This is a genomic window from Martinezella sp. CNPSo 3957, from assembly GCF_057784395.1.
In genome coordinates this window covers 801,702-857,302 of the sequence record NZ_JBXSOU010000001.1, presented here as the reverse complement: position 1 = coordinate 857,302, position 55,601 = coordinate 801,702, and the positions used below count along the sequence as shown (strand labels likewise).

At 59.7% G+C, this 55,601-nt stretch carries 58 protein-coding genes (2 of these 58 cut by a window edge); 25 read left to right on the top strand and 33 right to left on the bottom strand.

Annotation, left to right across the window (positions count from 1 at the left end):
• The 3 genes from AC13QE_RS04025 to AC13QE_RS04015 all read right to left on the bottom strand — a co-directional run.
• Nucleotides 1-34, bottom strand: the beginning of a protein-coding gene (locus AC13QE_RS04025) for an ABC transporter permease (RefSeq protein ID WP_488482676.1). 950 nt of this gene lie to the left of the window's left edge; only the first 34 of its 984 coding nucleotides appear in the window; its start codon is at nt 32-34; the stop codon falls past the left edge of the window.
• 22 nt (nt 35-56) lie between these two features.
• Entirely contained in the window at nt 57-1,745 is a 1,689-nt protein-coding gene (locus AC13QE_RS04020) for an ABC transporter substrate-binding protein (RefSeq protein WP_488482675.1), read from the bottom strand.
• Between the two features lie 402 nt (nt 1,746-2,147).
• Entirely contained in the window at nt 2,148-2,543 is a 396-nt protein-coding gene (locus AC13QE_RS04015) for a RidA family protein (RefSeq protein WP_488482674.1), read from the bottom strand.
• Between the two features lie 353 nt (nt 2,544-2,896).
• Here AC13QE_RS04015 and AC13QE_RS04010 point away from each other — a divergent pair, with 353 nt between their 5' ends.
• A complete protein-coding gene (locus tag AC13QE_RS04010; protein WP_488482673.1) occupies nt 2,897-3,691 on the top strand; it encodes an SDR family NAD(P)-dependent oxidoreductase in 795 nt (264 codons plus the stop codon).
• Nucleotides 3,692-3,774: 83 nt separating this feature from the next.
• A complete protein-coding gene (ligD, locus tag AC13QE_RS04005; protein WP_488482672.1) occupies nt 3,775-4,668 on the top strand; it encodes a non-homologous end-joining DNA ligase in 894 nt (297 codons plus the stop codon).
• Between the two features lie 2 nt (nt 4,669-4,670).
• Here the strand turns inward: ligD and AC13QE_RS04000 are convergent, their stop codons facing one another.
• The 5 genes from AC13QE_RS04000 to AC13QE_RS03980 all read right to left on the bottom strand — a co-directional run bounded on the left by AC13QE_RS04000 (nt 4,671) and on the right by AC13QE_RS03980 (nt 7,306).
• Nucleotides 4,671-5,237, bottom strand: coding sequence for a methyltransferase family protein (locus AC13QE_RS04000; RefSeq protein WP_132718101.1), 567 nt, complete (start codon nt 5,235-5,237; stop codon nt 4,671-4,673).
• 3 nt (nt 5,238-5,240) lie between these two features.
• The gene (locus tag AC13QE_RS03995) at nt 5,241-5,978 is read right to left on the bottom strand and encodes a glutathione S-transferase (RefSeq protein ID WP_488482671.1); all 738 of its coding nucleotides are present in this window, start codon (nt 5,976-5,978) and stop codon (nt 5,241-5,243) included.
• Between the two features lie 221 nt (nt 5,979-6,199).
• Entirely contained in the window at nt 6,200-6,514 is a 315-nt protein-coding gene (locus AC13QE_RS03990; protein ID WP_488482670.1) for a plasmid stabilization protein, read from the bottom strand.
• Between the two features lie 38 nt (nt 6,515-6,552).
• Nucleotides 6,553-6,744, bottom strand: coding sequence for a hypothetical protein (locus AC13QE_RS03985; protein WP_488482669.1), 192 nt, complete (start codon nt 6,742-6,744; stop codon nt 6,553-6,555).
• Nucleotides 6,745-7,036: 292 nt separating this feature from the next.
• Nucleotides 7,037-7,306 (bottom strand): DUF2934 domain-containing protein, encoded by a 270-nt coding sequence (locus AC13QE_RS03980; protein ID WP_112398567.1) that lies wholly within the window; start codon nt 7,304-7,306, stop codon nt 7,037-7,039.
• 326 nt (nt 7,307-7,632) lie between these two features.
• Between AC13QE_RS03980 and AC13QE_RS03975 the strand changes: the two genes are divergently transcribed.
• The 3 genes from AC13QE_RS03975 (at nt 7,633) to AC13QE_RS03965 (ending at nt 10,964) form a co-directional block, all read left to right on the top strand.
• Complete coding sequence (locus AC13QE_RS03975; protein WP_488482668.1) at nt 7,633-9,096, top strand: phospholipase D-like domain-containing protein; 1,464 nt, start codon at nt 7,633-7,635, stop codon at nt 9,094-9,096.
• 123 nt (nt 9,097-9,219) lie between these two features.
• A complete protein-coding gene (locus AC13QE_RS03970; RefSeq protein ID WP_015342839.1) occupies nt 9,220-10,062 on the top strand; it encodes an endonuclease/exonuclease/phosphatase family protein in 843 nt (280 codons plus the stop codon).
• 104 nt (nt 10,063-10,166) lie between these two features.
• Nucleotides 10,167-10,964: an NAD-dependent epimerase/dehydratase family protein gene (locus tag AC13QE_RS03965; protein ID WP_488482667.1), complete on the top strand. Its 798-nt coding sequence runs from the start codon at nt 10,167-10,169 to the stop codon at nt 10,962-10,964.
• A gap of 3 nt (nt 10,965-10,967) precedes the next feature.
• Here AC13QE_RS03965 and AC13QE_RS03960 read toward each other — a convergent pair whose 3' ends face one another.
• The 15 genes from AC13QE_RS03960 to AC13QE_RS03890 form a co-directional block, all read right to left on the bottom strand.
• Nucleotides 10,968-12,014, bottom strand: a complete 1,047-nt coding sequence (locus tag AC13QE_RS03960; protein ID WP_132718081.1) for a sulfate/molybdate ABC transporter ATP-binding protein — start codon at nt 12,012-12,014, stop codon at nt 10,968-10,970.
• Between the two features lie 11 nt (nt 12,015-12,025).
• The gene (cysW, locus tag AC13QE_RS03955; protein WP_488482666.1) at nt 12,026-12,898 is read right to left on the bottom strand and encodes a sulfate ABC transporter permease subunit CysW; all 873 of its coding nucleotides are present in this window, start codon (nt 12,896-12,898) and stop codon (nt 12,026-12,028) included.
• Nucleotides 12,888-13,745, bottom strand: a complete 858-nt coding sequence (gene cysT, locus AC13QE_RS03950; RefSeq protein WP_488482665.1) for a sulfate ABC transporter permease subunit CysT — start codon at nt 13,743-13,745, stop codon at nt 12,888-12,890. The genes cysW and cysT overlap by 11 nt, the downstream gene beginning before the upstream one ends.
• 6 nt (nt 13,746-13,751) lie before the next feature.
• Complete coding sequence (locus AC13QE_RS03945) at nt 13,752-14,780, bottom strand: sulfate ABC transporter substrate-binding protein (RefSeq protein ID WP_488482664.1); 1,029 nt, start codon at nt 14,778-14,780, stop codon at nt 13,752-13,754.
• Nucleotides 14,781-14,940: 160 nt separating this feature from the next.
• Nucleotides 14,941-15,396 carry a PTS sugar transporter subunit IIA gene (locus tag AC13QE_RS03940; protein WP_112337311.1) on the bottom strand — a complete coding sequence of 152 codons (456 nt, stop codon included), beginning with the start codon at nt 15,394-15,396 and terminating at the stop codon, nt 14,941-14,943.
• Nucleotides 15,397-15,495: 99 nt separating this feature from the next.
• A complete protein-coding gene (locus tag AC13QE_RS03935; protein ID WP_488482663.1) occupies nt 15,496-16,188 on the bottom strand; it encodes a response regulator transcription factor in 693 nt (230 codons plus the stop codon).
• Complete coding sequence (locus AC13QE_RS03930) at nt 16,185-18,896, bottom strand: DUF4118 domain-containing protein (protein ID WP_488482662.1); 2,712 nt, start codon at nt 18,894-18,896, stop codon at nt 16,185-16,187. Before AC13QE_RS03930 ends, AC13QE_RS03935 begins: the two co-directional genes overlap by 4 nt.
• 59 nt (nt 18,897-18,955) lie before the next feature.
• Entirely contained in the window at nt 18,956-19,561 is a 606-nt protein-coding gene (locus AC13QE_RS03925; RefSeq protein ID WP_488482661.1) for a K(+)-transporting ATPase subunit C, read from the bottom strand.
• 12 nt (nt 19,562-19,573) lie between these two features.
• Complete coding sequence (kdpB, locus tag AC13QE_RS03920; protein WP_488482660.1) at nt 19,574-21,661, bottom strand: potassium-transporting ATPase subunit KdpB; 2,088 nt, start codon at nt 21,659-21,661, stop codon at nt 19,574-19,576.
• Nucleotides 21,662-21,709: 48 nt separating this feature from the next.
• Nucleotides 21,710-21,871 carry a hypothetical protein gene (locus AC13QE_RS03915; protein WP_488482659.1) on the bottom strand — a complete coding sequence of 54 codons (162 nt, stop codon included), beginning with the start codon at nt 21,869-21,871 and terminating at the stop codon, nt 21,710-21,712.
• 11 nt (nt 21,872-21,882) lie between these two features.
• Entirely contained in the window at nt 21,883-23,586 is a 1,704-nt protein-coding gene (gene kdpA, locus AC13QE_RS03910) for a potassium-transporting ATPase subunit KdpA (protein WP_488482658.1), read from the bottom strand.
• 27 nt (nt 23,587-23,613) lie between these two features.
• Entirely contained in the window at nt 23,614-23,703 is a 90-nt protein-coding gene (gene kdpF, locus AC13QE_RS03905) for a K(+)-transporting ATPase subunit F (protein WP_041678183.1), read from the bottom strand.
• Between the two features lie 511 nt (nt 23,704-24,214).
• Nucleotides 24,215-25,225, bottom strand: coding sequence for a zinc-dependent alcohol dehydrogenase family protein (locus AC13QE_RS03900; protein WP_488482657.1), 1,011 nt, complete (start codon nt 25,223-25,225; stop codon nt 24,215-24,217).
• 316 nt (nt 25,226-25,541) lie between these two features.
• Nucleotides 25,542-26,540 (bottom strand): Tim44 domain-containing protein, encoded by a 999-nt coding sequence (locus AC13QE_RS03895; protein WP_488482656.1) that lies wholly within the window; start codon nt 26,538-26,540, stop codon nt 25,542-25,544.
• A gap of 159 nt (nt 26,541-26,699) precedes the next feature.
• On the bottom strand, nt 26,700-26,921 hold the full coding sequence (locus AC13QE_RS03890; protein WP_488482655.1) for a hypothetical protein: 222 nt from the start codon (nt 26,919-26,921) through the stop codon (nt 26,700-26,702).
• Between the two features lie 355 nt (nt 26,922-27,276).
• Between AC13QE_RS03890 and AC13QE_RS03885 the strand changes: the two genes are divergently transcribed.
• Complete coding sequence (locus AC13QE_RS03885; RefSeq protein ID WP_015342821.1) at nt 27,277-27,555, top strand: HU family DNA-binding protein; 279 nt, start codon at nt 27,277-27,279, stop codon at nt 27,553-27,555.
• A 252-nt stretch (nt 27,556-27,807) separates the two neighbouring features.
• Here AC13QE_RS03885 and AC13QE_RS03880 read toward each other — a convergent pair whose 3' ends face one another.
• From AC13QE_RS03880 to AC13QE_RS03870, 3 genes are all read right to left on the bottom strand, one after another.
• Nucleotides 27,808-28,905 (bottom strand): FUSC family protein, encoded by a 1,098-nt coding sequence (locus AC13QE_RS03880; protein WP_488482654.1) that lies wholly within the window; start codon nt 28,903-28,905, stop codon nt 27,808-27,810.
• A 225-nt stretch (nt 28,906-29,130) separates the two neighbouring features.
• A complete protein-coding gene (locus tag AC13QE_RS03875; RefSeq protein ID WP_488482653.1) occupies nt 29,131-29,673 on the bottom strand; it encodes a DUF1269 domain-containing protein in 543 nt (180 codons plus the stop codon).
• A 51-nt stretch (nt 29,674-29,724) separates the two neighbouring features.
• Entirely contained in the window at nt 29,725-30,015 is a 291-nt protein-coding gene (locus AC13QE_RS03870) for a hypothetical protein (protein WP_488482652.1), read from the bottom strand.
• 280 nt (nt 30,016-30,295) lie between these two features.
• On the opposite strand from AC13QE_RS03870, the gene AC13QE_RS03865 reads away from it, so the two are divergent.
• On the top strand, nt 30,296-30,562 hold the full coding sequence (locus AC13QE_RS03865) for a hypothetical protein (protein ID WP_488482651.1): 267 nt from the start codon (nt 30,296-30,298) through the stop codon (nt 30,560-30,562).
• Between the two features lie 63 nt (nt 30,563-30,625).
• Complete coding sequence (locus AC13QE_RS03860) at nt 30,626-31,105, top strand: pyridoxamine 5'-phosphate oxidase family protein (RefSeq protein WP_132718053.1); 480 nt, start codon at nt 30,626-30,628, stop codon at nt 31,103-31,105.
• A gap of 74 nt (nt 31,106-31,179) precedes the next feature.
• Here the strand turns inward: AC13QE_RS03860 and AC13QE_RS03855 are convergent, their stop codons facing one another.
• Nucleotides 31,180-31,404 (bottom strand): hypothetical protein, encoded by a 225-nt coding sequence (locus AC13QE_RS03855; protein WP_488482650.1) that lies wholly within the window; start codon nt 31,402-31,404, stop codon nt 31,180-31,182.
• Between the two features lie 542 nt (nt 31,405-31,946).
• On the opposite strand from AC13QE_RS03855, the gene AC13QE_RS03850 reads away from it, so the two are divergent.
• Nucleotides 31,947-32,780, top strand: a complete 834-nt coding sequence (locus AC13QE_RS03850) for a putative nucleotide-diphospho-sugar transferase (protein ID WP_488482649.1) — start codon at nt 31,947-31,949, stop codon at nt 32,778-32,780.
• A gap of 1 nt (nt 32,781) precedes the next feature.
• Here AC13QE_RS03850 and AC13QE_RS03845 read toward each other — a convergent pair whose 3' ends face one another.
• Nucleotides 32,782-33,711 (bottom strand): phytanoyl-CoA dioxygenase family protein, encoded by a 930-nt coding sequence (locus tag AC13QE_RS03845; RefSeq protein WP_488482648.1) that lies wholly within the window; start codon nt 33,709-33,711, stop codon nt 32,782-32,784.
• Nucleotides 33,712-33,808: 97 nt separating this feature from the next.
• On the opposite strand from AC13QE_RS03845, the gene AC13QE_RS03840 reads away from it, so the two are divergent.
• Complete coding sequence (locus AC13QE_RS03840) at nt 33,809-34,636, top strand: AraC family transcriptional regulator (protein WP_488482647.1); 828 nt, start codon at nt 33,809-33,811, stop codon at nt 34,634-34,636.
• 42 nt (nt 34,637-34,678) lie between these two features.
• On the opposite strand, the gene AC13QE_RS03835 is transcribed toward AC13QE_RS03840, so the two are convergent.
• The gene (locus AC13QE_RS03835; protein WP_488482646.1) at nt 34,679-35,572 is read right to left on the bottom strand and encodes a helix-turn-helix domain-containing protein; all 894 of its coding nucleotides are present in this window, start codon (nt 35,570-35,572) and stop codon (nt 34,679-34,681) included.
• Nucleotides 35,573-35,667: 95 nt separating this feature from the next.
• Here AC13QE_RS03835 and AC13QE_RS03830 point away from each other — a divergent pair, with 95 nt between their 5' ends.
• Both AC13QE_RS03830 and AC13QE_RS03825 read left to right on the top strand, forming a co-directional pair.
• The gene (locus AC13QE_RS03830) at nt 35,668-37,230 is read left to right on the top strand and encodes a 4-hydroxyphenylacetate 3-hydroxylase N-terminal domain-containing protein (RefSeq protein ID WP_488482645.1); all 1,563 of its coding nucleotides are present in this window, start codon (nt 35,668-35,670) and stop codon (nt 37,228-37,230) included.
• A 10-nt stretch (nt 37,231-37,240) separates the two neighbouring features.
• A complete protein-coding gene (locus AC13QE_RS03825) occupies nt 37,241-37,753 on the top strand; it encodes a flavin reductase (RefSeq protein ID WP_402789667.1) in 513 nt (170 codons plus the stop codon).
• An 88-nt stretch (nt 37,754-37,841) separates the two neighbouring features.
• Here AC13QE_RS03825 and AC13QE_RS03820 read toward each other — a convergent pair whose 3' ends face one another.
• Both AC13QE_RS03820 and AC13QE_RS03815 read right to left on the bottom strand, forming a co-directional pair.
• The gene (locus AC13QE_RS03820; RefSeq protein ID WP_488482644.1) at nt 37,842-39,320 is read right to left on the bottom strand and encodes an aldehyde dehydrogenase; all 1,479 of its coding nucleotides are present in this window, start codon (nt 39,318-39,320) and stop codon (nt 37,842-37,844) included.
• A gap of 57 nt (nt 39,321-39,377) precedes the next feature.
• Nucleotides 39,378-40,832: an APC family permease gene (locus tag AC13QE_RS03815; protein WP_488482643.1), complete on the bottom strand. Its 1,455-nt coding sequence runs from the start codon at nt 40,830-40,832 to the stop codon at nt 39,378-39,380.
• Nucleotides 40,833-41,150: 318 nt separating this feature from the next.
• On the opposite strand from AC13QE_RS03815, the gene AC13QE_RS03810 reads away from it, so the two are divergent.
• The 13 genes from AC13QE_RS03810 to hpaI all read left to right on the top strand — a co-directional run bounded on the left by AC13QE_RS03810 (nt 41,151) and on the right by hpaI (nt 54,580).
• Entirely contained in the window at nt 41,151-41,936 is a 786-nt protein-coding gene (locus AC13QE_RS03810; protein ID WP_488482642.1) for an IclR family transcriptional regulator, read from the top strand.
• Entirely contained in the window at nt 41,936-43,189 is a 1,254-nt protein-coding gene (locus AC13QE_RS03805) for a Tm-1-like ATP-binding domain-containing protein (RefSeq protein WP_488482641.1), read from the top strand. The genes AC13QE_RS03810 and AC13QE_RS03805 overlap by 1 nt, the downstream gene beginning before the upstream one ends.
• Nucleotides 43,186-43,836, top strand: a complete 651-nt coding sequence (locus AC13QE_RS03800; RefSeq protein WP_132718038.1) for an HAD-IA family hydrolase — start codon at nt 43,186-43,188, stop codon at nt 43,834-43,836. The genes AC13QE_RS03805 and AC13QE_RS03800 overlap by 4 nt, the downstream gene beginning before the upstream one ends.
• 17 nt (nt 43,837-43,853) lie before the next feature.
• The gene (locus AC13QE_RS03795; protein ID WP_488482640.1) at nt 43,854-45,209 is read left to right on the top strand and encodes an aminotransferase class III-fold pyridoxal phosphate-dependent enzyme; all 1,356 of its coding nucleotides are present in this window, start codon (nt 43,854-43,856) and stop codon (nt 45,207-45,209) included.
• Nucleotides 45,210-45,211: 2 nt separating this feature from the next.
• Nucleotides 45,212-46,495, top strand: a complete 1,284-nt coding sequence (locus AC13QE_RS03790) for an aspartate aminotransferase family protein (RefSeq protein ID WP_488482639.1) — start codon at nt 45,212-45,214, stop codon at nt 46,493-46,495.
• A gap of 6 nt (nt 46,496-46,501) precedes the next feature.
• Nucleotides 46,502-47,521, top strand: coding sequence for a phosphotransferase (locus AC13QE_RS03785; protein ID WP_488482638.1), 1,020 nt, complete (start codon nt 46,502-46,504; stop codon nt 47,519-47,521).
• A 54-nt stretch (nt 47,522-47,575) separates the two neighbouring features.
• On the top strand, nt 47,576-47,962 hold the full coding sequence (locus tag AC13QE_RS03780; protein WP_488482637.1) for a 5-carboxymethyl-2-hydroxymuconate isomerase: 387 nt from the start codon (nt 47,576-47,578) through the stop codon (nt 47,960-47,962).
• A 41-nt stretch (nt 47,963-48,003) separates the two neighbouring features.
• Nucleotides 48,004-49,521 carry a 5-carboxymethyl-2-hydroxymuconate semialdehyde dehydrogenase gene (hpaE, locus tag AC13QE_RS03775; protein WP_488482636.1) on the top strand — a complete coding sequence of 506 codons (1,518 nt, stop codon included), beginning with the start codon at nt 48,004-48,006 and terminating at the stop codon, nt 49,519-49,521.
• A 39-nt stretch (nt 49,522-49,560) separates the two neighbouring features.
• The gene (gene hpaD, locus AC13QE_RS03770; RefSeq protein WP_132718027.1) at nt 49,561-50,541 is read left to right on the top strand and encodes a 3,4-dihydroxyphenylacetate 2,3-dioxygenase; all 981 of its coding nucleotides are present in this window, start codon (nt 49,561-49,563) and stop codon (nt 50,539-50,541) included.
• Between the two features lie 67 nt (nt 50,542-50,608).
• Complete coding sequence (gene gabD, locus AC13QE_RS03765) at nt 50,609-52,063, top strand: NADP-dependent succinate-semialdehyde dehydrogenase (protein WP_488482635.1); 1,455 nt, start codon at nt 50,609-50,611, stop codon at nt 52,061-52,063.
• 23 nt (nt 52,064-52,086) lie between these two features.
• A complete protein-coding gene (locus AC13QE_RS03760) occupies nt 52,087-52,959 on the top strand; it encodes a fumarylacetoacetate hydrolase family protein (RefSeq protein ID WP_488482634.1) in 873 nt (290 codons plus the stop codon).
• Nucleotides 52,959-53,762: a 2-oxo-hept-4-ene-1,7-dioate hydratase gene (gene hpaH, locus AC13QE_RS03755; protein ID WP_488482633.1), complete on the top strand. Its 804-nt coding sequence runs from the start codon at nt 52,959-52,961 to the stop codon at nt 53,760-53,762. The genes AC13QE_RS03760 and hpaH overlap by 1 nt, the downstream gene beginning before the upstream one ends.
• Before the next feature lie 11 nt (nt 53,763-53,773).
• Nucleotides 53,774-54,580, top strand: a complete 807-nt coding sequence (gene hpaI / locus AC13QE_RS03750) for a 4-hydroxy-2-oxoheptanedioate aldolase (RefSeq protein WP_488482632.1) — start codon at nt 53,774-53,776, stop codon at nt 54,578-54,580.
• A gap of 70 nt (nt 54,581-54,650) precedes the next feature.
• Here hpaI and hpaR read toward each other — a convergent pair whose 3' ends face one another.
• Both hpaR and AC13QE_RS03740 read right to left on the bottom strand, forming a co-directional pair.
• A complete protein-coding gene (gene hpaR / locus AC13QE_RS03745; RefSeq protein WP_488482631.1) occupies nt 54,651-55,172 on the bottom strand; it encodes a homoprotocatechuate degradation operon regulator HpaR in 522 nt (173 codons plus the stop codon).
• A gap of 132 nt (nt 55,173-55,304) precedes the next feature.
• Nucleotides 55,305-55,601: the end of a GIN domain-containing protein gene (locus tag AC13QE_RS03740; RefSeq protein WP_488482630.1), read on the bottom strand. 411 nt of this gene lie beyond the right edge of the window; only the last 297 of its 708 coding nucleotides appear in the window; its start codon lies beyond the right edge, outside the window — the gene reads right to left on this strand; the stop codon is at nt 55,305-55,307.

Here is a 55,601-nt window from a genome sequence, read left to right as displayed (position 1 = left end):
CATAGACGCCGAGGCGCCGGCTCGAAACACGCATATCTGCTTCCTTCGCTGTGGCCTTATTGAACCGGCTTCAGACGCAGAAGATGCATGAGACGCATGCGGTTGTTGTCGTGGTTTTCCGGATTCATCACCGGATCCTTGTCCGTGACCCAACCGGTGAAACGCTTGCTGGAATACTGATACCAGGTCGGGCCGTTGAAGACGGGAACGACCGGGAAATCGTCGGCGATCAGAACCTGGATATCGTTGAAGATCTTCTTGTGATCATCATCGGAAGACGACTTCAGATACTGATCGAAGAGCGCATCGAGCTTCGGGTTGGAGTAGCGTGGCGCGGCGACGGTGAGCTTGCCGGCATAGGCCGTCGACAGGCTCTGATAATAGCCCTGGAACGGCGTCGCGCTATCGGCGCGCGAGTTCATGACGACATCGAAGCTACCATCGAGAAGCTGCTTGCGCCACTGCTCGTATTCGGGCGTAGCAACCGAGGCGTTGATGCCCGCGGCGCGTAGCCCTTCGACGGCAATCTGCACGGCATCGATCCAGTCGGTCCAGCCGTTCGGCACGATGACCGCGAAGGTGATCGGCTTGCCGCTCGGTGTGGTGCGGAAGCCATCCGCGCCCTTCTTGTAGCCGGCGTCATCCAGGATCTTGTTTGCCTTGTCGGTATCGAAACCCATGAAGGCGTCCTTGTCGCCTTCGGCAGCCTTGTTGCGCCAGCTTTCGAAGCGCGGCGGCAGGCCGCTGGCATGCAGGTTGACGACCGGATAACCGAAGCCGGCAATATCGACCATCGATTTGCGGTCCATCGCCAGGCTGAACGCATGGCGGAAGTTGAGATCTTTGAAAGCCTCGAGGTTGCCGGCATTCGTGGATTTGAAGTTCATCTCGAAGGCAACGGTTTCCGCCGGCGGCTGCCAGTAACCGTTATGCTGCGGGTCGAGCGCGACGAAGGTCTTGTCGATCTGCGGCAGGAACGAGCCGATCCAATCGACGGTGCCTTCCGGCAGCAGCGCCAGCATCTGGTCGTTGCCCGAGATCTGCGGCAGGCGCAGGCAATCGACGTGCAGCGATGCCGCATCCCAGTAGTTCGGATTGCGGCACTGCTCATAGACCTGCGGCGTAAAGCGGCGAACCTCGGTCATCGGACCGGACCCGACCGGCTTCTCGTTCTTGAAAGCGACCGGATCGGCCACGTCCTTCCAGATATGCTCCGGTACGACGGCGAGATCGGCCAGGGATTCGGGGAATTCGGAATTCACGGCCTTGAGCTTGATCGTCACCGCTGTCGGCGACGGTGCCTCGACCGATGCGACTGTTTGACCGACACCGACCGTATCGACGGCCGGGTTCTTCAGCATCAGGTCGATCGTATATTTCACGTCGGCCGAGGTCAGCGGCTGTCCGTCAGACCATTTCACACCGGGGCGCAGCTCATAGGTGATCGACATTAGATCGTCGGAGAACTTGTAGCTGGTCGCGAGACGCCAGACCGGCTTGCCGCCGTCATTGGCGTTGAAGATGACCAACGGCTCGTAGATGAAATCCATCGTGCTCTGGCGACGACCGGCCAGATCGAAAGGATTGAAGTTGCTGACCCAGCTGGTCTGCTCCTCGATGTGCATCGTCAGCACGGATTCCGCGGATGCCGTGCCTGCACCGAACGCCAGCGAAGCGCCAAGCGCCGCCGCTGCCAATGATGTCCGCTGAAATAGATTGCGCAATGACCTTTTCCTCATTCCCATTTCCAGCCCCTCTTGCTGTTTTGGAGTAGTCAATCAAATTGATTTAATAGTGAGTTTTGAAACTCGTCAATCGCTGATTGGAAATCAACAGGCATTGATTTTGAGGTTTGAAGGATTGTCGCCGATGTCGGCACGCACTCCGCCGCTACTGAAAATTGCGCGGATATAGCGAAGACTACGGCCTGGTGGCAGCGCGCTTGGAGATGCGGTCGCACGGAGCCGCAATCGAGAAAAAGCGGCACCTATCCGCAATACCGAAGCAGGCGGCGGCCGGCACGCTTTGGGATTTTAAGGCAGATAGTCGGGAGATTGATCATCTGGGCGCGCCATCGCAAATGGGCGCGAGATGGATTGCGACGTAGCCCTTGCCGCACCGCAATCGAGGCAAAAAACAGCGCTCGGTCAGTCGAGCGGTTTGTAGGCGATGACGTCCATTTCCACCTTCACATCGACCATCATTGGCGACTGAACGGTCGAGCGGGCTGGCGGATGATTGATGAAATGCTTTTCGAATACCGCATTGAAGCTCGAGAAATCGCGAGCGTCATCCAGCCACACATTGACTTTCACCACATGCTCGAGTGTGCAATCGGCAAGGGCAAGGACATCCTTGATATTAGCAATGACCTGCTCGGTCTGCGTGATGATATTGCCCGTGACGATTTCGCCATTGATGGTCGGAACCTGGCCCGAAACGTACACGAAATCGCCTGCCCTGACGGCCTTGGCGAAGGGGCGACGCTGGCCACCGGCCTGATTGTCGGCGACGTCGAAACGGATCAGCTTGTGCTTGCTCATGATATCCTCAGTCCTACCCCATTGCTGAAAGTCGCAGTCGCCATCATTCATCGTGAACAGGCCCAAGCGTTCGACTCTCCTGGTAGCTTCCTTATCTGCCGCAACGGCGCTACGCCAGATCGTTTTGTTCGCTTGCGGGATCGACATGGAGCGATGCTTCTGTGACTTCGATCGAAACCTTAACTTCAAAAACAGGAAAAACCCTTTTATTTTCCGGCGACTAAGGACGCTTCCTCGACAAAGGACATGTCGTCCTTTTGTCGCGCTTGGCGTGATTGCCTTTTCGCCCCCGAGCCTGATAAGACAAAGGCATATTTCGTCGTATGATTGGTTGACGTTCAGGAGGAGTCGTCATGGCAGAACTCACGCAATCGCTTGCGTCCATTCGCATTCCCGATCTTGCTGGCAAAAGAGTATTGATAACGGGCGCTTCGACCGGCATCGGCGCCGCCGTGGCACGCGCCTTTGCCGCACAGGGCATGAAAATCGGCCTGCACTTCAATGCAAGCCGCGAACCGGCGGAAAAGCTGGCCGATGAAATCAAGGCTGGCGGCGGAACCGTCCATCTCATTCAGGGCGATGTCTCGCAAGACGGCGGGACCGAGCGCGTCGTCAAGGATGCGGTAGACGCGTTAGGTGGCCTCGACGGCCTGATCAATAATGCCGGCGGCATGCTCGGGCGGCTGCCGACCGCCGAAATGACGGATGCGCATTACGAGCGGGTGATGAACCTCAACGCCCGCTCCGTGCTGGCGGCGACCCGTGCCGCTCATCCTCATCTGAAGAAGCAGGGCGGCTTCATCATCAACACGACCTCGATTGCCGCACGCAATGGCGGCGGCAACGGTGCGATCCTCTATGCGGCTTCCAAAGGGTTCGTCTCGACCATTACCCATGGCCACGCCAAGGAATTCGTCAACGACAAGATCCGCGTCAATGCGGTAGCGCCCGGCGTCATCGCGACGCCGTTCCATGAGCGCTATACCAACGACGAGCAGATGGAACTGCAGCGCAAGACGATTCCCATGGGATTCGTCGGCACGCCGGAAGACTGCGTCGGCGCTTATCTCTTCCTCGCCTCTCCCACTCTGTCCGGCTACATCACCGGCCAGATCATCGAGGTCAATGGCGGCCAGCTCATGCCGTGAGATGCGGCCAGCGGTCGCTTTGTGCGTCGGGCAATGTTAGTCTTGCCCGACGCGGGGCCTTCGCGTCGAGGAAGATGGAGCGCATGCAGATGGCAAAGACGCCCACTCATGACGGCATCAAGACGTCGGTGGAATTGACCCATCCGGAGCGGGTCTATTGGCCCGACGATAATATTACCAAACACGATCTTCTCGAATATTATGCCCTGGCGTGGGAGCGCATGTCGCCATTCGTCATCAATCGCCCCCTCGCCCTCTTGCGCTGCCCCGATGGCATCGATGGGCCACGCTTCTTCCAGAAACACGCCTGGAAAGGCATCAATCATAACATCACTGAAATCGCCGATCCTGAAGACAAAGACGCTGCAAAACTTTTGAAGATCGAGAGTTTCGACGGGCTCGCTGCGCTCGTCCAATCAGCCGCCCTGGAGATACATCCCTGGGGCACCACGATCGAGCATTGGGAAAAGCCCGACATGATCATCATGGACCTCGATCCCGGCGAGGATATCGCATGGAGCAAGGTCGTGACTGCAGCGAAAGAGATCAGGGAGCGGTTCGCAGCCCTGGGCCTAACCTCCTTTGTCAAAACCTCTGGCGGCAAGGGCCTGCATGTGGTCGCATCCGTCAAACCGCAGGCGACCTGGCCTGATATCAAGGATGTCGCCGAAGCGATCGCCCATGCCATGAGTGCCGATAGTCCGCAGACATATTTGTCGGTCGCCAGCAAGGCGAAACGAGCTGGTCACATCTTTATCGATTATCTGCGCAACGGTCGCGGCAATACTGCCGTGGCACCCTATTCGACACGCGCCAGAAAGGGCGCGGCCGTTTCGATGCCGGTCAATTGGGAAGAATTGGACGACACGATCGGGCCTGCTTCCTTTACGGTCAAGAATGCAGCATCGCGCCTCGGCCAATCGAGTGCCGATCCCTGGGCGGATTTCTTCAAGGCAGCATCGCCGCTCAAAGTCTGACGCTACACGAGAAACGGGACCAGCGCTGGCGTGCTGGCCTTATAGTCGGCGTAGGCCGAGCCGAAGGTCTCGCTCATCCAGCTTTCCTCGATCCGCACACGGCGCAGCACGGCATAAAGAACGGCGACGATGGCCAGAGCCGCCGCGATATCGCCTCGCGCAATTGCCGAGCCGATGATGGCCAGCATCAGACCGGAATAGATCGGATGCCGGACAAGCGCATACGGACCGGAGCGTATAAGCGCGTGATCCTCCTTGAGGGTAATCACCCCACTCCAGTTTCTGCCGATGTGATAGCGCGCCCAGACGGCGAAGAGCAGACCGATGAAGGTCAAAGCAGCACCGATTGCATAAGATGTAGGGTCTTGCGGAATGATACGATATCGCAAGGGGCCGAACCAGGATGGATCGATTGAAAGCAGGAAGGCGCCGATCCAGATCGGCGCGGTATTGCCGAGCCGCGACAACGGATCCTCCTGCCGCACGCTTTTCTTGACGCCGAACGAGGCGAAAAGCCAGATCAACAGCCAGATGATCCAGCATGCAGGAATGAGTTGATAAAACAGCATCGCTCAGGCCACGTCTTTGTCCAGTTCCGGATAGTGCCGGAAAATGCCGTTCTCATTGAAGGGAATGCGGCGATCGGACTGAAGATAGCGAGCAATGTTGGGCCGTTTCATGACAGCTGCGTGCAGCGCAGTCAGATGCGGATAATCGCGCTCAAAATGCTTTGTCGCGCGCGGAAAGGCATAGTGCAATCCCTCATAGACCTGGAATAGCGATAAATCGACATAGGTCAATTCGCCACCGAAGATATGGCTCGATCCTTCGGGGTTCTGCTGAAGCACTTTCTCGAAATAGCCGAGAAACTTGGGAATGCGGTTTTCGATGAATTCTGCAGCGCGCGCTTTGGCCTCTTGCTTCTGGTCCTCGTAATATTTCGACGTTGCGATCGGGTGATGCGTGTCGTGTACCTCGGCGACGAGATCGGTGATGGTCAATTGCAGGCCATTCAGGACGTGGCGCCGCCCATCATCCTTTGGAGCAAGCCCGAGTTTCGGACCAAGATACATCAGGATATTCGCGACATGCGGAATGACGAGATCGCCATCCTTCAGAAATGGCGGCGCAAACGGAAGATCGAAGTCGGATTTTCCGCCCATGATGGCGAACATGGCGGGCATTCCCTGCCCCTTGCTTGCCGGTCCGCGACAAACATCGACATACTCCGCACCCGCCTCCTCCAGCGCCAGCCGAACGAATTCGCCGCGCCCTTGAATGCCATCCCAATAATAGAGTTCGTAAGCCATTCGGTTTTCCCTCCCGAGAATTGAAAACGCCAGCCGCGGCAGTCGTAGCGACGGGCATATTCTCGTCACCGTCACGATCGGCGCATCGCAAGCCTGCAATTTAGCGCCGATGGTACAGAAGATAAGTGGCGACCGACGGTATGGGCTACACATATGCGCAGAGGCCCTGTGAATGTCATCGTCGGCGTGCGAGAAAGGTCCAACGGACTTCCAACAGGAGGCTAGCTGCGCGCATTATGCTCGTGGCGTTTACGCGTCGCCGCCGCCTTCCTCGCAGAGGCGGAACGCTCAGCAGCCGGTCGCTCGGCAGCAGCGCGTCCGCCGATCCTGCCACCTTTTTCTGACGATTCGTGATTTTCTGGATGGCCGCGGCCGGAGCCGGATTTCTTGCCGCCGCCGCTTTCCTTATTGACCGTCGCCCAGGCACGCCGCTCCGCCTCCTTATTGGAAACGCCGCGGTCTTCATATCCTTCCTCGATATGCTCAGCCTTGCGCTTCTGTTTGTCCGTATAGGCCGATTTGTCTCCTCGGGGCATGATCTTTCTCCTTGTTGGGACGAAAAACCAACCCGTCGTCAGAGAAAAGGTTCCGAGATCCGCCCGGGCGAATTGCGATTACTGGACAGCAGATTGGCTGGAAGCATTCGGAAGCGCCGATCATGCCGCGCGGCGGCAGATTGCTTGGCCGAAGCCGGGAAAAAGATGCCGACTGAACGATCGATGATCAAAATCAGGACCAAGGCGGCCAGCAGATAGAGCGCGGTCAATATAAGGAGAGATGTCATCGCATCGCTCCAAACCCGTTGGCAAAACAGGCAACGCAGCACGCCGCAACGATTGCGGCAACAGTCATTTCCCTATCATCGATGTCGCTACGACCCATTGCTAAGCTCCCTTCGCAATTCGTAGCATCGATGTGTGACAACTATGTCGCGCAGGAGAGCCAAATCACCGGAATTATTGCAAATATTCCGCCGGCCGCCGTCTTTTGAAAGAGAGAGGCCTGCCGTTGCCAACAGGCCGCTCCTGTCTCCGCCACACTCTTAAGACCGACACGCCTTACACCTTCGGCGCTACAGCCTTCTTCGGCGTTTTCTTCGCGGGTTTGGCCGACTTCTCCTCGGCAACAGCCGCCGCAGCGACCGCCGTCTTGCGCTTCGCTTTTGGCTTGATATCGATCGTGCTGCCGTTTGCTACAGTCTTTTCAAGCGCAATACGCTCGCTGCTCGCCTGCGCCCAGTGCTCGGCGTCGCGTCCCGAAGGATGACCTTCCTCTTCCCATATGGCGTATGCGCGTTTCTTGATCCATTCGTCCCGAGGTTCCAACATCTGCTGTTCTCCGTTCGCATCATTGAACATGGTTTTGATGAACAATGCCCGTTCTTGAAATGCGGGCTTTACGCCTCCCCCGAGCAGTCAAGACACTAGGTCAAGCGTTCTTCGGTCTCGACTCTCGAACCGCAGTGGTGCTTCAAACGAAAGACAGATTTACCGTGGGGGACGGTAGCGAAGCAGCCGAAGCACCCTAACTATGAAGGCGGTGACAACGGGGTTCAATTAAAATTATCTAATAGGATGAATTTTCGCACCGATAGCCTTCTGATGACCGCAAGCCGGCTCATTGCAGCTTTTGCGCGCAAGGATATACTTGCATCATGATCGACCTCGTGGCCGCCCATTGGGGCCAAATTCTCGCCGTCCTTTCCATCGCGATGGGGGCCGCCGCTGCAATCCATGCAGCCATGACCAAAGAGGATGTCCGCGCCGCGATCGGCTGGGTCGGCGTCATCATCCTGTCCCCCATCATCGGTGCCGTCCTCTATGCTGTCGCCGGCATCAATCGCATCCGCCGGGCCTCCCTCAGCTCGCAGCGAGACGCGCTCTTTCGCAAGGATGCGAATGGCGAGCTCTCCAGCTTCGACGCGGATGACGGCGAGGTGCGGCGGCTCTTCGGCGAACGTTTCGGCTCAATGAAGACGCTCGGCGACCGTGTCGTCCGTTACACGATGAGCACCGGCAATACGATCGAGATGCTGACGAACGGCGATGTCGCCTATGCCGCGATGAAAGCCGCAATCGATGGCGCCGAACGCAGCATCCTGATGGAAACCTATATTTTCGATCGCGATCCGATCGGCCTTCGCATCGCCGATGCCCTGATTGCCGCGACCAAACGCGGCGTCAGCGTCCGCGTGCTGATCGATGCCGTCGGCGCCCGCTATTCCGTGCCGAGTATCATGGGCTATCTGCGCCAGGGCGGCGTCCAGGTCGACGTCTTCAACGGCAATGTCATCATCGGCCTCCGGTTGCCCTACGCCAATCTGCGCACCCACCGTAAGATCCTCAGCATCGACGGACGAATTGCCTTTACCGGCGGCATGAACATACGCCAGGGTTTTACGCGCGAATTCGCTCGCGATCACTGCGCCCGCGACATGCATTTCTGCGTCACAGGCCCGGCAATCGCCGATCTCTTCAATACCGCAGCCGAAGACTGGCGCTTTACCACGGGCGAGGTCCTGAACGCCCCTGAATGGCGAATTGCCGCCCCTTCCAACGAGCCGGGTGCCCCAGTCTTTATGCGGGTCGTCGCCTCCGGCCCGGATCGCAGCGTCGAGACCAATCATAAGATGCTGATTGGTGCGCTGTCGGTGGCCCGCAAATCCATCCGCATCATGTCGCCTTATTTCCTGCCCGATCGAGAACTGATCAGCGCTCTGGTGACAGCAGCCCGGCGCGGCGTCGAGGTCGATATCGTCGTGCCGACAGCCAATAATCTCGTGCTCGTCGACCGAGCCATGACGGCGCAATTCGACCAGATGCTGAAAAATTACTGCCGCATCTGGCGCGCAGAAGGCGCCTTCAACCATTCCAAGCTTTTGGCCATCGACGGCATCTGGGCCTACGTCGGCTCTTCCAATCTCGATCCGCGCTCGCTGAGGCTCAATTTCGAGGTGGATCTCGAGGTGCTCGATCGCGGCTTTGCCGGCACGATCGATGCGCATATCGGCGCAATCCTCGAAACGGCGCATCCGGTCGATCTCGAAAAGCTTCGGGCGCGGCCCTTCATCGTCAGACTTGTCGAAAAGGTGCTTTGGCTCGGTTCGCCCTATCTCTGACGCTCGCTTGACCGAACAATCTTGCCTGGTCGCAGCCTTTTTACATGACAAGGCCAACGATCGCTTCTTATACTCTTTCCCATATGCCCGACATGGTCTGATCAAGGAACGGTCGACGGATAGATGCGAAAGAAGAAAGAAAGCCTCCGTGCGAGCATTCTGGAAAGCCTGAAGAACCGCAAGAAATCGCGCCCCAAGCCGGCTGGCGGCAAGGTGGACCGACCGGAAGGCACATTGATCGCCTCCTACAATGTCCACAAATGCGTCGGCGCCGACCGCCGCTTCGATCCGGAACGCACCAGCCGCGTCATTCATGAAATCGATGCCGATATCATCGGCTTGCAGGAAGCCGACACCCGTTTCGGGGAACGCACGGGCATCCTTGATCTGCGCCGCCTCGAGCGGGAAACAGGGCTTATTCCGGTGCCCATCACCGGCGTCACCAAGGCCCATGGCTGGCATGGCAATGTCGTGCTTTTCAAGCAGGGCACGGTGCGAGATGTCCATCAGATCAATTTGCCCGGGCTCGAGCCGCGCGGCGCACTCATTGCCGAACTGGAATTGGCGCGCGGCGGAAGCCTCAGGATTATCGCCGCACACCTCGGCCTGCTGCATCGCTCGCGTGCGCAGCAGACGCGCCTGATCGTCGACCTCATGAATGACGGCAGCGAGATGCCGACCATCCTGCTTGGCGATCTCAATGAATGGCGGCTGGGCGATCGCTCATCGCTCAATACCTTCCAGGCCGCCTTCGGCCCGCTTCCCCCTGCTGTTCCGAGCTTTCCCTCGACGCTGCCGCTCCTGGCGCTCGATCGCATCATGGCAAATCGCCGCGGCATGATCTCCGCGGTCGAAGTGCACGATTCACCGCTGGCGCGCCTGGCGTCGGATCATCTGCCCATCAAGGCAGTCGTCAGTCTCGAAACGTTCGACAACGACGCGCAGCGGCATCCACAGACAGCCTAGACTTTATCGACATGCTTCATGTTGATCCCACCGATATATGTGATGACGGGCGAGGAACCATCTTATAGGCTGCCCGCCGAATTGACCGATCCGGGAGACGATCCATGCTGAAGACTTTGTTGCTGACTGGCGCCGCCGGTGGCGTCGGGCAGGCGATCAGGTCGCTTCTGTCGCAAATTGCCGAGAATGTCGTTTTATCCGATCTCTCGCCGATAAGCGACTTGCGTCCGAACGAGCGCTTCGTCGCCTGCGATCTCGCCGACCGTGGCGGCGTCGAGGCAATGGTCAAGGGCGTGGACGGGATCATCCATCTCGGCGGTATTTCGGTCGAGAAGCCATTCGATCTGATCCTTCAAGGCAACATCGTCGGCCTCTACAATCTTTATGAAGCAGCGCGTGCCGCCGGCAAGCCGCGCATCGTTTTTGCAAGCTCCAATCACACGATCGGCTTCTACCGTCGCGACGAGCGGATCGACAACAAGGTGCCGACACGGCCGGATTCGCTCTATGGCGTCTCAAAAGTATTCGGCGAGGCGGTCGCAAGCCTTTACTTCGACAAGTTCGGCCAGGAAACGCTTTCGGTGCGTATTGGTTCGTGCTTCCCCGAGCCGCGCAATACGCGCATGCTCGCCACCTGGTTCAGCATCAGGGATTTCGTCTCGCTGTGCGATTGCGCCTTCAACGCCCCGCGTCTCGGCCACACGATCGTCTACGGTGTCTCGGACAATGACGAGCAATGGTGGGACAACGGCAACGCAGCCTTCCTCGGCTGGAAGCCGCGCGATAGCGCAGCACCGTGGCGGGCCGAAATTCTGTCGAGAACACCCGCTGAGGATCCAAACGATCCCGCAATCGTCTATCAGGGCGGCGGCTTCGTTTCTGCCGCGCACCCCGAGGACTGATCGTCAGACACCGTTGCGAAACAGCTTCCAACGCGTTGGCCTGAAGGCGATGCGGTTGCGATCCAATGCGTCGGCCTTGTTCGGCGGCAGTTCGATCTCGATAGGATCGTGCTCGGCACCGATATTGATCTCAAGATGGCGGGTGCCTGCCACGCGCCTGCTGGCAACGAGCAGCCCCGCGATCGCGCTGCCATCGCCGTCGCGGATCTCGATATCGTGGGGTCGGAAATAAAGATAGGCTTCGCCATCGGGCTCATGCGGCGTGCTGAGCCCCAGCGGCTTGTCATCGAACCAGATCTCACCGCTGGTGATGCGCACCTTGAGACGATTGGACTGACCAATGAAGCCATAAACGAAAGGCGAGTTCGGCGTGTCGTAGATTTCGTCCGGCGTGCCGACCTGTTCGATCGCGCCTTTGTTGAGCACGACGACGCGATCGGCGAGCTCCAATGCTTCTTCCTGGTCATGGGTCACGAAAACGGTGGTGTGGCCGGTGCGGTCGTGAATCTCGCGCAGCCATTTGCGCAGGTCCTTGCGCACCTGCGCATCGAGAGCCCCGAAGGGCTCGTCGAGAAGCAAGACATTCGGCTCCACGGCCATGGCCCGCGCCAGCGCAACACGCTGGCGCTGGCCGCCTGAAAGCTGCGTTGGATAACGCTTCTCCAGGCCGTTCAGCTGCACCAGTTCTAGCAGCTCCGTTGCACGGCGGCGGATTTCATCGCGCGGCGGGCGCCGCGATGCCGAGCGAACCTTCAGGCCGAAGGAGATATTGTCGAGCACCGTCATGTGCCTGAACAGCGCATAATGCTGAAACACGAAGCCGATATTACGCTGTTGGACGGTCTTCAGCGAAGCATCCTCTTCGCCAAAGAAGATCTTGCCCTCCGTGGGCGTTTCCAACCCAGCAATCAGGCGTAGCAGCGTCGTCTTGCCAGAGCCAGACGGCCCGAGAAGCGCGATCAGTTCGCTCGAGCGGATATCCAGGGACACGTCATGCAATGCGGGAAAGCGACCGAATTCCTTACGCAGGTTTTGAACGCGAACTTCCATTAAGAATTCCTTCAGTGACGCCGGCTGGCTGCGATCTCTTCGCTATAGCGCATTTCCAGCAGCGTCTTCAGTATCAATGTGACAAGGGCAAGCAGAGCCAGGAGCGTAGCAACGGCAAAGGCCCCAGAGAAATTATATTCGTTATAGAGAATCTCGACCTGCAGCGGCATGGTATTTGTTTCGCCGCGAATGTGGCCAGAGACGACCGAAACGGCGCCGAACTCACCCATGGCGCGGGCGTTGCAGAGCAATACGCCGTAAAGCAGGCCCCATTTGATGTTCGGCAGAGTGACATACCAGAAGGTCTGCCAGCCATTCGCCCCAAGCGAAAGTGCGGCCTCCTCGTCTGCGCTGCCCTGCTCCTGCATCAGCGGGATCAGTTCGCGCGCGACGAAGGGAAAGGTGACGAACATCGTCGCCAGCACCAGCCCTGGAACCGCAAACAGGACCTGAATACCGTGGCTCTGCAGCCAAGGGCCGAGTGTGCTGTTCGAATTGAACAACAGCACGAAGACCAAGCCCGATATAACCGGCGACACCGAAAAGGGCAGATCGATCAGCGTCGTCAGTAAGGCCTTGCCCTTGAATTCGAACTTGGCGATCGCCCAGGCGGCGGCAACGCCGCAGACAAGGTTCAATGGCACACTGATACCGGCAACGATCAACGTCAGCCGGATGGCCGCAAAGGTCTCCTCGTCGACGAGAGCTTCGAAGAAGGTCTCGATCCCCTTGCGGAATGCCTCGACGAAAACGGCGGCGAGAGGCAGAAGCACCATCAGCGTCAGGAACGCGAGCGAGATCAATATGAAGACGATGCGCGCAAGCCGGCTTTCGGTTATGACGGAATGACCCGTTTCGACTGGTGCAGAAAGATCATGCGCCATAGCCATACCTCCTTCTGCTCCAGGACTGGATGAGGTTGATGATCAAAAGCATGGTGAAGGAAATAAACAGCATCAACGTCGCAATCGCCGTCGCTGCCGAATAATTATATTCCTCCAGGCGAATGACGATGAGCAGCGGCGCGATTTCGGAAACATAGGGCTTGTTGCCGGCGATGAAGATGACTGATCCGTATTCGCCGGCCGCGCGCGCGAATGCCAATGCAAACCCCGTCAGCGCCGCCGGCGCAAGACCTGGCAAGAGCACGCGGGTTATCGTCTGGAAACGCGATGCGCCGAGGGTCGCTGCCGCTTCCTCGACCTCGCGGTCGATCTCTTCCATGACCGGCTGTGCCGTGCGCACGACGAAAGGCAGGCCGACGAAGATCAACGCGATGACGATGCCCACGGGCGTGAAGGCGATCTTGATGCCTAGCGGCGTCAAGAACTGACCAATCCAGCCATTCGGCGCGTAGAGCGTCGTCAAGGCAATACCGGCGACTGCCGTCGGCAGAGCGAACGGCAGATCAACCATGGCATCCAGGATGCGCTTGCCCGGAAAGCGGTAACGCACCAGTACCCAAGCCAGGATAAGTCCGAGCACGGCATTGACGAGCGCGGCGATGAAGGCGCCGCCGAAGCTCATGCGCAGCGCATAGAGCGTGCGCACATCAAGAGCCAAAGCCCAGAATTTCTCCCAACCAAGAGCGCTGCTCTTCCACAGCAAGCCTGACAGCGGAATGAGAACGATGAAGATGAGCCAAGCCAAGGTAACGCCGAGCGCCAATCCGAAGCCCGGAATGACGCTCGGCTGCCGTAACCGCCACCGTTTGCGGGTTATAGAATGCATTCAGTCTTATTGTCCCGGCTTATAGATCTGATCGAAGACGCCCCCGTCAGCGAAGAATTTCGGCTGAGCTTGAGACCATCCGCCGAAGTCGTCAATAGTTGCGAGCTTCAGGGACGGGAAACGAGCGACATCCTTCGGATCGGCTGCTTCCGGCTTGATCGGCCGGTAATAGTGCTTCGCAGCGATCTTCTGACCTTCATCCGAGTACAGGTAGTTGAGATATGCTTCCGCGACCTTGCGCGTACCCTTCGTGTCGACATTGCCATCGACGACGGCAACCGGGGGATCGGCGCGGATCGAAACGGACGGTGTTACGATTTCGAATTTATCGGGGCCGAGCTCGTCGAGCGAGAGATAGGCCTCGTTTTCCCAGGCGAGCAGGACATCACCAAGACCACGCTGCACGAAGGTCGTCGTCGCGCCACGCGCTCCGGTGTCGAGGACCGGAACATGCTTCAGGAGCTGTCCGACATAGTCCTGCGCCTTGGTATCATCGCCGCCATTGGCCTGCTTGGCCCAGGCCCATGCCGCCAGAATGTTCCAGCGGGCGCCGCCCGATGTCTTCGGGTTCGGCGTGATGACTTCGACGCCGTCCTTGACCAGATCCCCCCAGTCCTTGATGCCCTTGGGATTGCCCTTGCGCACCAGGAAAACGATGGTCGAGGTATAGGGAACGGAATTGTTCGGGAACTTGGTCTTCCAGTCGGCGGGGATCTTGTGCGTCGCCTTGGCGATCGCATCGATATCGCCTTCAAGGGCGAGCGTCACGACATCGGCATCGAGACCGTCGATAACCGAGCGGGCCTGCGCGCCGGAACCGCCATGCGAAGCCTTGATATTGATGGTTTCACCCGTGTCCTTCTTCCACTTGGCAGCAAAGGCCGTGTTGAAGTCCTTATAGAGTTCACGGGTCGGATCGTAGGAAACATTAAGAAGCGTCTTGTCCGCCGCCCAGGTCGGCGCGATGGCCGCGATCGAGAAACTGCCGATCAGAACTGCCGTGGCGAGAAGCCGTGAAAGCTTTATCGTCTGCATGATACACCCCCTTCGTTTGTCCTTAAACCCTACCAACTTGGTCGTATAAAGTAACGAAGACAGTTCCCGTTTTCGGCAACCGTGGAGAACAGCATCCCATAGAATCCAGAAAAGTGAAATCACATTCCTGAATGACATCAGACGCGCAACGAGTGCGTCGTCAGCAAATTGTGTCGGACATAAAGACGGAATAGAGTTCGTCAGCGCTCTTTGTCTGCCGCATCGCCGTCAGAACGCCTTCCGTGCGCAAACGCCTCGCGATCGCGGCAAGCACGTTCAGATAGTCGCTCCGGCCACCCTCTCCGAACAACAGCACGAAAGCCCATTCCGTCGGCACGTCGTCGATGGCTTCGAAATCGACGGGATGTGCAAAATGCACCATCAGTCCCCGAGGCCTCGTCATGGCAGCGATGGCGGCATGCGGAACCGCAACGCCATTGCCGATCCCCGTCGTGCCCAATTTTTCGCGCGTCTCCAACGCCCGCAGGACCACTGCCTCGTCCAGGCCAAAGCAATGGGCTGCCTTCGACGACAGCATCTGCAATGCCCGCCATTTCGTCGGAGTGGAGACGCCGACGAAGACGTGTTCGGGAAGAATGATCGTGGAAAGGTCCATGGTCGCACTCAAAGTCCGGCAATAAATTCTGAAATGGCATTCATCGCCACAAGTCTGAGGCCAAATCGCCTCGATAATGGGCTCGAAATCTCCGCCGCCTCAATCAGGCTCACGCAGCCGGTAGCCGACGCCTGTCTCGGTGGTGATATAGCGTGGCTGATCGGGAATCTCTTCGATCTTCTGCCGGAGCTGACGCACATAGACGCGCAGATACTGCACATCGGCCGCCGGCCCCCAGATCTGCTTCAGCAGGAACTGATGCGTCAGCACCTTGCCGGCATGCTGGGCAAGCACGCGCAGGATGTCGTATTCCTTCGGCGACAGCTTGATCTCCCTGCCATCGACCTTGACGATGCGCTTGACGAGATCGATGGAAAGGCCGTCGGTCTGGAAAATCGCCTTTTCGCCCTGCTGCTGCAGGCGATGGCGCAGCGCCACACGGATGCGCGCAGCAAGCTCGTTGACACCGAAAGGCTTGGTCACATAATCATCGGCGCCGCTCTCGAGCGCCTTGACGATACCAGCTTCATCGGTGCGACTCGACAGAATGACCACCGGGATCTGCACCCCATCCTCACGCCATTCCAAAAGCAGGTCCTGGCCGGATTTGTCGGGCAAGCCGAGATCGAGCACGATCAGATCGGGTTGATCCTCGGTGACCGATACCCGAGCCGATGCGGCGCTCTGTGCCTCGTTGACGACATAGCCTTGGGCACCAAGACCGACGCGCAGCAGCTTGCGGATCGGCGGCTCATCATCGACAACGAGAATCTTAACGGCGGTGGTGTTCATTTCAATTCATCCAGCTTCAGGACATCTGTTGGTTTCGGCAGGCGGATGGTGAAGACGGCTCCCTGCCGATCCGTTCTGTTACCCGCGGCAATCGTGCCACCCATCGCCTCGATGAAACCGCGGCAGATGGACAGGCCAAGACCGGTTCCGGCGCGCACCTGATCGCCCTTTCGTACGCGGTAGAATGTATCGAAGACGCGCTCGAGGTCGGTGGGCGGAATACCCGGTCCCTCGTCCATTACCCGGAAGACAATGTTGTCGATATCGGACCAGGCCTCCAGCCGAATGGCCGATCCTTCCGGCGCATATTTGGCGGCATTGTCGAGTAGATTGAACAGCACCTGCTCGAACAGCACCGGATCGACCTTCACCATCGGCAGATCGACGGGCATCTGCACGTCGATACGGTGATGCGTCAGGATTTTCTCCGCCCGCCGCAGCGCGCTGCCGACGATGTCGCCGGCATAATGCAGGGCATAATTCGGCTCCATCGCACCGGACTCGATCTTGGTCATATCGAGAAGATTGGCGATGAAGCGGTTGAGGCGCTCGGATTCGTCGATGACGGTCGAGAGGAGATCGACGCGATCTTCGTGCGGCAGGGTTTCCAGATAATCGCGCAAGGTGCCTGCCGCCCCAAGGATGGCAGCGAGTGGCGTTTTCAGATCATGCGAAATCGAGGTCAGCAGCGCCGAGCGCAGCCGGTCCGCCTCGACGGCGAGTTTCGCCCGGTCGACATCGGCAACCAGTTGTACGCGCTCGATGGCAAGAGCCGCCTGATCGGCAAGCGCGTCGAGCAGCCGCTGTTGCTCCGGCGTCAAGAGCGGTCCGTCGCGCCGGTCGCTATCGAGACCGATGACGCCCACGGCAGTGCGGCCGGTGCGCAGGGGAACGTAAAGACGTTTGGCGCCAGGCAAGGTATCGGCGCCGCGGCCAGCGGCATGATTATGCTCCCAGGCCCAGCGCGCCGCCGCAATATCGGCATCGTCGAGCGTATCGTCAGGCGGATAGCCCGCCCTGACGGCAATCGTGCCACGTTCGGGAAGAAGCAGCACGACCCGCAGTTTCAGCATCGACGCCAATTGAAAGGCGGTTGCCCAGAGAACATCGTCCAGAGTACCGGTACCAGCAAGCTTCTTGGAGAAAAGATAGAGGTCTTCGGTGGTTCGCGCCCGTTGCCGCGCCGCCACCGCCTGGCGCTGCACCGTCGCCGTTAGGTTACTCGCGATCACCGCGACACCGAGGAAGAAAAAGAAGGCAAGCACGCTTTCGGGATCGCTGATCGTCAGTGTGTAGCGCGGCGGCAGGAAGAAGAAGTTGAAGGCAAGAGCGCCGAGAAAACAGGAATAGAGCGCCGGGCGCAGGCCCTGCGTCACCGCGCTCGCCAGAACGGCCATCAAGAAGACGAGCGCCAGATTTCGCACATCCAGCACCTGGTCGAGGATGACGCAGAAACCGAGCGCGATGGCGACATAGAGCGTTGCCAGGACATAACCACGAAGCTGGAAAGGCGGCGGCGAAGGCGCCACTTTGACACCCCGCCTTGCGGCCTCGCCATCCGCTTCGCTGCCGGAAATGACATGGACGCTGATGTCGCCGGCCCTGCGGATGAGATCGTAGGATACCGAACGCCGCGACCAATCGCGCCAGGAGCCGATTTTCGGCGAGCCGATGACGATGTGGGTGACATTGTTGCTCGCCGAATGGCGAAGCAGTTCCTCCGCCACCTCGCGGCCTGGAAGCGTGATAGCTTCACCGCCGAGCTGTTCGGCGAGCCTGAGTGTTGCGGCAATCGTATCGCGCTGCGCCTCGCTCAAGCTGATCGAGCGGTTGGTTTCGACATAGACGGCTGCCCAGGGGGCCCGCAGGCGCGCGGCCATGCGGGCGGCATAGCGGACCAACGATGCCGAGCGCGGATGATGATCGATGGAAACAAGCACACGCTCGCCGGCAGCCCAAGGTCCCTGGATCGCGTGCGCCTGCATATGGGTCAGGAGCTGGTCGTCGACGCGCTGGGCGGTGCGTCGCAGCGCCAGTTCGCGCAACGCCGTCAGGTTGCCCGGCGTGAAATAGTTGGTCAGCGCCCGCTCAGCCGTCTTCGAGACATAGACCTTGCCGTCATGCAGCCGCTTGATGAGATCATCCGGCGTCAGATCGATGATCTCGACATCGTCGGCCATGTCGATGATGGAATCCGGCACCGTCTCGCGCACGCGGATGCGGGTAATCTGCGAGACGACGTCATTCAGGCTTTCGACGTGCTGGATATTCAGCGTCGTATAGACGTCGATCCCACGGTCGAGAAGCTCCTTCACATCGAGATAGCGTTTGGGATGCCGGCTGCCATAAGCATTGGTATGGGCAAGTTCGTCGACAAGCACCAGTTCGGGGCGGCGCTTCAAGATGGCATCGAGATCCATCTCCTCGAGCGCCCTGCCCTTATAGTCGACATTGATGCGCGGAACGATCTCGAATCCTTCAAGCAGGGCCTGCGTCTCGCGGCGGCCATGGGTCTCGACGACGCCGATCACAACATCGACGCCGTCGGCGATCTTCGCCCTGCCTGACATCAGCATCTCATAGGTCTTGCCGACGCCGGGTGCCGCTCCTAGGAATATCTTCAACCGTCCGCGTGTTTCCGCCCGCGCCTTTTCGAGAAGCGCATCGGGAGAAGGCCTGCTCAACATGTCGCGGCTTTCATCTGCCATTCGCGGATCGTCTTTCCTGATAAGGTTGAGACGGCGCTAATCGCCTCAACCTCTTCAACTCATTGAGTCATAGAAGCATCGAGCGCCTGGTTCAATGCCAGCACGTTGACCACAGGTTCCCCGAGAACACCGAGCTCTCGCGGCTCGATGGCCGCATCGACAAGCGATTTGACCTTGGCCTCATCCATGTTGCGGGCCTTGGCGACGCGCGGCACCTGGAAATAGGCATCCTCAGGCGAGATGTGCGGGTCGAGACCGCTACCCGATGTCGTCACCATGTCGATCGGAACCGGCACGTTCGGATTCTGAGCCTGCAGCGTTGCGGCATCGCCCTTGATGCGTGTCATCAGAGCCGAATTGGTCGGACCGAGATTGGAACCACCGGAATTGGCGGCATTATAGGGCGCGGAAACCGATTTAGTCGGGTCATTCGGATCGGCGCCGGTCGTGGCCGAGGGACGACCGTGGAAATATTTATCCGACGTAAAATTCTGGCCGATAAGGCTGGAGCCGATCACCTTGCCGTCCTTCTCCACCAGGCTGCCATTGGCCTGATGGGGAAAGAGCGCCTGTGCGACACCGGTCATGGCAAGCGGATAGGCGAGGCCGGTCAGGACGGTCGTAGCGACGATCATGACGATCGCGGGTCTGATTTGTTTCAACATGAGAGAAACTCCTTAGGCAAGGCCGATGGCGGTAATCGCCATGTCGATAGCCTTGATGCCGATGAAGGGAACGATGATGCCGCCGAGGCCGTAGATCAGCAGGTTGCGGCTCAGCAGCGCGCCCGCACCGATCGGACGGTAGCGAACACCCTTCAGCGACAGCGGGATTAGCGCAACAATGATGAGCGCGTTGAAGATGATGGCCGAGAGGATGGCGCTCTGCGGCGTTGCCAGCCCCATGACATTAAGCATCTTCAGCTGCGGATAGAAGGCGATGAACATCGCCGGGATGATGGCGAAGTATTTCGCTATGTCGTTGGCGATAGAGAAGGTCGTCAGCGCACCGCGCGTCATCAGCAGCTGCTTGCCGATCTCGACGATCTCGATGAGCTTCGTCGGGTCGCTGTCGAGATCGACCATGTTGCCGGCTTCGCGGGCGGCAACGGTGCCGGTATTCATGGCGACGCCGACATCGGCCTGAGCGAGCGCCGGCGCGTCATTCGTGCCGTCGCCGCACATGGCAACCAGCTTGCCCTGCGCCTGCTCCTGGCGCATCAGCGCCAGCTTCATTTCAGGCGTTGCCTGGGCAAGGAAGTCGTCCACGCCGGCTTCGGCGGCGATAGCGGCAGCCGTCAACGGGTTATCGCCCGTGATCATCACGGTGCGGATGCCCATGCGGCGCAGTTCCGCAAAACGCTCGCGAATGCCGCCCTTGACGATATCCTTGAGATGGATAACCCCGAGAAGACGACCGTCACGGGCAACGGCAAGCGGCGTACCGCCGGCCTTGGCAATCTCATCGGCGATCGCCTGCAGCTCACGCAGCATTTCGCTCGATGTGCGGGATATGACCGCAGTACCTTCGTGGCTGCCATTGGCAGCACCTTCGACATAGGCGACGACAGCATCGACCGCGCCCTTGCGGATCGAGGAACCATCGAGATCGACTCCGCTCATGCGGGTCTGAGCGGTGAAGGGAACGAAGGTCGCCTTCAGGCTCGTCATATCGCGGCCGCGGATCGCATATTTCTCCTTGGCAAGCACGACGATCGAGCGCCCCTCCGGCGTTTCGTCGGCAAGCGAGGCAAGCTGGGCGGCATCGGCGAGATCCTGCTCACTGATCCCCCGGACCGGGCGGAAGGCGGTTGCCTGACGGTTGCCAAGCGTGATCGTGCCGGTCTTGTCGAGAAGCAGCGTATCGACGTCGCCAGCGGCCTCGACAGCGCGGCCCGACATGGCCAGCACGTTGAAGCGCACCAGGCGGTCCATGCCGGCGATGCCGATCGCCGAAAGCAATGCGCCGATAGTGGTTGGGATCAGCGTGACGAAGAGCGCAACGAGCACGACGGTCTGGATCGAACCGCCGGCATAGGCGGCAAAGCTCGGGATGGTGACTGTCGCGAGAACGAAAATCAGCGTCATGCCGGCCAGCAGGATGTTGAGCGCGATTTCGTTCGGCGTCTTCTGCCGTTCAGCGCCTTCGACCAGCCCGATCATGCGGTCGATAAAGGTCGAGCCCGCAGCAGCGGTGATCCGCACGCGGATCTCGTCCGACAGGACCTGCGTACCGCCCGTCACAGCCGAGCGGTCGCCGCCCGATTCACGGATGACAGGTGCGGATTCACCTGTGATGGCGGCTTCATTGACGGAAGCGACGCCTTCGATGACTTCGCCATCGGACGGAATGATATCGCCGGCTTCGACTAGAACGACATCACCGACCTTGAGGCTGGTGCCGGGCACCATCTTGTAGTCGGTGCGGCTGTTGCCGACGAGCAGCTTCGCCTGGGTTTCGGTACGCGACTTGCGCAGCGAATCCGCCTGCGCCTTGCCGCGACCTTCGGCAACGGCTTCGGCGAAATTGGCGAAAAGCACCGTGAACCACAGCCAGATATTGATCTGCAGCGAAAAGCCGAGATTGCCGCCGCCGGTGACGAGGTCGCGCAGGAAGAGAACGGTCGTCAACATCGAAACGACGGCGACCACGAACATGACGGGGTTCTTGGCGAGGGTGCGCGGGTTCAGCTTCGTGAACGAAGCGCCGATCGCCGGAACGAGGATGCGAGAATCCAGAATACTCGCTGATTTTAACTGGCTCATAAGAGGCTCCAGCGTGAAGAGGAAAACGTCAGATCGGAACGCTGCCGATCAGCCGATTAAAAATCCGAAGACGACAAGGCCGAGGAACAGTGCAGCCATCGCCAGCAAGATGGCGTCGGATGCGCAGGCCATGCCGGCCGGACCACGCCCCCTGTCGAAGGGGCGTGGGTCGATAGCTTTTCTAAGCCTGGCCAAAAGCAGGTGGCTCATGACAGTGATCCCTAGAAGGTCTGGCCGGCGATCATCGACAGATGTTCGACGATCGGTCCGAGCGCCAGCGCCGGGAAGAAGGTCAGGCCACCCACGATCAGGATCGTGCCGACGAGCAGACCGACGAAGAGCGGGCCATCCGTCGGGAAGGTGCCGGCCGAGGCAGGAACCGTCTTCTTGGCGATCAGCGAGCCGGCAATTGCAAGCGCCGGAACGATGACCAGGAAGCGGCCGATGAGCATGACGATGCCAAGCGTGGTGTTGTACCAGGGGGTGTTGGCCGACAGACCGGCAAAGGCCGAGCCGTTATTCGCTGCCGCGGAGCTGTAGGCATAGAGGATTTCAGAGAACCCATGCGGGCCGGAATTGCCGATAGCGGCGACTGCTGACGGTAATACTGCGGAGATCGCGGTAAAGATCAGCATCCCGAAGGGGAGGCAAAGTACGGCGAGCATCGCCATCTTCACTTCCTTCGCTTCGATCTTCTTGCCGAGATATTCCGGCGTGCGCCCAACCATGAGGCCAGCAACGAAGATGGCGATGATGACGAACATCAGGATGCCGTAGAAGCCGGCGCCGACGCCGCCGACGATGACCTCGCCGAGCTGTAGGTTGATGAGCGGGATCATGCCGCCAATCGCCGTAAAGCTACCCAACATGCCATTGACTGCGCCACAGGATGCAGCGGTGGTGATGACTGCGAACAGCGAGGATGCGGCAAGCCCGAAGCGCACTTCCTTGCCTTCCATATTGCCGCCCTGGACACCGAGCGCATGAACAAGCGGATTGCCTGCTGCTTCGGCCCAGTAGGTGACGATGACGCCAGCGATGAAGAGCGTTCCCATTGCTGCCAGGATCGCCCAGCCCTGACGCTGGCTGCCGACCATGCGGCCGAAGACGTTCGTCAGCGCAGCACCGATGGCGAAGATCGCCAGCATCTGGATGAGGTTGGAGACGGCATCGGGGTTTTCGAACGGATGCGCCGAGTTGGCGTTGAAGAAGCCGCCGCCATTTGTACCGAGCATCTTGATGGCGAGCTGCGAAGCGACGGGACCGACTGCAATCGTCTGCTTGGCGCCTTCGAGTGTCGTCGCGTCAACATAGGGGCCGAGCGTCTGCGGCACGCCGAGATAGACGAAAGCAATCGTCAGCACGATGCAGATCGGCAAGAGGACATAGAGCGTCGCGCGAACCATATCGACCCAGAAATTGCCGATCGCCTTGCCCGAGGCACGTGCGAAAGCACGGATCAGCGCAATGGCGATGGCGATGCCGGTTGCCGCGGAAACGAAGTTCTGCACCGTCAGGCCGGCCATCTGCACGAGGTAGGACATCGTGCTTTCGCCTCCGTAGTTCTGCCAATTGGTATTGGTGACGAAGCTGGTTGCCGTGTTGAAGGACAGTTCCGGGCCGACTGCGGTCATGCCGGCCGGATTATACGGCAGGCTGCCTTGCAGGCGCTGCAACGCGTAAAGAACGAGAAAACCGGCGAGGCTGAACAGCAGCATGGAAACCGAATAGGTGGTCCAGTGCTGCTCTTCGCGCTCATCCGTGCCGGCCAAACGATAAAGCCCCCGTTCCACAGGACGGAGGACGAAGGAGAGGAAGGTGCGCTCGCCGGTAAAGACACGCGTCATGTAACCGCCGAGCGGTTTGATGAGCAGGAGAAGGATCCCGATGTAAATGAGGATCTGAAGCCATCCGTTGAAGGTCATGGAGGTAACTTTCCCTATGAAGCGCTGTTAGAAGCGCTCGGGGCGAATGAGAGCGTAGACCAGGTAGACGGTGAGAAAGATCGTCACGCCGCCACCGAGAATGTAATCGAGAAGCATTGCCGTCTCTCCGACTAGAGGCTGTCGCAGGCCTTGGTGTAAGCGACGCAAAGGAGGAAGAATAAAACGCCGATCCCGACAAGAAGAATGTCCATCATCGATCGCAATTCCTTGATTGTTATTGTTGAATGCAGAAACGATGGAGCGCGCCCTTGCTCAGGGCGCCTCTTTTTTTCTGCCGACCAGAAAGATCACTTGGGGTGCATCTTCCGGACACAATATGCGACCGAACCGCATTAAGGTTCGAGACGGCGGGAAAGCGGAAGATATAAAAATCTTATAAATGCCGGTGCGGATGATGACGGGCTGAAAGTCTGTTCATATGCGAAGCAGATGCCGGCCTGTGCTGCTCAACTCGTTCGAAGAGTCAGCCCATCCGACGATGGGAGTCCCTGATCGATGAAGACCGGACCGATAGCACGCCGCGAATGGACACCCTCATCAAAGAGCCTGTCCAGCTTGATCCGGCGCGGCTCCACCGGTCCCGTTCGCACATGAATGCGGGTAGCGCTCAGGGCCGAACTATGACCTTGATTTCGCCGGCCAGCGGCGCGCTGCCAACCACGCCTGCGACGTCTTCTAGGCCGATCGTCTTCGTAACAAGCGAATCCAGCTCCAGAATCCCGCTTGCCACCATGGCGGCGGCGCGAGCGTGGGTGAAAGGATTGAGATAAGCCGGCCTGATCTCAACCTCATTGACGAGCAGATCAAACGGCAGAATGGGCACTTCGAGGCCTGCCGGCGTTACACCGAAGAGGACGAAAGCACCGCCGCGCCGCGCCATCCGAACGCCGCTCTGAAGCGTTTCGGGAACGCCGGCACATTCTATGATGACGTCAACGCCGCCACGGGTCGCGTCTTTGACGGCGGCAACCGCATCGATCGCCGTCGGGTCGAGGGCCAGCGTCGCTCCCAGGCGCAACGCCGCCTCGCGCCGCGACAGCTGTCTTGTAACAAGGATGATCTGGTCTGCGCCGGCCAAACGGGCCAGTTGGACCATGAGCAGGCCGATGACGCCGCCGCCCAATATGGCAATGCTATCGCCCGGACGGATTTGTGCCTTGTCGATGGCATGGATGCAGCAGGCCAGCGGCTCGCAGAAAGCGCCATGGACGGGATCGAGATCTGGGGGCAACGTGAACGCCTGACCGCAGGGAACCGCAACATAGTCGGCAAAGCCGCCATCGCGCGTCACGCCGATAGCCGTGAGGTTGGCGCAGAGATTCGGCCGCCCACGCCGGCAGGCAGGGCAGGTACCGCAGGCAATATTCGGATCGACCGTGACGAGTTCTCCGCCTACAAATGACGAAACACCCTCACCCACCTCTTCCACGAGGCCGCAGAACTCGTGACCCAGGGTCACCGGGATCGCCGTCGGATATTCGCCCTTGTACATGTGCCGGTCGGACCCACAGATGCCGGCGGCGAGAATCCGCACGATGATCTCTCCCGGCCCGGCGCTCGGCTTCTCGACCATGCGCATGGTCATATCGCCGATCGCTTCCAAACGGACTGCCCTCATTCGCCTCCTCCAAGCATAAGGTTTGATTCTTGCGCTACTGCGCTGCTCCCATCCGCACTATAGCACTCAATGGTGCGTGTAGCCGCTCCATAGCCGATGCGCTAGACGCTCGAGCAAGCACCACAGCACTCGCCTGAAAGTCTTCTCATATTGGTATTGGAGAGCTTTAAAAAGCGAATGGCCTTCGGACAGGGCCGCGACCGAGAAGGCGCCAATAAAACCCAAGCCCCGCCTTGGAGGGACTCGTGTCTGTGCCGGATCAGCCGATTGCCCCGGCTTGCGCGCGGGGCAATCTCCAACTGGCCTCAGTTCAAATTTAATGCTGGCCGGTTCCCTGGATCGCCGAAAGCTTCCAGTCCGAACCCGGCTTGCGCACGAAGGTCCAGAGTTCCGTCGTCTCGGAAGGATTGCGGTCGTCGCCATCCACAAGCTTTCCGGTCGTGCGATCGACCATCGCGTCGATGCTCGAGTAGCGCATTGCAAGCGTTGCATACTCGGCATCTTCCTCACGCCAGGCCTCGGCGATATCACCCTGCAGCAGGCGCACATCGGAAACGCTGTTGCGCACGCCATTGGTAGCGTTCTCACCGAGCTCCTCGGCCAGATAAGACATCGCCTCCGGCGTGGTCAGCCGACGGATCGCCGCATAATCCTCGGCGCCATAGGCTGTTTGGATTTCGGTGAGAAGGTGCTCGAAACGATCGAGATCAGCCTGCTGCAGCCCGATCTCGTCATTGGCTTGGCGCATCTTTTGGGCGGCCGCTGCTCCGCCGCCGATGGACGGAATGGAGAAGGAAGGACGCGGCGATGCGCCCGCGTTGTTCATCGGGTTCATATTGTAGGACGACCCAGATCCGGGTGCTGCATATTGCGTGCGCTGCCGGTTTGCGAAGAAGCGCATCGCAAAGCTGATGAGCAGCACGATCAGACCGATCTGCAGCAGCATTCCGAGAAAGCCGATGCCACCGCCGAAACCATGGCCGAGTAGCATGCCGAGAAGGCCACCGGCGATCAGGCCACCGATCATCGACCCGCCGAAGCCGCCGAAAAGGCCAGGACGCTGGGGCGCACCAAGCGGCGGCTGGGTTGTCGTCTGCTGCGGCGGCCGCTGCGTCATCGTCCTGTCAATGGGTGCGGCCTGTGTGGGCGCCGTCCTCGTAATGGCCGGGGTATCGAAGGTGCGCGTTCCACGGCTTCCGAAGCCGCTGGATCCAGCCCGACGTGCATCGGCGGCATCAAAGGTCGCCACGGACGACGCGGCGGCGAGGACGACGATAGCTGCGATCTTGGCAAAGCGCGGCACTGCACTGAACATTGGCTCTCCTGTCATAGGGCAGAAAGACGAATTTGCCCTTATATGGGGATGCCTGTTCGTGATTGTAAGGCTGCGATTTTAAGTTGCCGAAACTTTTGGATTTCAACCAAACCAATCTATCCGTATGCGGATGCTCGGCAGCAACGATCTAAGACGATCCTAATTTTCATCAGCTCTATCGATCAGGCCATCATAGACTTCCATCATTGCGTTGGTGATCGCCTGGCCAAGTGCGTTGCCGGCCGCGCGGACATCGTCGTCCGTGCCGTCCCGTGCTGCTCTTGCCAGTTCAAAGCCCTCACTGCTGATGATCTGCTTTGCGACCTCGATTGCCCACAGTCCGAAATCGCCGCGGTTGTCTATCTTGATCTCGTGTTCCATTGCTTGTTCCATTCATCCATCGTGAGCAAGCCTCTATAGAGCCAACCAGCGAAAGGCCACCCCGATCGCGCCGCCATAGCGGGTGTCCATATGGTGAAAAGATGCGCCGTTGCCCCAAGGTTCGTCCATTTCCGGAGATTCGCGGGCTTCTGCGGATACCCGTTTGTCGCTCTCTATCGGCCGCATGATCAGGTCTTCGCCTGGAAAATCACCCGCGGAAAACCTCCAAAATGGCGTCAATGCGTCGGAACCTGTGGAAATGCAGGCTTTCTCGGCCCTTCATGGCAGAACTCCTCGTGACATTGGGCATCTCCAATGGAAATGATTCCGCCGTTATCAATGCGGGGGAAGCCTCATGACCACTACCAATGAAATTGCAGACAAGATTGCCGCAGATCACAAGCTGACCAAGGCACAAGGCAAGGCAATCGTCGAAGCCGTCTTTGCCGCCATCACCGGAGCCGCGACCTCCGGCGCCGAAACCTCCATTCCGGGTTTTGGCAAGTTCAAGGTCAAGGATACGCCGGAGCGCGAAGCACGCAACCCCGGAACGGGCGCAACCATCAAGGTTGCAGCATCGAAGAAGCTGACCTTCACGCCCGCAAAGGCGCTGAAGGATGCGCTCAACAAATAATCCCTGCTCTGGCCGGCAAGGCCCGTAGGCTCCATGACCGACCCTATCCGCTAGGGCCGGTCATTTGTCGTTTCGTATATAAGCGAATGTTGTTCCACGGCCGCAGGCCGTCGAATATTGGAAGGCCCTACTCTTCATCTCCGATCACAACCATCTTGCGAAGCGCGTCGAACGAGCGGAAATCGAAAGAGAAGTCGGGGCGTTGATCAGAATTTGATCGACACCAATACCGAAAATTCAGGCTGGAGCCTTTCAATTGACGTTGCTTTCGCGGATGCGGTCGGCGAGATCGAGAAAATTCTGGCGCATGCGTCGCAATGTGAAATCGAGACCGAACAACCGGCCCGTTTCGCTAAATCCCATCGACTGGGCGGCCTCGGAAGTCTGAAGAGTGCTGAACGCGGCGTCGAAAGCCGCGTCGCCTGCTGAAAGCACATCCGGATCGATTTCGCCACCGGCACGCAACGCCCGGCCGCATGCCTCCGCAAAGCGGGCCTGTGCCTCCAGCATTCCGCCTGCCTGCGGCCCGAGCACTTCGACAATCGCCGGCGGGAAAGGTGTTTCCACGATATGGCTGAGATAGGTCATGTCGTTGCGGATGCGCCAGAGCGAACGGGGAATGGCCTCCGAAATTCCCTGTCGTGTCAGCCAGAAAGCGCGCTCGCGCTGCGCGTCGGTCAAAAGCGCTTCCGTCGCCATCAAGGACTGACGCAGGGCGATATTTGCCTCGGTGGCCGATACAGGCTCACCCTTTTCGACCCCGGCAGCAAGCCTTCGCAAAATCTGCGCCATGACATCGAGCGCCGACCCGAAGCGATCCAACACCATGGTCCGCGAGCGCGTCGGCAGGATGAACAGGCTGGCGAGCACGCCGACGACACCGCCCAGGGTAATTTCGGCAATGCGATCGATCACGAAAATCTCGACGGGAACGGCGGTGGAATGCGTCAGCATGACGATCGCGGCCGTCAGTCCGGCATTGCGCAGACGAGGCACGCGCACTGCCACGAAACTTGAAACGCCGACGACGCAGATCAGGGCAATGCCAATCGCAAGCGGCTCCTGCGGCGTGACGAAGACCGCAATACCTCCGAGCACGGCGCCTGCGACCGTCGCAACCAGGCGGTCGAAAGCCGCTCCGGCGGTCGCGCCCACCGACGCCTGCATGACGATCAGTACCGTGAAGACGGCCCAATAGCCCTGCTGGAGATGGAGATGCTGTGAAATGGCATAGGTGATCGTGCACGCGATCATGACCCTTAGCGCCTGCAGCGCCGCGCGTTTGGTCTGAATCAGCGATGTTTTGGGTTTTGACGGCGGCTGGCTTTGGCGAATTACAGGATCGGTCATCGCGCAAGTTTTCGCCTGGAAACGTGTGCTGACAATGGCCGTTCGGGGCTTCCCCTCTCCCTGCTGCCGCTAGTGAATGACCGCATGACCTACAATGGCAGTATTTGCGCGATTAGGGAAGGCGCGCAGGTAATGGCGAGCGCGCCATTCAATCCTTGAGCCACTGTGCTTCCTGGACGAAAGCACGGCCTCCTCCGACGACAGGAGTAGAGATCGGATTTGCGTTCAGACGGTGGCGGAAGCCTCAGGCGTCGGTGAGGTCTCGTCGACAAGCACCTGACGCAGCCGCGCCTCCTGCTCGGGCGACAGCGAGGTGCGCAGCAGCCGCGCATGCTCGCCCTTGAATTCGGCAAGCACCTTTTCCGGCTGAACCTTGCGGATCAGGAGGAAAAGCGCAGAACTCTTCGCCGGAATGGTTTCGGCGAGACGCTTCATGAGATCGTCGTCGATACCGTAATCGGCCATCGATCCGGCAAGAGCGCCGGAGCCGGCACCGATTGCACCGCCGACGACGAGCCCAGCAAGAGGATTAAGGAAAAGCAGACCAACGAGCGAACCCCAGAGAGCGCCCGAAAGACCACCGCTTGCGGCGCCTGCCGCCGTCAGATTGACACTCTGCTTCAGACGAACCTTTCCGGATTCATCACGAACGGCGATGATGGCATCCTCCAGATCGATCAGATATTCTTTTTCGAGCTGAACGAGGCGGTTCAGGACAGCGTCCGCTTTGTCGGCATCATCGAAACCAAGCACAATAAGTTCTGACATCGAAATCCTCCGGGTCGTGTTGTCGAAACGAGAAGTGAGGCGTGGGCCGCCTTAGTGAACAGCCGTGCTGACCAATCGGTAAGGATGAGTAGCATTGAACTGCGAGATCATTGCGACAGCCTGTTGCAAAAGCCGTTCCGCATTTTCCGGATCGTCGCGGGCAAGCTCGTCTGCATTGACGCGGATCGCTTCCGCCATATTGGTGGACAGGATGGCGAATTGTTTGTTGCCTTCGACGAGGGCCTCACGTGCATTGCCTTCCAATGTCTTCGCAACATCGATGAGAATTTTCTCGCGCTCTTCCACGCTGAGTTCTTCGATGGTTTTTGTTCTTTCTTCCATTTTGGTCACTCCTGAGAGACGTGATTGTGACCGAGCTCATAAAGCCTCGGCTGTCACTCACTTAGGAAGACGCAAATTCGGGTTCAAGGTTCCATTCCGCCCAGCCTTCTGGCCTCCATCGACAAAGGAAATCGGTGTTTGCCTCGCGAGTACGGAACAATGAGCGCGCCGCGCGGTTTGACCGACGTGGCCAGTCGCCCCCGCACCACGGAAGGCTCTCGGCCGCGCCATCTTCAAAATGACGCGAGACTTCGCGGATCAGACGAACAGGATGAGCGAAATGACAGACACGCGACGCGACAATGGCAACTCGAAGACCGAGCATGACGCCACCCGCAATCGCGCTGGATCGGTTCCCGCCGACCAGACCAAAGGTGAGATCGACGCGGCGTCGGAACACGTCAAAGAGCGCGCTCCTGACGACGTGCCCAATATCGAAGCGGAAAAAGAAGCCGTCCGCCAGCATGGCGACGCCTTCGTCGTGAAGAGCGACCTTGACGATGCGGACCAGCGTGAAGCCGCACCGGGCACTCGCGAACAGCCATAGGCCCCTTCATCGGATGATCTTAGCTCAACTCCCTCTCTTTGCAATCAAAACCAGGAGACAGCCATGACGGACACCGACGAGAACGCCCGCGTTTGGGAGCTGGTCGACAAGATCGGCTTTTGCATGCTGACCACGCAAATATCCGGAAGCCTGCGCGCACGGCCGATGGCCGCTCATCCCGAACCGATCGAAAATGCGATTTATTTCCTGACGGATGTCGCGGGCCACAAGGATGAGGAGATCGCGCGCTGGCCGAATGTCTGCCTCGCCTTCGCCGACACCCGGGGTCAAAAATATGTTTCGATATCCGGGACGGCTGAAGTCGGCAACGACCGCGAACGCGTCAGGGATCTCTGGTCCACAGGCGCCAGAGCGTGGTGGGATAGTGCCGACGATCCCTCGATCCGCGTTTTGAAGGTAACGCCTGTCTTCGCCGAATACTGGGATAGTCCCGGCAGCATCATCAGCTACATTAAGATGGCAGCGGCTGCAGTCTCGAATTCGAGACCTGACATGGGTGACAACGCGAAGGTCGAGCTTTAGGAATATTAGAGCCTGCAGCCATGCCGCATAGAGGTGGCGGCATGGCTAGCATCAGGCCTTGAAAATGCCAATTGCTACTCTTCCCATTCCTCGTCGTCGGCGGAAAGCAGATCCACCAGCGCAGCCACCTTACCGGCCGGCAGATGGCGGCCCTCGCCGATCAAAGCCTCATCGCTGTTGACCCAAGCCCATGCCTCAGACAGCTCCATCGGCGTTGCGCCTGTCGCAACGATATCGGCGATAAGGGTCTCGTCGACAGGGCCGAGTACGGTGGTGACGTCTTGCGAGGTCAATGTCATGTCCTGCTCCTCTTCCTGTTTGTCAGACCATGAACATCCCTGAAATATAGAAACGCTGGGATCAACTTCCACCCGCGACCAAGCCGCGGGGACACGAAGTATTTCCGTTAAATAATTGAAATATCTAGATAAACGCCTTCATTTCTAGCAAAAGAAAATCTTGCCGAGATGAAGTGTGTCCAGGCTCGACGGCTTTCTATGAAAAGCAAGGGGAGCCGTCTTGAACTGCTCAGAATGTTGGGCCGGCTGCGCCGCTCTTCAGCGTGAAATAAGCAAAGGCTGCTACGAAAAACGCAATGACGGCCAGGATCGCCAACAAACGCTTGAGCCAGGGAGGCGTTTGTTTCGGCGGTTTCGGCTTCGGACGACGTTCAAACTTGATGACATTATCGGACATGACAATCGATTAGCGAAGATCAAACGGTTTGCCAATCCGGTACGAACGCCAGCGATGTGACGTTTCCGCCATCGGCCAGCAAAAATGCCTATTCATCCAAACTCTCAATCTCGTCCGCAACGCTTTCAAGGTTGGCGGATATCGATTGAAGCTTACAAACCCTGAAGGTGCCTTCTTGAATATCCTCAATAAAATTCGCCCCTGGAGTCCGCAGCAGCGTGCATTGATTGTCCCCTTCCCAGCCAAACGGGATCTGGCCGAACGCACATCCAAGGCAACCAGCGCCGACGGCCCGATTGTGGCATTTTTTACCGAGGGCAGTTTTTACGAACAGGAAAAGGAGCGTATGGCCCATTCGGCCGAGCGGATCGGGCTGAAGGTCTCGGCAACGGCAGTGCCCAGCGCCGGCAGCTGGGTACTGAATGCCGGACTGAAACCCGGCTTCCTGCTTCAGGAAAGGGCAAGGCTGCGCGGGCCTTTGCTCTATGTCGACGTCGACGCCGTCTTCCACCGCAATCCCTGGCCGGAGCTTCGCAAACTCGAATGCGACATTGCCGTCTATTATGAAGGCGATGAACGCCTTATCAGCGCGACCATTCTCATCAACGATACGCCTGGCGCGGCGCAGCTCATCGAGCGCTGGCGGGAAGGATGCCTTGCCAAGCCTGACGTGTGGGACCAGGTCGTTCTGGAGGAAATCATCACCGAGGATGCGGCGAGCGCGAAGCCGCAATTCAAGGTGGCTAAATTGCCTGCGTCCTTCTGCTGGATATTCGACCGGCTCGAAAATGGGTCCGTCGGCGAAGTCTTCATCGAGCAGCTACAGGCAAGCCGCGAGGCGACTAAGCGCAAACGCTGGTTTGGCCGCATCGGCAAGCGCTTGAAGCGCCGTCGCGATCGTGTCGAGGAAATCGAACGCGTGCTAAAGGATGACAATTGGGGCACGCTTCGAACGAGCCTGCAACAGGACCAAACCTGAATCACAACATGTCCCCGAGCGTCCAGTGGTTGTTCCATCGAGCATCGATCTCGTCCTCGACATTCTGATAGCGAATATCGGTGGAAAGGCGCAGTCTGTGCTGCCTGTCCTGATTGGTGGTCGAGGCGTGAATCATGAATGGTGAATGGAGCATGACGTCGCCTGTCTCATAGTCGGCGACCAGCCAGCGCGTATCGAAGCGTTCCGCCATGTCGGGCAGATCCTTCGAGACCCAGCCCCCCTCCGTCATATTTCGATTATAGGCGCTCACGCGTTCCTCAGGACTGAGATCCTTGTTCATTTCGCTGAACTCGTGCTCCATCCGGGCACCGATCGCGTGCGATCCCTCCAAATAGATCAGACCGCCCATTTCGATCGGGATATCGCCGATCGGTATCCATGCCGTCACGATCCGGCTGGTGCCGCCGCGAAGATAGACCAGATCGTAATGGGCTGGTGTCGCCGTCGTCGTTCCCGGCCGCACATGGCGCATGATCTTGCGCTTGTGCAGATAGGAGATGCCCGAGAGGAATTCGTCCATGAAGCGCGAAAGACGGGGCTGTGCGCAAAAGCCCTCATAGGCGACCGAGCGCACGAGCGACATCAGGCAACGATCGACATCCCGGCCTTCCGGCGCTGAAGCCGAGGATATCCCATCCCTCGGGTCCGTTCCCGCCTCGATCAGCCCTGTCTTCGCCATATGGCCGAAGACCCAGCCGCGAAAATCGATCACGTCCCTGCGCGGCAGGAAACCCTTGAGCCATACATAGCCGTTCTCCTCATAAAGCCGGCGGATTGCCTCGACACCGATGCCTGGATCGGTCGGGCTGAGATAGCCGAGCCGATGCGGCGCAGTAGAGAGAACCTTTCCATTGGCAACAAGGTTGAGTGCACTCTCGCCGGAGGGCACAGCCTGCATGGGAATCGACATTTCACTCGCCTATGGTTTGAATTGATTGCCCATTGAATCTAGCTGTCAGCGATGGTTCACTACATGGACGAAAGTAATACTGGACTTTTCGCTCACCATGAAGCCGGCAACACATGCCATCTACCGCTCGCCACTTGCAGCCGCCGGAGGACTGTCGGTCACTGGCAGCGGCAGGCAGCACGCCATGCATGCCGTCAGGGCACGGAAGCTACCGAGCTATGCTGTGGTTCTCGTCGAGAGCGGTCAGGGCTTTTTCGAAACGGATGCCGGCGGCCGCAGAAGCGTGAAGGGCCCGGCGCTCTTCTGGCTCTTCGCGAACCGCCAGCATTCGTACGGCCCCGATGCTCAAGGCTGGAGCGAGCGATGGGCGCTTTTCGAAGGCTCTCTCGTGCGCGACTTTCTGCGCCTTCGCCTCATCAGCGAGCAGAATCCGCTCATCACCCTGCGTAATCTCGACAGCGTGCAGCGTCTCTTAAGCACGATCCACGACGACCTTATCGAAGATACCAACCTGTCGCGAGCCGCCGCCGCCGCCACTCTTCATCAGATCGTCATTCTGGCTGCGCGGCAGGTGAGCCAAGCCGTTCCTTCCCTACAGCAAGACTCGGATATCGGCGAAATCATCGAGGCGCTTCGCCAAAGAGCGACACAATCCCTCGACATGGCAGCTTTTGCCGCTGAACACGGCATGTCACCCGCAACGCTGCGGCGGAAAATCACAGCGGAAGTCGGGCTGCCGCCGAAGGCCTTTCAGCTTCGCCTGCGCATGGACCACGCGAAGGAGTTGCTGACGATGACGGACGACAAGATCGAGATCATCGCCTCGAAAGTCGGATTCGATGATCCATTCTACTTCTCTCGGCTATTCCATGAGCGCGAAAGCTGCACGCCGCGCGAATTCCGCGCCCGCTACCGGAGAAGCTGATCGATCAAGATATGTCGAACATGTCGCAGCGACCCGTCCGTGTTACGCCGCATCATTACCCGATGGCTCCCGCTCCAAATTCCGGCGCCGCCAGGCCGCCGGCGCCTCCCCCACCCGTTTGCGAAAAAAGCGCGAGAAATAGGCGGGGTCTTCAAAGCCCACTTCGCGACCGATATCCTCGACGGAGCGGATGGTGAACATCAAGAGGCGCTTGGCTTCCAGTAGCCGCCGGTCCAAAAGCATCTCCTTGACGCTGTGCCCGAAGACCTCGCGCGCCGCCTTATCGAGCAGATGCGGCGTCGTGGCGAGCAGGTCGACATAGTTGCCGACCGGCCAATCGCTCTTGTAATGCCGGTCGATGGCGCTCCGCAGCGCGAGCGCGAGCGCCACGGTCGGCGAAGCCGAAGGCAGCGCCGCGCTGCCGCCAAGCCGGCTCATCAGCGACAGGACGACGCCGATCAACCCAAGCATGACCTTTTCACTCTGGCCGCTACGCTCGCGATATTCCGCACTCACCATCTGCAGCAGCGTGTCGATCTTTTGCCAGGAAGGATCGTCCGGCCGCGCCGTCAGAAAGGTCGGCACATCAAGGCTTAGATCCACCTGGGGTGCCAAAGCCTTTAAGGTATCGTCCGATATCGAAAGGACGATGGCATCGGACTGATCGTCGACATCGAATCCGTGAATGATGTTGCTCGGTACGAAACTGATCGTCGGAGCGGAAAAATTCCAAGTCCGATCCTCGATCCGGTAGCGACCGCCGCCCTTGTACCAATAGGTGATCTGCCCCATCAGCGGGTGTTTATGGGATGCGACATGCCCAAAATGCAGTGTTTTTCGGTCCATGACCGTTTCCACATGCAGGAATCCGACATCCAGCGCCCGGCTCGGCACGCCATAGACAAAGAAATTCGGAATTTCGTTCTTCTGCGACATGCCGGAAAAAGTACCAGCGAATTGCCCCCTTTGTCCATGGTCGCGGCGATGTCCCGGACGTAGCATTGATCATGATCTCAAGGGAGGAATACGAGATGCGAGCTGAAGATCACCGCGGCGACAAGACCCGGCCGTTTACCGGCGCCGAATATCTGGAAAGCCTGCGCGACGGCCGCGAAGTCTATATCAATGGCGAGCGCATCGCCGATGTGACCGCGCACCCGGCCATGCGCAACTCCGTCCGCTCGCTCGCCCGCATGTACGACGCGCTGCACGACGAGAAGACCAAGGATCGCCTGACATCCCCGACCGATACCGGTTCAGGTGGCTATACCCACAAATACTTCCGGGTGGCGAAATCTTCCGCCGAGCTTGTCGCCCAGCAGGGCGCCATCGCCGATTGGGCCCGCATGTCCTACGGCTGGATGGGCCGCACCGCCGATTACAAGGCGGCCCTCATGAACACACTCGGCGCCAATGCCGACTGGTATGGGCCGTTCAAGGACAATGCGCTTTCCTGGCATAAGCGGGCGCAGGAATCCGTGCTCTTCATGAACCACGCGATCGTCAATCCGCCGATCGACCGTCACAAGCCCGCCGATGCCGTTAAGGACGTTTTCGTCCACATCACCAAGGAAACAGATGCCGGCATCTACGTTTCCGGTGCCAAGGTCGTAGCGACGTCTTCGGCGTTGACCCACTATAATTTCCTTGCCCAGAGTTCGGCGACCGTCACGGAAGACCCGTCTCTGTCGGTCATGTTCATCGTTCCGATGAATGCGCCTGGCATTAAGATGTTCTGCCGCGTCTCCTACGAGCAGACCGCCAATACCGTGGGACATCCCTTCGACTATCCGCTGTCTTCTCGCTTTGACGAGAACGACGCAATCCTCGTGCTCGATAATGTCTTCGTGCCCTGGGAGGACGTGCTCGTGCTGCGCGACGCGGCCAAGATCCTCTCCTTCCATCCGGCCTCCGGCTTCATGCACGGCTATTGCTTCCAGGGCTGCACGCGTTTTGCCGTGAAGCTCGATTTCATCGCCGGGCTGCTCGCCAAGGCATTGCGCGCGACCGGCGGCGATGCCTTCCGCGGCAACCAGGCGGCACTCGGCGAAATCATCGCGCTTCGCCACATGTTCTGGTCGTTTTCCAACGCCATGGCCTATAATCCGCAGCCTTGGGCTAATGGCGCGGTGCTGCCGAACATGGAAGCAGCCCTCTCCTATCGCACCTTCATGTCGGAGGCCTATCCGCGCGTCATCGAAACCGTACGCAGGGTCATCGCTTCGGGGCTGATCTACTTGCCTTCCTCGGCCAGGGATTTCGGCAATCCGGAGATCGACCGCTACCTTGCGCAATATGTGCGCGGTTCCAACGACATGGGCCATATCGAACGCATCAAGATCATGAAGCTGCTCTGGGACGCCACAGGCACCGAATTCGGCGGCCGCCACGCCCTTTACGAGCTCAACTATGCCGGCGCGCCGGAGGAAGTCCGCCTACAGGTGTTGAAGGGCGCCGAGCGTGGCGGCCGGTTGAAGGAAATGGAAGCGCTCGTCGATCAGTGCATGAGCGATTACGACGAAAACGGCTGGACCGGAGATACGTGGCTGCCGCCGCTGGGTGACACCTCCCCAGTCCGCAGCGCCGCCGAGTGAGGACGTTGCCATGGAGGAGCAGCTCTCGAAAACCGAATTTCGCAACGCCATGGCCAGGGTCTGTGCGCCGGTGAACGTCATCACCACCAACGGCCCTGCCGGCCGCGGCGGCTTTACGGCGACGGCCATGTGCAGCGTCACCGACGAGCCGCCGACGCTGCTGGTCTGCATGAACAGTCGCTCGGCGCAAACAAGCCTCTTCCTCGACAACCGCCGCTTCTGCGTCAATGTCCTGACGCAGGAGCACAAGGAACTGGCCGGCTATTTCGCCGGCCAACGCGCCGACATGGAGGAACGCTATGCCGCGGCGGAATGGATCAACTTCCGCTCCGGAAGCCAGGCGCTCTCCGACGCCATCGTCTCCTTCGATTGCCGCCTGACGGAAGCGCGCCTGGTCGGCACGCACCATATCTTCATCGGTGAAGTGATGGATATTCGCAGCCGCAAGGATGGGCATGCACTGCTCTATTTCGACCGCAATTATGTGCATGTGCCGACCCAGGCGGGCAGCTTCGGCGGCTAGGGGCTGCATGGATGGCTGGCGATCACGAGAAACGAAAACAGGGTGCCGATGATAATGCGGCACCCTGTTTGCATGAGTAAGCAATCCGTCAGAGCTGAATCCACGCCGTCTTCAGATCGACATACTTGTCGAGCGCATGCAGCGATTTATCGTGACCATTGCCGGATTGCTTGACGCCACCGAGCGGCACGCTGTTATCGCTGCCGCCATAGGTGTTGATATGCACCACGCCGGCGCGGATGCCCCGCACCATCCGATGGGCGCGTGACAGGTTCGAGGTCCAGACGGCCGAGGCAAGGCCGTATTCCGTGTCATTGGCGATCTCAAGTGCTTCGGCCTCCGTTTCGAAGGGGATGATCGACAGGATCGGGCCGAAGACCTCTTCCCGCGCCAGGGTCATCGACGGCGTCACGTCGAATACGGTCGGCCGCATGTAATAACCGCCCGTCTCCTCAAGAATACGCGAACCACCGGCGCGCAGCGATGCGCCCTCCGACATCGCCTGCGACACGTAGCCAAGATCCTTCTTCAGCTGGATCTCGCTGGAAATAGCCCCCGCTTCCGTCGTAAGCTGCAATGGATCGCCGACTTTCATGCTTTCGGCGATGCGGGCCACCTTCTCGGAGAAGGCCTTATGAATCGACTTCTCGACCAGCAGCCGAGAGCCGGCGACACAGACCTGGCCGGAATTGCGAAAAATGCCATAGGCAGAAACCTTGGCCGCCTGATCGAGATCGGGCGCATCGGCAAAGACGATGTTGGGCGACTTGCCGCCAAGCTCCAGGTAGACGCGCTTCAGGTTCGAGCGCGCCGAATATTCCAGAAGTCGCCGTCCGACAGGGCCGGAACCGGTGAAGGCGAGGACATCGATATCCATATGCAGCCCCAGTGCTTCGCCGCAGACCGCACCGCGACCGGTCACGACGTTAAGCACGCCTTCGGGCAATCCTGCTTCGGTGCAAATTTCGGCGAGCCTCAGCAGCGTCAGCGACGCGCCCTCGGCGGGCTTCAGCACGACGGAATTGCCGGCAGCAAGCGCCGGAGCAATCTTCCAGGCGCCGATCATCATCGGGAAATTCCACGGCACGATGGCGGCAACGACGCCGATGGCCTCGCGATGGACGAGACCGAGAATATTCTGAGCCGTCGGCGCGATCTCGCCATAGACCTTGTCGATCGCCTCGGCATAGTAGCGGAACGTGCCGGCGGCGCTGCCGGGCTCGGCCTTGAGCGCCATCGAGATTTCCGTGCCGTTGTCGCGCACGCCGAGCACGGCGAGTTCAAGCGCGTTCTTCTCGATCAGTTCGGCAATTTTCAGCAGCACCTTCTTGCGTTCGGCCGGTGCCGCCTTCGACCAACTGCCCTTTTTGAAAGCCTGCCGCGCAGCCTTGACCGCGAGATCGACATCCTCAGTGCCGGCATCGGCAATCGTGGTCAGCTTTGTTCCGTCGATCGGCGAAATGACGTCCATCGCAGCGCCGCTGGTCGGCTGACGCCAGGCGCCTGCGATGAACAATGCCTGCGGGGAAACGGATAATGTCCGGAGCTGGTCGATCTTTTCCTGCATCTCATTGTCTCACAGAGAGGGTGGCGGGGGTTTACCGCCACCGTGATTGGAACTGGTTCAGGCTTCCTGGCCGGCGCCGAGGCGGGCATAGCCTGCCGCATCGGACGACTTCAGACGAGCCGCCGCGATAAAGCCGATGATGCCGGCAATCAGCACCAACCCCGGCAAGACCACCGCAAGCACGCCATTGGCGCCGGCAATCGCGCCGAAATTCGCAGAGATATAATAGACGAGCGCCAGAAGGATCAGACCCGTCACGATCGGCAGCACCTTGATAGCAAGCACATTGCGCTCAAGCCCCGGATTGCGGCTGAAGAACACCACGATCGAGAAGGCGGTGAAAGCCATCAGCAGGATGATCGCCAGCGTCGCAACATTGGTGAGCCAGGAGAACAGCGCCAGCACCGGATCCTGCCCTGTCACCGCGAAAAGCGCGATCACCAGAATGGCAATAACGGTCTGAATGATCGAGCCGACATGCGGGCTCTGGAAGACCGGATGCGTGACACCGACCGACTTCGGCAGTAGGCCTTCGCGGCCGGCGACATACATGTAGCGCGCCACACCATTGTGGAAGGCAAGGATGCCGGCAAACAGGCTGGTGATAAAGAGCACGCTCATCACGACGGTAATCCAGTGGCCGACATAACGCTCGGCAAGGCCGAAGAGGAAGGTCGTGGGATCGGCGAGGCCCTGCAGCGCGGGAACAAGCTTATCGACGCCGGCGCCGATGACCATCAGCCACGAGGTCAACATATAGAAGAGGCCGATGATGAGAACGGAGATATAGGTCGCGCGCGGCACGGTCTTTTCCGGCTCGCGAGCTTCTTCGCTGTAAATGGTCGTCGCTTCGAAGCCGATGAAGGCGGCAAAGCAGAACAGGAGGCCGATGGCCGGCGTCCCACTCCAGAAGGCGGTCGGCGTGAAAGGCGCTGCTGAGAGGCCGGCATCACCACCTTTGGCGAAGATCGCGGCATCGATGACGAGCACGACCAAATATTCAAGAATGACGAGTACCGTCAACACCTTGGCCGAAAGATCGACGCGGCGGTAGCCGAAAACGGCAACGAAGGCGATGCCGACAAAGCTCCAGACCCACCAGGGAAGATCAAGGCCAATCTGCTCGGCAAAGAAGCCCTTCGTCGCAGCACCGAAAAGCCCGAGAACGCCGACCTGCATGGCATTATAGGCAAGAATGGCAATGAGCGCGGCGGCACCGCCCATGAGGCCGCCAAGGCCCTGGGCGGTATAAGCATAGAAGGCGCCGGCATTTCTTATATGGCGGGCCATCGCGACGTAGCCGACTGCAAACAGCAACAGAATACCCGTCACCAGCAGGAAGGTGAGCGGAATACCCGGCCCGTTGCCGAGCATCATCGAAAGCGGCACGCCGCCGGCAACAGCCGTCAGCGGCGCGGCGGCCGAAACGACGAGGAAGGTCACGGCACCAACGCCGAGACTGTTCTTGCGCAGCTGGTTTTCAGCGGCACCTTGCGAATTTTGCGTGTTCATCTGCGTTCGTTCCCCTTGTTTAAGAACATCCGATCATCGCCGCGATTGCACGCGTGCGACCTCCACCAAAAACCGGACTGACGAACGGGGCTTATGCTTTTGTTGATTTAGCCGCCGTCAGCGCTTAAGGTTCATTATTTGAACCCTAACTTCAAATATAGACTTGCAAACATTGTCGGCCTCTGTCAAGTTATTTCGCATGTTAAGTATCTTGGGTCGCTGCTATCGTGTCGCGGCGCAGGGTCAGCAAGCTGATTTGACGGGAAGCCGAGGCTGGACGCACAGAATCAGAACCTGACCAACCCAAGAGGAGGAATGATGAGCACGATCGGAAAGGCGCTAGCATTGCTGGATACCCTGTCACGGCTGGACAAGGAGGCGGGTCTGACCGACATCGCCCGCCTGTGCGCGCTGGACAAGGCAACGGCACGACGCTTTCTCGTGGAGCTGGAAAAACACGGCTTCGTCGAGCAGGATCAGGACACGCGCCGCTATCGCATCGGTTCGGCGCCGGTCCGCCTCGCTCGCATCCGGGAGGCACGCTTCCCCTTCCTGCGGATCGCAATTCCCTTCATCAAAGCGCTTGCCGAAGCCTCGACCGAGACCGTTCATCTCTCGGAGTTTTCAGGCGGACAGCTCTCGACCATTCACGTCGAGGATTCGCCGCGCGCGCACCGCATCATCGTCGATGTCGGCAGCCTCCTTCCCTTCCATGCGACGGCATCAGGCCTCGCCTTTCTGGCCTTCTGTCCACCGGCAGAAATCGACGCAGCACTTAAAAAGCCGATCGAGAAATTTACCGATCACACCGTCACCGATCCCCAATTGCTGCGTAAGATGCTCGCTGAAACCGCGGCACGGGGCTTTTCCATCATTGACCAGGGCCTGGAGGCCGGCGTCATCAGCACGGCCGCTCCGGTGCGCACACCGGGCGGCCACCCGATTGGCTGTGTCGCGATCGCCGCTCCGCTCTCGCGCACCAACACGGCCGCCATTCACGAATTCGGCGCGCGGGCCGCTGCTGCAGCCAACGCGATCTCAGAAAAATATTACGGGTCGGAAAGACCCACGGGAACCATTGCGAAACTCAGGAGGACGGATTGATGAGCCCGGAGGCTCCCTCAGCGCGGATACTCGTCATCGGAACCGGTGACACCAAATGCGACGAACTGCAATTCATGGCATCCGTCATCTCCGAAGCCGGTGGCCGACCGATCATGATGGATGTGAGCATTCTCGGCGATCCGCCCTATAATCCTGATTATTCCAAGCATGACATTGCCGAGGCTGCGGGAACCACGATTACGGCGATTGCCGAAAGCGGTGATGAAAACAGCGCCATGGCAGCTATGGCGAAGGGTGCGTCGGCCCTCACCCTCCGCCTCTATGAAGATGGACTCATCGACGGCATCATCGTGCTCGGCGGCTCCATGGGCACGGATCTGGCGCTCGATGTCGCTGCCGTCCTGCCGCTCGGCGTCCCGAAATTCGTGGTTTCGACCATTGCCTACTCCCATCTCATTCCGCCTGAACGCATTGCGCCCGACCTGATGATGATTCTCTGGGCTGGCGGTCTCTACGGCCTTAACAGCATCTGCCGCTCCGTGCTCTCACAGGCCTGCGGCGCGGTCGTCGGCGCTGCAAGGCACGGCACCAAGCCCGATCGCGAACGCCCCCTTGTCGGCATGACGTCGCTTGGCTCCTCCTGCCTCAAATATATGAAATATCTGCGGCCCGAGCTGGAAAAGCGCGGCTATGACGTTGCCGTATTTCATTCGACGGGCATGGGCGGGCGGGCCTATGAAGCAATCGCCGCGAAGGGGGACTTTGCCGCCGTCTTCGACTTTTGCATCCAGGAAGTCAGCAATCATCATTATAGCAGCGTCGTCACTTCTGGACCCGATCGTTTGGAAAACGCAGGACGCGCCGGCATTCCGCAGATCGTCGCACCCGGTGCGATCGACATGGTCGATCTTCAGGCATGGCAAGCCCTGCCAGAGATCTTTGTAGATCGCCCGTACCACGCCCACAACCGGCTGATCGGGTCGGTAACGACCTCGCCGGAAGGCCGACGCGAAGTCGCTCGGCTGATCGGACAGAAATTGCAACGCGCCGAAGCGAAAGTCGCCTTCCTGCTGCCGACCGACGGGCTACAGGAATGGGACAAGCCGGATGAGCCCCTGCATGATCCGGAAGGCCTCGACGCATTCATCGATGAGATGCGCCGCGCTGTTCCGCCCTCTGTCGCTCTTCACGAGGTTGACGCCCATATCAATGCTCCCGCCTTCTCTGCCGCCGCCCTTGCCATCTTCGATCGATGGGTCGCCGAAGGCGTCATCCCGGAGGGACGGCCATGACCCAAGACCGCGCGCTTATCCTCGATTTCGGCGGTGTCGTCACCCGCACCCTCTTCGAGACGCATAACGTCACTGAGCGCACGCTTGGCCTTCCCCCCGGATCGCTGACCTGGCTCGGCCCGTTCGACACGGCGACAGATCCGCTTTGGGTCGCAATGCAGAACCGCGAGATCACAGAACGGGACTATTGGCTCACGCGAGCCGGCGAAGTCGGCAAGATGGTCGGCGAAAACTGGACCGACATGCAGACCTTCGTGCGCCGGGCGCGCGGCGCCGAGCCGGAACTGGTTCTACGGCCGGAAGCACGCGATGCTATCCTGCGCGCCAAGGAGGCCGGCCTCAAGCTGGCGATCCTGTCGAACGAACTCGACCTTTTCTATGGCGTCGAGTTCCGCCAGCGTTTTCCCCTGATCGAGCTTTTCGACGTCATCGTCGACGCCACCTACACGAAGATCCTCAAGCCCGATCCGCGCGCCTACGAGCTCATCCTTGCCGAGCTCAACCTGTCGCGCGAGGTCTGCGTTTTCGTCGACGACCAGAAGAAGAATATCGAGGGCGCTGAAGCCGTGAACCTGCCTCACGTGCATTTCGACGTGACCCGCCCTGCCGAAAGCTACGCCCGCGCACTTGCGATGCTGGGGCTCTGAACAAAGAGGAATTTGACATGCGTGAGACCAATTTCATCATCGAAAACAACGCACGCCACCTGTGGCACCCGATGGCCCATCCAGCCGAGATGCAGGCCAACCCGCCGCGCATCATCAATTCAGGCGAAGGCGTCGAGATAGTCGATATTCACGGCCAGAAAGTACTTGATGCCGTCGGCGGCCTCTGGAACGTCAATCTCGGCTATTCCTGCGAACCGGTGAAGAAGGCCATCCGCGACCAGCTCGACGAGCTGCCCTATTATTCGACCTTCCGCGGCACGACGAACTCCCCGCTGATCGAGCTTTCCTACGAGCTTGCCGAATGGTTCAAGCCGGATGGTTTGAGCCGCTCCTTCTTCACCTCGGGTGGTTCGGATTCGGTCGAGACCTGCCTGCGGCTGGCGCGCCAGTACCACAAGGTCAATGGCCAGCCGGAGCGCACCAAGTTCGTCGCGTTGAAAAAGGGCTATCACGGCACGCATTTCGGTGGCGCCTCGGTCAACGGCAACCAGAACTTCCGCCGCAACTACGAGCCATTGCTGCCGGGCGTCTTCCACCTGCCCGCTCCGTTCACCTATCGCAACCCGTTCAACACCACCGACGGTGCCGAAATTGCGGCTGCCATCGGCAGGCTTTTCGAGGATGAAATCGCCTTTCAGGGCGCCGATACAATCGCCGCACTCATCGTCGAGCCGGTGCTCGGCGCGGGCGGCGTCATCGTTCCGCACGAGACCTTCCTGCCGCTGATGCGCGAGATCTGCGATCGCCACGGCATCCTCCTGATCGCCGATGAGGTGATCACCGCTTTCGGCCGCACGGGCGCCTGGACCGGATCGCGCCTCTGGGGCGTGCAGCCGGACATGATGTCGACGGCCAAGGCGATCACCAACGGCTATTTCCCCTTCGGCGCGGTGATGATCTCCGACAAGGTGGCGCGGGTCTTCGAAAGCAACAAGGGCCCGCTTGGCAGCATCGGCCACGGCTACACCTATTCCGGCCATCCCGTCGGTGCCGCAGCAGCCCTCGCCACCTTAAAGGAAACCAAGCGGCTTAACGTTGCCGACAATGCCGCAGCCCGTGGCGAAGAGCTGCTCGCCGGCCTGAAGAAATTGCAGGACAAGCATGAGCTGGTCGGCGACATCAGAGGCAAGGGATTGATGTGCGCCCTCGAACTCGTCAGCGACCGCGCGAAGAAGAGCGGTGCTGCCAAGGATATCGTCCAGAAGGTACAGGACGCGACCTATGATGCCGGCGTCTTGGTCCGCACCTCTGGCACCAATGTCATCATGTCGCCACCGCTGATCGTGACGGCCGAGAATGTCCAGACAATGCTGACCGCGCTCGACGCTGGCCTCACCGCCGCAAGGGGCTGATCATGTCCGAGAACGCAACCCTGATCGCGCGCCGTGAACGGCTTTTAGGCCGCAACATGTCGCTCTTCTATGACGACCCCGTGCATCTCGTGCGCGGGGAAGGCGTTTGGCTTTGGGACGCCGACGGCCGCAAATATCTGGATTGCTACAACAATGTGCCGCATGTCGGCCATTGCCATCCCCGCGTGGTGGAAGCAATCACGCGGCAGGCCTCGACGCTGAACACGCATACGCGCTATCTCCATGAAGGCATTCTCGACTATGTCGAGCGCCTGACGGCAACCTTCGACAAAAGCCTGAATGCCGCGATCCTGACCTGCACTGGCAGCGAGGCAAATGACGTAGCGCTGCGCATGGCACAAGCCATGACCGGAAAGACCGGCATCATCGCCACGAACCACACCTATCACGGCAACACGACCGCGGTATCGCAGCTGTCGACCCGCATGCCGCCGGTCGGCGGCTTCGGCGGCCATGTCCGGCACGTGCCCGCGCCGGACAGCTATCGTCCACTCGGTGGTGAAGGCGGAGATGCCTTTGCCACGGCGTTCGCGGCAGAAGTCGAAAAAGCGATCGCCTCGCTCGAGAACAGCCCGCATGGCTTCTCGGCCATCATTATCGATCCGTTCTTCGCCAATGAAGGCTTTCCGGATCTGCCGCCTGGTTTTCTCGACAAAACGGTTGCTGCTGTCCGCAAGGCCGGCGGCCTCGTCATCACCGACGAAGTGCAGCCCGGCTTCGGCCGTACCGGCACGCATATGTGGGGCCATCAGCACGCTGGTATCGTTCCCGATATCGTCACGCTCGGCAAGCCGATGGCGAACGGGCACCCGGTCGGCGGCGTGATTGCCAATCTCGACACGATAAACGCCTTCCGCACGGCATTCCGCTATTTCAACACCTTCGGCGGAAATCCAGTCTCCTGCGCGGCCGCCATGGCTGTGCTTGATGTCATCGAGGATGAAAATCTTGTCGAGAATGCCCGCAACGTCGGCGAATATACCCGCCATGCCTTCCAGCGGCTGGCCGAGAAACACTCGATCATCGGCGACGTGCGCGGCAGCGGCCTCTTCATGGGTACGGAATTCGTGCTCGATAGGCAGACGAAAAAGCCTGCTATCGCTGACGCAACCCGGATCATCAATGCCATGCGCGAGCGCGGCGTGCTGATGGGCAAGATCGGCATTCATCAATGCGCCACGAAGATCCGCCCGCCCATGCCATTCACCCGGGACAATGCCGACTTCATGTTGTCTATCTTCGACGACGTATTGACTGGCCTGTGAGGCAATATGGCCGATCCGTTGCCACAGACCATCCGCGACGCCTTGCAGAAACGTGCACTGGAAGCACTCGACCATTGGCCTGTGCAGGCCCACGAACCTGTCCTGATGAAATATCGGGAGAACGCCGTTTTCCGCATTACGCTGGAAGAAGGGCAGTTCGCCGCGCTCCGGCTGCATCGGCCAGGCTATCACGACGAAACGAGCCTGCGCTCGGAACTGCACTTCATGGCCGCCCTCAAGCTCGGCGGCCTGGATGTACCAAGCCCTGTGCCAACAAGCAGAAAGCAGAGCCTCGTCCGATTGCCAGCCAACAGGCATTTTGCCGAACAGTATGCGGACGTGGTGAGCTGGATCGATGGTGTGCCGCTTGGCCAAAGTGGCGTGCCGCTATCGCAACCTGTTGAGATGCAGGAAGCAATCTTCTTCCGCATCGGGCAAAACATGGCCACCATGCACGAGCTTGCCGACGCCTGGGACCCGCCAGCGCGTTTTCACCGCCCGGTTTGGGACATCGATGGGCTGGTCGGCGAAACGCCGCTCTGGGGCCGCTTCTGGGATTGTCGCGGCCTTTCATCCGAGAGCACTATCGCCCTCTCGGCGTTACGCCACCAGCTACGCCGACTGCTCGCAAACGCGGGTAGCCAAAGCCTCAACTACGGGCTGATCCATGCCGATCTGGTGCGGGAAAACATCTTTCTGACGGGAGCCGACAGGAATGTCGCCTTCATCGATTTCGATGATGCGGGGCACGGCTTTCGGCTGTTTGATCTCGCAACGACCCTGCTCAAGAACCGCAACGAACCTGCCTATCCGGTGATCGAGAAAGCGCTGATATCAGGCTATCGCGGCCGGCGCGCACTTTCCGAGGCGGCTCTGGCGGCCCTGCCCCTATTCATGGTGCTGCGGAACCTTACATATATCGGATGGCTCGCCGAGCGTCCGGAAATTCCCGACGCCGCCGAGCGTTTGTCGCGTTACGTCCATGAAAGTCTGGAGATGGCAAGACAGCTCGACTTTGCCGCTTGACATCCGCGAGATATTTATTAACGTGTTAAGTAATTAAAGTCTTGGGAGGACTTGATGCCGCATCTCGCCATCGAATATTCGGCCAATCTGGAGGGCCGCGCCGATATCGGCGCGCTCTGCGAGCGGCTGCTGAAGACGGTCCTGGACACCGGGCTTTTCGAGGTCGGGGCCGTGCGGGTGCGCGCCTTTCGCGCCGAGCATTACGCCATCGCCGACAAGCTACCCGAAAACGCCTTCGTCGATCTGAACTTCCGCATCGGCAAGGGCCGCATCGATGACGAAAAGAAGCGCACCGGCGAAGCGATCTTTGCCGCGGCCATCGACGTTCTCGGCCCGCTCTTCGAGACGCCGCATTTCGCTTTGTCGCTGGAAATCCGCGAAATCGATGCGGAGCTAAGCTGGAAGAAGAACGCCATTCATCCGCGGCTGCGCGGCAAGTGACATTCCCTTCGTGGGACGACATAACACTAAAGGAATAGACGATGTCCAAACTGCAGGAAAACATCGCAAAGGCCGAAGGCTTTCTCGCCCGTTTCAAGGATAGCGGCGTACTGAACCGCATCAATGGTGAGGATGTGCGGGCCGATGATGGCTCCACATTCGAGACCATCTCCCCCGTTGATCTGAAGCCGCTGGCAACCGTTGCCCGCGGCAAGGCCGCCGATATAGATCGCGCCGCAAAGGCCGCAAAGGCTGCCTTCACCGAATGGGCCGCGATGCCGGGCGAAGCGCGCAAGAAGCTCCTGCATAAGATCGCCGATGCGATCGTTGCACGCGCCGAAGAGATCGCTTTTGTCGAGTGCATGGACACCGGACAGTCGTTGAAGTTCATGGCGAAAGCAGCCCTTCGCGGGGCGGAAAACTTCCGCTTTTTCGCCGACCGCGCGCCGGAAGCGCGCGATGGCAAGGCGCTGCGCGCCGAAGGCCAGGTGAACCTGACCACGCGCGTGCCGATCGGCCCAGTCGGCATCATCACACCGTGGAACACGCCCTTCATGCTGTCGACCTGGAAGATCGCGCCGGCTCTCGCTGCGGGCTGCACCATCGTTCACAAGCCGGCAGAATTCTCGCCGCTGACCGCGCGCCTGCTTGTCGAGATCGCCGAGGAAGCCGGCCTGCCAAAGGGCGTGTGGAACCTCGTCAACGGCTTCGGCGAAGATGCCGGCAAGGCTCTCACGGAACATCTCCTGATCAAGGCGATCGGTTTCGTCGGCGAAAGCCGCACCGGCTCGATGATCATGAAGCAGGGCGCAGATACGCTGAAGCGCGTGCATTTCGAACTCGGCGGCAAGAACCCGGTCATCGTCTTTGCCGATGCCGATCTCGAGCGCGCCGCCGATGCCGCCGTCTTCATGATCTACTCGCTGAACGGCGAGCGCTGCACCTCGTCCTCGCGCCTGTTGGTCGAGGAAAGCGTCTACGACAAGTTCACCGCGATCGTCGCAGAGAAGGCGAAACGCATCAAGGTCGGCCATCCCCTCGATCCGGAAACGGTCGTCGGCCCGCTCGTCCATCCCGTGCATGAAAAGAAGGTGCTGGAGTATATTCAGATCGGTCGTTCGGAAGGTGCGACGCTGGCCGCTGGCGGCGAGAAGATCAACGGCCCGGGCGGTGGCTGCTACGTCTCGCCCACACTCTTCACAGGTGCCAACAACCAGATGCGCATCGCCCAGGAAGAGATCTTCGGGCCGGTGCTGACCGCCATTCCCTTCAAAGACGAAGCCGATGCGCTGGCGCTGGCCAATGACGTCCAGTACGGACTGACCGGCTATCTCTGGACCTCGGACGTCACTCGCGCCTTCCGCTTCACCGATCACCTTGAGGCCGGCATGATTTGGGTGAATTCGGAAAACGTGCGTCACCTGCCGACACCCTTCGGCGGGGTCAAGAGCTCCGGTATCGGCCGCGACGGCGGCGACTGGTCCTTCGATTTCTACATGGAAACCAAGAACGTCGCCTTCGCCACCAAGCCGCACGCGATCCAGAAACTCGGCGGCTGAGCCGCCAATATCTATAAGTACGCATAAGAGGAGGAACAAATGCCCCTGCCGAAACCCAATCTCTATCCGCCCTTCAACATCGTGCGCCTCAGCCATATCGAATTCGGCGTCACCGATCTTGCCAAGTCCCGCGCCTTCTATGCCGACACGCTCGGCCTGCAGGTGACGGATGAGACCGCGGATACAATTTATCTGCGAGCGATGGAGGAGCGCGGTCACCACTGCATCGTGCTCAAGAAGTCCGACAAGGCCGAAGCCCGCGATCTCGGCTTCAAGGTCTTCAGCGACGAAGACCTCGATAAGGCGGCGCATTTCTTCAAGGGCAAGGACCTTCCGGTCGAATGGATCGAGCGCCCCTACCAAGCGCGGACGTTCCGCACCCGCGACCCGCAGGGCATCCCGCTTGAATTCTATTCGAAGATGGACCGCCTGCCGCCGATCCATCAGAAATATGCGCTTTACAAAGGTGTAAAACCGCTGCGCATCGACCACTTCAACTGCTTCTCGACCAATGTCGATGAAAGCGTCGCCTTCTATAACGAACTCGGCTTCCGCGTGACCGAATATACGGCGGATGAAGAGACCGGCCGTCTCTGGGCCGCGTGGACGCACCGCAAGGGCGGCGTCCACGACATCGCCTTCACCAACGGCCGCGGCCCGCGCCTGCACCACACCGCCTTCTGGGTGCCGACGCCCCTCAACATCATCGACCTCCTCGACCTGATGGCGACCACCGGCTGGGTCGCCAATATCGAGCGGGGTCCGGGACGCCACGGCATCTCCAACGCCTTCTTCCTCTATATCCTCGATCCGGACGGCCATCGCATCGAGATCTATTGCTCGGATTACCAGACCGTCGATCCCGATCTGGAGCCGATCAAGTGGGATCTCAAGGATCCGCAGCGTCAGACATTGTGGGGTGCACCGGCTCCCAAATCCTGGTTCGAACATGGTAGCCTGTTTGCCGGTGCGGAAGTGGCCGAGCCCGACTTGAAGGCACAGCCGATTATCGCGCCTTAAGCGTTACCCTTGAGAGCGGGAAAAACGCCCGCTCCTCATCAACGTTCGAAAGCGCGAGGAGGCAGTCATGAAATTGAAAGACGCAACATTGTTCCGGCAGGCCGCATTGGTCGGCGGCGAGTGGATCGAAGCCGATCCATCCAATGCGATCAAGGTCGACAATCCCGCGACGGGCGAAATCATCGGCCTCGTTCCCAATCTGGGCGCTGCCGAGACCAAAAAGGCGATTGCCGCAGCCGAAGCCGCGCAGAAAGAATGGGCTGGCCGCACCGCCAAGGAACGCTCCGGCATCCTCAGGCGCTGGTTCGAGCTGATGATGGAAAACCAGGACGATCTTGGGCGCATCCTGACGGCGGAACAGGGCAAGCCCCTGCCCGAAGCCAAAGGCGAGATCGCCTATGGCGCAAGCTTCATCGAATGGTTTGCCGAAGAGGCCCGCCGCGTCTATGGCGACATCATTCCCGGCCACCAGAAGGACAAGCGCATTCTGGTCATGAAGCAGCCGATTGGCGTGGTCGCGGCGATCACGCCCTGGAACTTCCCGAATGCGATGATCACCCGCAAGGCCGGTCCTGCTTTTGCCGCCGGCTGCGCCATGGTGCTGAAGCCCGCCTCGCAGACGCCGTTTTCGGCGATTGCCATTGCGATCCTTGCCGAACGCGCCGGCCTGCCGAAGGGCCTATTCAGCGTCCTGACCGGTTCGGCTCGTGCCATCGGCGGCGAGATGACCGCAAGCCCGGTCGTGCGCAAGCTCACCTTCACCGGCTCGACCGAAGTAGGCGCCGAGCTCTATAAGCAGAGTGCACCGACCATCAAGAAACTCGGTCTTGAGCTTGGGGGCAACGCACCCTTCATCGTGTTCGACGATGCCGATCTCGATGCCGCCGTCGAGGGCGCACTGATCGCCAAGTTCCGCAACAATGGCCAGACCTGCGTCTGCGCGAACAGGCTCTACGCGCAGGAGGGCGTCTATGATGCCTTTGCCGAGAAACTCTCCAAGGCTGTCGGTTCGCTGAAAACAGGCAACGGCTTCGACGAAGGCATCAATCTCGGCCCGCTGATCGATGAGGCTGCCCTGGCCAAGGTCGAGGAGCATGTTGCCGATGCGCTTTCCAAGGGCGGCCGAGTCGTCGCCGGCGGGCATCGCCATCAGCTCGGCGGACGCTTCTATGAGGCGACGGTGCTGGCCGACGTGACCCCTGCCATGGCCGTCGCCAAGGAAGAGACGTTCGGACCGGTCGCGCCCCTCTTCCGCTTCAAGGACGAGGCCGACGTCATCACCCAGGCCAACGACACCGAGTTTGGCCTCGCCTCCTATTTCTATGCCAAGGATCTCGCCCGCGTCTTCCGCGTTGCCGAAGCCCTGGAATACGGCATGGTTGGCGTCAATACCGGCCTCATCTCGACAGCCGAAGCGCCCTTCGGCGGCGTCAAGCTTTCCGGCCTCGGTCGCGAAGGTTCACGCTACGGTATCGAGGAGTTCACCGAAATCAAATATGTCTGCCTCGGCGGCGTCGTCTGAGGTCAAGAGAAGGCCATGAAAGCATGACCCATCCCAGATTCCTGTCCTTTTCGAGAAACGGCCGTCATGGCTATGGACTTGCGGTCGGCAACGGTGTCGTCGACCTCTCCGCGCGCCACGGCGCAACTTGGCCAACGCTGCGTGAGGTGATCGAGGCCGGTCGCCTCGCTCAGCTCGCAGAAGAAGCCAAATCATTGAAGCCGGATTTCGCACTTGACGACATCCGCTTCGAGATTCCCATTCCGTCGCCGGAAAAGATCATTTGCGTCGGGGTCAATTTCCCCGACCGCAATGAGGAATATAAGGATGGGCAGGCCGCCCCCTCCAACCCCTCGCTCTTCATCCGCTTCCCGCGGTCGTTCACCGGGCACGAACAGCCCTTGATCCGGCCGCCGGAAAGCCCGCAGCTCGACTATGAAGGCGAGGTCGTCATCGTCATCGGCAAGGGTGGCCGCCGGATCGCGGAGGCCGACGCCTTCTCCCATATCGCGGCCCTGTCGCTCTGCAACGAGGGCACGATCCGCGATTGGGTGCGCCATGCGAAATTCAACGTCACCCAGGGCAAGAACTTCGACAATACCGGCTCGATCGGCCCGTGGCTAATCCCGTTCACCGATGCAGCGCAGCTCGACGACATTGCGCTCACGACGCGCGTCAACGGCGAAGTGCGCCAGAGCGACCACACCAGCCGGATGATCTTCTCCTTCCGCAAGATCATCAACTACATCTCCACTTTCACAACGCTCGTCCCCGGTGATGTCATCGTCACGGGAACGCCGACCGGCGCCGGCGCCCGCTTCGACCCGCCGATCTGGCTGAAGCCCGGCGATGTCGTCGAAGTCGAAGCCGATGGCCTCGGCATCCTGAAAAACACGATCGCCGATGAGGTGCGCTGATGCTGTCGCAAGATGAAATCCAGGCTGCGGCCGAAAGCCTCGATCAGGCCGAACGGACGCGCGTTCAAACAGGGCTTCTTTCGCTTAAGCATCCGCAAATGACGATGGACGATTCCTATGCCGTCCAGAGCGCCTGGGTGAAGAAGAAGATCGCGAGCGGCCGCAAGCCTATCGGCTGGAAGATCGGGCTCACGTCGAAGGCGATGCAATATGCCCTCAACATCAACATTCCCGATTCCGGCGTGCTCTTCGACGATATGGTCTTCGAAGACGGCGCGACGGTGCCGGCCGACCGTTTCATCCAGCCGCGCATCGAGGCCGAGATTGCCTTTGTGATGAAGGCTCCGCTCAAGGGGCCGAACGTTTCGATCTTCGACGTGCTGAATGCCACCGACTACGTGACGCCAGCCCTCGAGATCCTCGACACGCGCATCCTCCGAGTCGATCCCGATACGAAGAAGGTGCGCACCATCGTCGACACCATCTCCGACAATGCCGCCAATGCCGGCATCGTCACCGGCGGCCGCGCCGTGCGGCCCGGTGAGATCGACATGCGCTGGATGGGCGCGATCGTCAGCCGCAATGCCGAGGTCGAAGAAACCGGGCTTGGCGCGGGCGTGCTTAACCAGCCGGCACGCGGCATCGCCTGGCTCGCCAATCGACTGTCGCAATATGGCGACGGCATCGAAGTCGGCCAGATCGTGCTTGCCGGTTCGTTCATCCGCCCGATCGAGGCGCGGCATGGCGATACGATCAACGCCGATTTCGGCCCCTACGGATCGGTCAGCCTGTTTTTCGCATGAAGGAGTAAGACATGCCTGCGCCCAAGAACCTTTTTAAACAGGCCCTCAAGGAAGGGCGGGCGCAGATCGGCCTCTGGCAGGCGCTCGCCAATGCCTACACGGTCGAAATCTGCGCGGGCGCCGGCTACGACTGGCTGCTACTCGATGCCGAGCATGCGCCGAACGATGTGCCGCTTCTCGTCTCGCAGCTGCAGGCGATGAAGGGCGCGGCTAGCCATGCGGTGATCCGCCCGCCGATCGGCGAGACCTGGATCATCAAGCAGATGCTCGACATCGGCGCGCAGACCCTGCTCATCCCGATGGTCGACAGCAAGGAGATGGCCGAGACCATGGTCAAGGCGGTGCGATACCCACCTCATGGCGTACGCGGCGTCGGCGCAGCCCTCGCCCGCGCCTCCGCCTTCAACCGCATTCCAGACTACCTTGCGACGGCCAATGACGAGATCTGCCTGCTACTGCAGGTGGAAAGCCGCGCGGGGCTTGCGGCGCTTGACGACATTGCCTCGACCGAAGGCGTTGACGGTGTATTTATCGGACCATCCGATCTTGCCGCAGACATGGGCTACCTCGGCAAGCCGGGTGCCCCTGAAGTGCAGACAGAAGTCGAAAAGGCGCTCGCAAAAATCCAGTTGCATGGCAAGGCGGCGGGCATCTTGATCGGCGATCTCTCGCTGGCAAAACGCTATCTGGAGCTTGGCGCCACCTTCGTCGCGATAGGCAACGACGTCACGCTGCTTGCCAATGCTACCATCAAGCTTCTTGACGATTTCAAGAAGGCGGATGCAGCCAAGCCGCCTGAGGACGTCAAGGTCTATTAATAGCAGGGGCCACGGCGGTCGTCGTTCGCCTATTGCGTATTTTGCGGATCAATAAAACCGAAGCGGCCCCTCATTCCTCGCCGATCGAGCCATTCTCCAATTTCAATGCCGCCAATTCATCCAGCATATCGAGAAGCTTCTCGACGCGCTCCACGCCGAACCGAGCATCGATATCTGCATAGACCTTCAGGCTTTCCGGCATAACATCCTCGACAACCGCCTCCCCGGCCGCTGTGATCTGCAACAATACCCTGCGGCCATCGGCATCATCTTTATGCTTGGTGATAAAGCCGCGCTCTTCGAGCGAACGGATCATGCGCGTCAGGCTCGGGGCAAGAATGGATGCCTTGTCTGCGAGTTCCGTCGCATCGAGCTTTCCGCCTTCGTAGAGAACGCGAATGACACGCCATTGCTGCTCGGTCACATCATGCGCCACCAGGATCGGCCTGAAATGGCTCATGACCGCTTCGCGGGCGCGCAGAAGTCCGATCGCTAGGGAACGGCGACGGTCCCGCAGTGGCCGTTTGGGGTGCGTGGCCGCGGTTTCCGGCTCAGCGCGCGGCCTCACATCACTGTCTGTTCTGTTTTGCATCTTTTGCATATTCGCTTCGATTATGGCCCTCACTGATTAACATGAGAATCATTCAAAGCAAGGCGATCGCATGATATCGATCAAAGCCGATGGCAAAGATCGCCGCCGCGCGGCGCGCTTTCTCGCCATGGATTATGGCACCTCTACCAGGCGGCCGCTGCCTCTGATCTCGGAACGCCGCAGCACCGGATGCCCGTAGAGTTCGATATTGCCGCTTCCGCTGATCGAAACATCGGCATCCGCGGCAGCGGCGACTTCCGCGTCGCCACTGCCTTGAATTCTGATCTTCGCGGATTGAGCGGTCAGGTCCTTTAGACGCGCAGTGCCCGAACCGGATACATCGAGATCGACCGAGCGTGCGCTTCCCGTGGCCGTGACGCTACCGCTTCCGGATATCCTCAGGCGCAGGTCTGATTGATCGAGCTGCGA

What these genes read in the sequence shown, in the direction of transcription:
- AC13QE_RS04020 (WP_488482675.1), bottom strand. Translation starts at nt 1,745, where the DNA reads ATGGGAATGAGGAAAAGGTCATTGCGCAATCTATTTCAGCGGACATCA.
- AC13QE_RS04015 (WP_488482674.1), bottom strand. Translation starts at nt 2,543, where the DNA reads ATGAGCAAGCACAAGCTGATCCGTTTCGACGTCGCCGACAATCAGGCC.
- AC13QE_RS04010 (WP_488482673.1), top strand. Translation starts at nt 2,897, where the DNA reads ATGGCAGAACTCACGCAATCGCTTGCGTCCATTCGCATTCCCGATCTT.
- ligD (WP_488482672.1), top strand. Translation starts at nt 3,775, where the DNA reads ATGCAGATGGCAAAGACGCCCACTCATGACGGCATCAAGACGTCGGTG.
- AC13QE_RS04000 (WP_132718101.1), bottom strand. Translation starts at nt 5,237, where the DNA reads ATGCTGTTTTATCAACTCATTCCTGCATGCTGGATCATCTGGCTGTTG.
- AC13QE_RS03995 (WP_488482671.1), bottom strand. Translation starts at nt 5,978, where the DNA reads ATGGCTTACGAACTCTATTATTGGGATGGCATTCAAGGGCGCGGCGAA.
- AC13QE_RS03990 (WP_488482670.1), bottom strand. Translation starts at nt 6,514, where the DNA reads ATGCCCCGAGGAGACAAATCGGCCTATACGGACAAACAGAAGCGCAAG.
- AC13QE_RS03980 (WP_112398567.1), bottom strand. Translation starts at nt 7,306, where the DNA reads ATGTTGGAACCTCGGGACGAATGGATCAAGAAACGCGCATACGCCATA.
- AC13QE_RS03975 (WP_488482668.1), top strand. Translation starts at nt 7,633, where the DNA reads ATGATCGACCTCGTGGCCGCCCATTGGGGCCAAATTCTCGCCGTCCTT.
- AC13QE_RS03970 (WP_015342839.1), top strand. Translation starts at nt 9,220, where the DNA reads ATGCGAAAGAAGAAAGAAAGCCTCCGTGCGAGCATTCTGGAAAGCCTG.
- AC13QE_RS03965 (WP_488482667.1), top strand. Translation starts at nt 10,167, where the DNA reads ATGCTGAAGACTTTGTTGCTGACTGGCGCCGCCGGTGGCGTCGGGCAG.
- AC13QE_RS03960 (WP_132718081.1), bottom strand. Translation starts at nt 12,014, where the DNA reads ATGGAAGTTCGCGTTCAAAACCTGCGTAAGGAATTCGGTCGCTTTCCC.
- cysW (WP_488482666.1), bottom strand. Translation starts at nt 12,898, where the DNA reads ATGGCGCATGATCTTTCTGCACCAGTCGAAACGGGTCATTCCGTCATA.
- cysT (WP_488482665.1), bottom strand. Translation starts at nt 13,745, where the DNA reads ATGCATTCTATAACCCGCAAACGGTGGCGGTTACGGCAGCCGAGCGTC.
- AC13QE_RS03945 (WP_488482664.1), bottom strand. Translation starts at nt 14,780, where the DNA reads ATGCAGACGATAAAGCTTTCACGGCTTCTCGCCACGGCAGTTCTGATC.
- AC13QE_RS03940 (WP_112337311.1), bottom strand. Translation starts at nt 15,396, where the DNA reads ATGGACCTTTCCACGATCATTCTTCCCGAACACGTCTTCGTCGGCGTC.
- AC13QE_RS03935 (WP_488482663.1), bottom strand. Translation starts at nt 16,188, where the DNA reads ATGAACACCACCGCCGTTAAGATTCTCGTTGTCGATGATGAGCCGCCG.
- AC13QE_RS03930 (WP_488482662.1), bottom strand. Translation starts at nt 18,896, where the DNA reads ATGGCAGATGAAAGCCGCGACATGTTGAGCAGGCCTTCTCCCGATGCG.
- AC13QE_RS03925 (WP_488482661.1), bottom strand. Translation starts at nt 19,561, where the DNA reads ATGTTGAAACAAATCAGACCCGCGATCGTCATGATCGTCGCTACGACC.
- kdpB (WP_488482660.1), bottom strand. Translation starts at nt 21,661, where the DNA reads ATGAGCCAGTTAAAATCAGCGAGTATTCTGGATTCTCGCATCCTCGTT.
- AC13QE_RS03915 (WP_488482659.1), bottom strand. Translation starts at nt 21,871, where the DNA reads ATGAGCCACCTGCTTTTGGCCAGGCTTAGAAAAGCTATCGACCCACGC.
- kdpA (WP_488482658.1), bottom strand. Translation starts at nt 23,586, where the DNA reads ATGACCTTCAACGGATGGCTTCAGATCCTCATTTACATCGGGATCCTT.
- kdpF (WP_041678183.1), bottom strand. Translation starts at nt 23,703, where the DNA reads ATGCTTCTCGATTACATTCTCGGTGGCGGCGTGACGATCTTTCTCACC.
- AC13QE_RS03900 (WP_488482657.1), bottom strand. Translation starts at nt 25,225, where the DNA reads ATGAGGGCAGTCCGTTTGGAAGCGATCGGCGATATGACCATGCGCATG.
- AC13QE_RS03895 (WP_488482656.1), bottom strand. Translation starts at nt 26,540, where the DNA reads ATGTTCAGTGCAGTGCCGCGCTTTGCCAAGATCGCAGCTATCGTCGTC.
- AC13QE_RS03890 (WP_488482655.1), bottom strand. Translation starts at nt 26,921, where the DNA reads ATGGAACACGAGATCAAGATAGACAACCGCGGCGATTTCGGACTGTGG.
- AC13QE_RS03885 (WP_015342821.1), top strand. Translation starts at nt 27,277, where the DNA reads ATGACCACTACCAATGAAATTGCAGACAAGATTGCCGCAGATCACAAG.
- AC13QE_RS03880 (WP_488482654.1), bottom strand. Translation starts at nt 28,905, where the DNA reads ATGACCGATCCTGTAATTCGCCAAAGCCAGCCGCCGTCAAAACCCAAA.
- AC13QE_RS03875 (WP_488482653.1), bottom strand. Translation starts at nt 29,673, where the DNA reads ATGTCAGAACTTATTGTGCTTGGTTTCGATGATGCCGACAAAGCGGAC.
- AC13QE_RS03870 (WP_488482652.1), bottom strand. Translation starts at nt 30,015, where the DNA reads ATGGAAGAAAGAACAAAAACCATCGAAGAACTCAGCGTGGAAGAGCGC.
- AC13QE_RS03865 (WP_488482651.1), top strand. Translation starts at nt 30,296, where the DNA reads ATGACAGACACGCGACGCGACAATGGCAACTCGAAGACCGAGCATGAC.
- AC13QE_RS03860 (WP_132718053.1), top strand. Translation starts at nt 30,626, where the DNA reads ATGACGGACACCGACGAGAACGCCCGCGTTTGGGAGCTGGTCGACAAG.
- AC13QE_RS03855 (WP_488482650.1), bottom strand. Translation starts at nt 31,404, where the DNA reads ATGACATTGACCTCGCAAGACGTCACCACCGTACTCGGCCCTGTCGAC.
- AC13QE_RS03845 (WP_488482648.1), bottom strand. Translation starts at nt 33,711, where the DNA reads ATGTCGATTCCCATGCAGGCTGTGCCCTCCGGCGAGAGTGCACTCAAC.
- AC13QE_RS03840 (WP_488482647.1), top strand. Translation starts at nt 33,809, where the DNA reads ATGAAGCCGGCAACACATGCCATCTACCGCTCGCCACTTGCAGCCGCC.
- AC13QE_RS03835 (WP_488482646.1), bottom strand. Translation starts at nt 35,572, where the DNA reads ATGTCGCAGAAGAACGAAATTCCGAATTTCTTTGTCTATGGCGTGCCG.
- AC13QE_RS03830 (WP_488482645.1), top strand. Translation starts at nt 35,668, where the DNA reads ATGCGAGCTGAAGATCACCGCGGCGACAAGACCCGGCCGTTTACCGGC.
- AC13QE_RS03825 (WP_402789667.1), top strand. Translation starts at nt 37,241, where the DNA reads ATGGAGGAGCAGCTCTCGAAAACCGAATTTCGCAACGCCATGGCCAGG.
- AC13QE_RS03820 (WP_488482644.1), bottom strand. Translation starts at nt 39,320, where the DNA reads ATGCAGGAAAAGATCGACCAGCTCCGGACATTATCCGTTTCCCCGCAG.
- AC13QE_RS03815 (WP_488482643.1), bottom strand. Translation starts at nt 40,832, where the DNA reads ATGAACACGCAAAATTCGCAAGGTGCCGCTGAAAACCAGCTGCGCAAG.
- AC13QE_RS03810 (WP_488482642.1), top strand. Translation starts at nt 41,151, where the DNA reads ATGAGCACGATCGGAAAGGCGCTAGCATTGCTGGATACCCTGTCACGG.
- AC13QE_RS03805 (WP_488482641.1), top strand. Translation starts at nt 41,936, where the DNA reads ATGAGCCCGGAGGCTCCCTCAGCGCGGATACTCGTCATCGGAACCGGT.
- AC13QE_RS03800 (WP_132718038.1), top strand. Translation starts at nt 43,186, where the DNA reads ATGACCCAAGACCGCGCGCTTATCCTCGATTTCGGCGGTGTCGTCACC.
- AC13QE_RS03795 (WP_488482640.1), top strand. Translation starts at nt 43,854, where the DNA reads ATGCGTGAGACCAATTTCATCATCGAAAACAACGCACGCCACCTGTGG.
- AC13QE_RS03790 (WP_488482639.1), top strand. Translation starts at nt 45,212, where the DNA reads ATGTCCGAGAACGCAACCCTGATCGCGCGCCGTGAACGGCTTTTAGGC.
- AC13QE_RS03785 (WP_488482638.1), top strand. Translation starts at nt 46,502, where the DNA reads ATGGCCGATCCGTTGCCACAGACCATCCGCGACGCCTTGCAGAAACGT.
- AC13QE_RS03780 (WP_488482637.1), top strand. Translation starts at nt 47,576, where the DNA reads ATGCCGCATCTCGCCATCGAATATTCGGCCAATCTGGAGGGCCGCGCC.
- hpaE (WP_488482636.1), top strand. Translation starts at nt 48,004, where the DNA reads ATGTCCAAACTGCAGGAAAACATCGCAAAGGCCGAAGGCTTTCTCGCC.
- hpaD (WP_132718027.1), top strand. Translation starts at nt 49,561, where the DNA reads ATGCCCCTGCCGAAACCCAATCTCTATCCGCCCTTCAACATCGTGCGC.
- gabD (WP_488482635.1), top strand. Translation starts at nt 50,609, where the DNA reads ATGAAATTGAAAGACGCAACATTGTTCCGGCAGGCCGCATTGGTCGGC.
- AC13QE_RS03760 (WP_488482634.1), top strand. Translation starts at nt 52,087, where the DNA reads ATGACCCATCCCAGATTCCTGTCCTTTTCGAGAAACGGCCGTCATGGC.
- hpaH (WP_488482633.1), top strand. Translation starts at nt 52,959, where the DNA reads ATGCTGTCGCAAGATGAAATCCAGGCTGCGGCCGAAAGCCTCGATCAG.
- hpaI (WP_488482632.1), top strand. Translation starts at nt 53,774, where the DNA reads ATGCCTGCGCCCAAGAACCTTTTTAAACAGGCCCTCAAGGAAGGGCGG.
- hpaR (WP_488482631.1), bottom strand. Translation starts at nt 55,172, where the DNA reads ATGCAAAACAGAACAGACAGTGATGTGAGGCCGCGCGCTGAGCCGGAA.